Annotated in this window: 57 protein-coding genes (2 of these 57 running past the window's edge); 22 read left to right on the forward strand and 35 right to left on the reverse strand. The window is 46.6% G+C overall.

The genetic code is table 11. The features are described from left to right. From rplE to fusA, 16 genes are all read right to left on the reverse strand, one after another. Nucleotides 1-169, reverse strand: partial view of a 50S ribosomal protein L5 gene (gene rplE, locus BLR32_RS23235; RefSeq protein WP_089835252.1) — the beginning only. Its footprint begins 407 nt before the window's first position; 169 of the gene's 576 nt are visible here — the first part of the coding sequence; its start codon is at nt 167-169; the stop codon falls past the left edge of the window. Continuing rightward, nucleotides 169-507, reverse strand: coding sequence for a 50S ribosomal protein L24 (rplX, locus tag BLR32_RS23240; protein WP_089835253.1), 339 nt, complete (start codon nt 505-507; stop codon nt 169-171). Before rplX ends, rplE begins: the two co-directional genes overlap by 1 nt. 159 nt (nt 508-666) lie before the next feature. After that, the gene (rplN, locus tag BLR32_RS23245) at nt 667-1,035 is read right to left on the reverse strand and encodes a 50S ribosomal protein L14 (protein WP_012789297.1); all 369 of its coding nucleotides are present in this window, start codon (nt 1,033-1,035) and stop codon (nt 667-669) included. Between the two features lie 71 nt (nt 1,036-1,106). Continuing rightward, the gene (rpsQ, locus tag BLR32_RS23250) at nt 1,107-1,364 is read right to left on the reverse strand and encodes a 30S ribosomal protein S17 (protein WP_176842403.1); all 258 of its coding nucleotides are present in this window, start codon (nt 1,362-1,364) and stop codon (nt 1,107-1,109) included. Between the two features lie 62 nt (nt 1,365-1,426). Next, entirely contained in the window at nt 1,427-1,633 is a 207-nt protein-coding gene (rpmC, locus tag BLR32_RS23255; protein WP_089835254.1) for a 50S ribosomal protein L29, read from the reverse strand. Between the two features lie 72 nt (nt 1,634-1,705). Next, the gene (rplP, locus tag BLR32_RS23260; protein WP_089835255.1) at nt 1,706-2,125 is read right to left on the reverse strand and encodes a 50S ribosomal protein L16; all 420 of its coding nucleotides are present in this window, start codon (nt 2,123-2,125) and stop codon (nt 1,706-1,708) included. Between the two features lie 42 nt (nt 2,126-2,167). Next, nucleotides 2,168-2,965 carry a 30S ribosomal protein S3 gene (gene rpsC / locus BLR32_RS23265; protein WP_089835256.1) on the reverse strand — a complete coding sequence of 266 codons (798 nt, stop codon included), beginning with the start codon at nt 2,963-2,965 and terminating at the stop codon, nt 2,168-2,170. Between the two features lie 43 nt (nt 2,966-3,008). Next, complete coding sequence (rplV, locus tag BLR32_RS23270) at nt 3,009-3,368, reverse strand: 50S ribosomal protein L22 (RefSeq protein WP_089835257.1); 360 nt, start codon at nt 3,366-3,368, stop codon at nt 3,009-3,011. Between the two features lie 85 nt (nt 3,369-3,453). Beyond that, a complete protein-coding gene (gene rpsS, locus BLR32_RS23275; RefSeq protein ID WP_089835258.1) occupies nt 3,454-3,720 on the reverse strand; it encodes a 30S ribosomal protein S19 in 267 nt (88 codons plus the stop codon). An 82-nt stretch (nt 3,721-3,802) separates the two neighbouring features. After that, entirely contained in the window at nt 3,803-4,636 is an 834-nt protein-coding gene (gene rplB, locus BLR32_RS23280; protein ID WP_089835259.1) for a 50S ribosomal protein L2, read from the reverse strand. An 86-nt stretch (nt 4,637-4,722) separates the two neighbouring features. Further along, complete coding sequence (gene rplW, locus BLR32_RS23285) at nt 4,723-5,022, reverse strand: 50S ribosomal protein L23 (protein ID WP_089835260.1); 300 nt, start codon at nt 5,020-5,022, stop codon at nt 4,723-4,725. 54 nt (nt 5,023-5,076) lie between these two features. Beyond that, nucleotides 5,077-5,715 (reverse strand): 50S ribosomal protein L4, encoded by a 639-nt coding sequence (rplD, locus tag BLR32_RS23290; RefSeq protein WP_089835261.1) that lies wholly within the window; start codon nt 5,713-5,715, stop codon nt 5,077-5,079. A 1-nt stretch (nt 5,716) separates the two neighbouring features. Beyond that, nucleotides 5,717-6,334: a 50S ribosomal protein L3 gene (gene rplC / locus BLR32_RS23295; protein WP_089835262.1), complete on the reverse strand. Its 618-nt coding sequence runs from the start codon at nt 6,332-6,334 to the stop codon at nt 5,717-5,719. Nucleotides 6,335-6,547: 213 nt separating this feature from the next. Next, entirely contained in the window at nt 6,548-6,853 is a 306-nt protein-coding gene (rpsJ, locus tag BLR32_RS23300; protein ID WP_012789286.1) for a 30S ribosomal protein S10, read from the reverse strand. A gap of 1,369 nt (nt 6,854-8,222) precedes the next feature. Further along, entirely contained in the window at nt 8,223-8,828 is a 606-nt protein-coding gene (locus tag BLR32_RS23305; protein WP_176842404.1) for an outer membrane beta-barrel protein, read from the reverse strand. A 409-nt stretch (nt 8,829-9,237) separates the two neighbouring features. Beyond that, nucleotides 9,238-11,385: an elongation factor G gene (gene fusA, locus BLR32_RS23310; protein WP_218124239.1), complete on the reverse strand. Its 2,148-nt coding sequence runs from the start codon at nt 11,383-11,385 to the stop codon at nt 9,238-9,240. Nucleotides 11,386-11,774: 389 nt separating this feature from the next. On the opposite strand from fusA, the gene BLR32_RS23315 reads away from it, so the two are divergent. From BLR32_RS23315 to BLR32_RS23330, 4 genes are read left to right on the forward strand one after another with little or no spacing between them, the layout of a single operon-like run. Next, complete coding sequence (locus BLR32_RS23315) at nt 11,775-12,278, forward strand: T9SS type A sorting domain-containing protein (RefSeq protein WP_089835265.1); 504 nt, start codon at nt 11,775-11,777, stop codon at nt 12,276-12,278. Nucleotides 12,279-12,296: 18 nt separating this feature from the next. Beyond that, nucleotides 12,297-13,475 (forward strand): type IX secretion system outer membrane channel protein PorV, encoded by a 1,179-nt coding sequence (gene porV, locus BLR32_RS23320; RefSeq protein WP_089835266.1) that lies wholly within the window; start codon nt 12,297-12,299, stop codon nt 13,473-13,475. Nucleotides 13,476-13,509: 34 nt separating this feature from the next. Continuing rightward, a complete protein-coding gene (locus BLR32_RS23325; RefSeq protein WP_089835267.1) occupies nt 13,510-13,971 on the forward strand; it encodes a hypothetical protein in 462 nt (153 codons plus the stop codon). A gap of 29 nt (nt 13,972-14,000) precedes the next feature. Further along, nucleotides 14,001-17,393: a collagen-like protein gene (locus BLR32_RS23330; RefSeq protein WP_176842405.1), complete on the forward strand. Its 3,393-nt coding sequence runs from the start codon at nt 14,001-14,003 to the stop codon at nt 17,391-17,393. A gap of 449 nt (nt 17,394-17,842) precedes the next feature. Here the strand turns inward: BLR32_RS23330 and rpsG are convergent, their stop codons facing one another. The 4 genes from rpsG to BLR32_RS23350 all read right to left on the reverse strand — a co-directional run bounded on the left by rpsG (nt 17,843) and on the right by BLR32_RS23350 (nt 20,761). Beyond that, complete coding sequence (rpsG, locus tag BLR32_RS23335; protein WP_089835268.1) at nt 17,843-18,310, reverse strand: 30S ribosomal protein S7; 468 nt, start codon at nt 18,308-18,310, stop codon at nt 17,843-17,845. 33 nt (nt 18,311-18,343) lie between these two features. After that, on the reverse strand, nt 18,344-18,724 hold the full coding sequence (gene rpsL / locus BLR32_RS23340) for a 30S ribosomal protein S12 (RefSeq protein ID WP_012789278.1): 381 nt from the start codon (nt 18,722-18,724) through the stop codon (nt 18,344-18,346). 130 nt (nt 18,725-18,854) lie between these two features. Continuing rightward, the gene (locus tag BLR32_RS23345) at nt 18,855-19,145 is read right to left on the reverse strand and encodes a hypothetical protein (RefSeq protein ID WP_089835269.1); all 291 of its coding nucleotides are present in this window, start codon (nt 19,143-19,145) and stop codon (nt 18,855-18,857) included. Between the two features lie 503 nt (nt 19,146-19,648). Next, nucleotides 19,649-20,761, reverse strand: coding sequence for a branched-chain amino acid aminotransferase (locus BLR32_RS23350; protein ID WP_245705505.1), 1,113 nt, complete (start codon nt 20,759-20,761; stop codon nt 19,649-19,651). 191 nt (nt 20,762-20,952) lie between these two features. On the opposite strand from BLR32_RS23350, the gene BLR32_RS23355 reads away from it, so the two are divergent. The 10 genes from BLR32_RS23355 (at nt 20,953) to BLR32_RS23400 (ending at nt 29,045) form a co-directional block, all read left to right on the forward strand. Further along, nucleotides 20,953-21,450, forward strand: coding sequence for a hypothetical protein (locus BLR32_RS23355; protein WP_089835270.1), 498 nt, complete (start codon nt 20,953-20,955; stop codon nt 21,448-21,450). 33 nt (nt 21,451-21,483) lie between these two features. Continuing rightward, complete coding sequence (rdgB, locus tag BLR32_RS23360; protein ID WP_089835271.1) at nt 21,484-22,077, forward strand: RdgB/HAM1 family non-canonical purine NTP pyrophosphatase; 594 nt, start codon at nt 21,484-21,486, stop codon at nt 22,075-22,077. A 55-nt stretch (nt 22,078-22,132) separates the two neighbouring features. Further along, complete coding sequence (locus BLR32_RS23365; protein ID WP_089835272.1) at nt 22,133-22,591, forward strand: acyl-CoA thioesterase; 459 nt, start codon at nt 22,133-22,135, stop codon at nt 22,589-22,591. A 96-nt stretch (nt 22,592-22,687) separates the two neighbouring features. Next, a complete protein-coding gene (locus BLR32_RS23370) occupies nt 22,688-23,269 on the forward strand; it encodes a nitroreductase family protein (protein ID WP_089835445.1) in 582 nt (193 codons plus the stop codon). A gap of 81 nt (nt 23,270-23,350) precedes the next feature. After that, complete coding sequence (locus BLR32_RS23375; protein ID WP_089835273.1) at nt 23,351-25,978, forward strand: mechanosensitive ion channel family protein; 2,628 nt, start codon at nt 23,351-23,353, stop codon at nt 25,976-25,978. Nucleotides 25,979-26,032: 54 nt separating this feature from the next. Next, the gene (locus BLR32_RS23380) at nt 26,033-26,461 is read left to right on the forward strand and encodes a thioredoxin family protein (RefSeq protein WP_089835274.1); all 429 of its coding nucleotides are present in this window, start codon (nt 26,033-26,035) and stop codon (nt 26,459-26,461) included. A 6-nt stretch (nt 26,462-26,467) separates the two neighbouring features. Next, nucleotides 26,468-27,394 (forward strand): FAD:protein FMN transferase, encoded by a 927-nt coding sequence (locus BLR32_RS23385; RefSeq protein ID WP_089835275.1) that lies wholly within the window; start codon nt 26,468-26,470, stop codon nt 27,392-27,394. Beyond that, nucleotides 27,381-27,617 carry a DUF4266 domain-containing protein gene (locus BLR32_RS23390; RefSeq protein WP_089835276.1) on the forward strand — a complete coding sequence of 79 codons (237 nt, stop codon included), beginning with the start codon at nt 27,381-27,383 and terminating at the stop codon, nt 27,615-27,617. The genes BLR32_RS23385 and BLR32_RS23390 overlap by 14 nt, the downstream gene beginning before the upstream one ends. A gap of 6 nt (nt 27,618-27,623) precedes the next feature. Next, nucleotides 27,624-28,838 carry a DUF3570 domain-containing protein gene (locus BLR32_RS23395; protein WP_089835277.1) on the forward strand — a complete coding sequence of 405 codons (1,215 nt, stop codon included), beginning with the start codon at nt 27,624-27,626 and terminating at the stop codon, nt 28,836-28,838. A 45-nt stretch (nt 28,839-28,883) separates the two neighbouring features. Next, nucleotides 28,884-29,045: a phosphatidate cytidylyltransferase gene (locus BLR32_RS23400; protein ID WP_089835278.1), complete on the forward strand. Its 162-nt coding sequence runs from the start codon at nt 28,884-28,886 to the stop codon at nt 29,043-29,045. 282 nt (nt 29,046-29,327) lie between these two features. Here the strand turns inward: BLR32_RS23400 and BLR32_RS23405 are convergent, their stop codons facing one another. From BLR32_RS23405 to BLR32_RS23435, 7 genes are all read right to left on the reverse strand, one after another. After that, the gene (locus BLR32_RS23405; protein ID WP_089835279.1) at nt 29,328-29,615 is read right to left on the reverse strand and encodes a GIY-YIG nuclease family protein; all 288 of its coding nucleotides are present in this window, start codon (nt 29,613-29,615) and stop codon (nt 29,328-29,330) included. A gap of 192 nt (nt 29,616-29,807) precedes the next feature. Continuing rightward, entirely contained in the window at nt 29,808-30,950 is a 1,143-nt protein-coding gene (locus tag BLR32_RS23410; RefSeq protein ID WP_089835280.1) for a glycoside hydrolase family 76 protein, read from the reverse strand. Between the two features lie 42 nt (nt 30,951-30,992). Then, nucleotides 30,993-32,138, reverse strand: a complete 1,146-nt coding sequence (locus BLR32_RS23415; RefSeq protein ID WP_089835281.1) for a SusE domain-containing protein — start codon at nt 32,136-32,138, stop codon at nt 30,993-30,995. 33 nt (nt 32,139-32,171) lie between these two features. Next, nucleotides 32,172-33,794 (reverse strand): RagB/SusD family nutrient uptake outer membrane protein, encoded by a 1,623-nt coding sequence (locus BLR32_RS23420; RefSeq protein WP_218124240.1) that lies wholly within the window; start codon nt 33,792-33,794, stop codon nt 32,172-32,174. Nucleotides 33,795-33,818: 24 nt separating this feature from the next. Continuing rightward, nucleotides 33,819-37,307: a TonB-dependent receptor gene (locus BLR32_RS23425; protein WP_089835283.1), complete on the reverse strand. Its 3,489-nt coding sequence runs from the start codon at nt 37,305-37,307 to the stop codon at nt 33,819-33,821. 55 nt (nt 37,308-37,362) lie between these two features. Continuing rightward, on the reverse strand, nt 37,363-38,367 hold the full coding sequence (locus tag BLR32_RS23430; protein WP_089835284.1) for a FecR domain-containing protein: 1,005 nt from the start codon (nt 38,365-38,367) through the stop codon (nt 37,363-37,365). Between the two features lie 40 nt (nt 38,368-38,407). Further along, the gene (locus tag BLR32_RS23435; RefSeq protein WP_089835285.1) at nt 38,408-39,007 is read right to left on the reverse strand and encodes an RNA polymerase sigma-70 factor; all 600 of its coding nucleotides are present in this window, start codon (nt 39,005-39,007) and stop codon (nt 38,408-38,410) included. Between the two features lie 469 nt (nt 39,008-39,476). Here BLR32_RS23435 and BLR32_RS33835 point away from each other — a divergent pair, with 469 nt between their 5' ends. Both BLR32_RS33835 and BLR32_RS23440 read left to right on the forward strand, forming a co-directional pair. Beyond that, nucleotides 39,477-39,719: a hypothetical protein gene (locus BLR32_RS33835; protein ID WP_143011554.1), complete on the forward strand. Its 243-nt coding sequence runs from the start codon at nt 39,477-39,479 to the stop codon at nt 39,717-39,719. 104 nt (nt 39,720-39,823) lie between these two features. Continuing rightward, nucleotides 39,824-40,243 (forward strand): hypothetical protein, encoded by a 420-nt coding sequence (locus tag BLR32_RS23440; protein WP_089835286.1) that lies wholly within the window; start codon nt 39,824-39,826, stop codon nt 40,241-40,243. On the opposite strand, the gene BLR32_RS23445 is transcribed toward BLR32_RS23440, so the two are convergent. Both BLR32_RS23445 and BLR32_RS23450 read right to left on the reverse strand, forming a co-directional pair. Beyond that, on the reverse strand, nt 40,224-41,117 hold the full coding sequence (locus tag BLR32_RS23445) for a DMT family transporter (RefSeq protein ID WP_089835287.1): 894 nt from the start codon (nt 41,115-41,117) through the stop codon (nt 40,224-40,226). The two genes, BLR32_RS23440 and BLR32_RS23445, sit on opposite strands and share 20 nt — an antisense overlap. 243 nt (nt 41,118-41,360) lie before the next feature. Continuing rightward, on the reverse strand, nt 41,361-42,821 hold the full coding sequence (locus BLR32_RS23450) for a sialate O-acetylesterase (RefSeq protein ID WP_089835288.1): 1,461 nt from the start codon (nt 42,819-42,821) through the stop codon (nt 41,361-41,363). Nucleotides 42,822-42,986: 165 nt separating this feature from the next. On the opposite strand from BLR32_RS23450, the gene BLR32_RS23455 reads away from it, so the two are divergent. Further along, nucleotides 42,987-43,226 (forward strand): hypothetical protein, encoded by a 240-nt coding sequence (locus BLR32_RS23455; RefSeq protein ID WP_089835289.1) that lies wholly within the window; start codon nt 42,987-42,989, stop codon nt 43,224-43,226. A gap of 548 nt (nt 43,227-43,774) precedes the next feature. Here BLR32_RS23455 and BLR32_RS23460 read toward each other — a convergent pair. From BLR32_RS23460 to BLR32_RS23480, 4 genes are all read right to left on the reverse strand, one after another. Next, nucleotides 43,775-46,225 (reverse strand): glutaminase domain-containing protein, encoded by a 2,451-nt coding sequence (locus BLR32_RS23460; RefSeq protein WP_089835446.1) that lies wholly within the window; start codon nt 46,223-46,225, stop codon nt 43,775-43,777. Nucleotides 46,226-47,180: 955 nt separating this feature from the next. Next, entirely contained in the window at nt 47,181-48,338 is a 1,158-nt protein-coding gene (locus BLR32_RS23470; protein ID WP_089835291.1) for a PepSY-associated TM helix domain-containing protein, read from the reverse strand. A 1,176-nt stretch (nt 48,339-49,514) separates the two neighbouring features. Beyond that, on the reverse strand, nt 49,515-50,645 hold the full coding sequence (locus BLR32_RS23475) for a glycoside hydrolase family 88/105 protein (RefSeq protein ID WP_089835292.1): 1,131 nt from the start codon (nt 50,643-50,645) through the stop codon (nt 49,515-49,517). A gap of 49 nt (nt 50,646-50,694) precedes the next feature. Beyond that, on the reverse strand, nt 50,695-52,857 hold the full coding sequence (locus BLR32_RS23480) for a hypothetical protein (RefSeq protein ID WP_089835293.1): 2,163 nt from the start codon (nt 52,855-52,857) through the stop codon (nt 50,695-50,697). A gap of 133 nt (nt 52,858-52,990) precedes the next feature. On the opposite strand from BLR32_RS23480, the gene BLR32_RS23485 reads away from it, so the two are divergent. Next, complete coding sequence (locus tag BLR32_RS23485; RefSeq protein WP_089835294.1) at nt 52,991-54,052, forward strand: isoaspartyl peptidase/L-asparaginase family protein; 1,062 nt, start codon at nt 52,991-52,993, stop codon at nt 54,050-54,052. Between the two features lie 128 nt (nt 54,053-54,180). Here the strand turns inward: BLR32_RS23485 and BLR32_RS23490 are convergent, their stop codons facing one another. Together BLR32_RS23490 and yiaA are read right to left on the reverse strand one after the other, a co-directional pair. Beyond that, entirely contained in the window at nt 54,181-54,504 is a 324-nt protein-coding gene (locus BLR32_RS23490) for a magnetosome magnetite crystal formation protein family (RefSeq protein ID WP_089835295.1), read from the reverse strand. A gap of 85 nt (nt 54,505-54,589) precedes the next feature. Next, nucleotides 54,590-55,015, reverse strand: coding sequence for an inner membrane protein YiaA (gene yiaA / locus BLR32_RS23495; protein ID WP_089835296.1), 426 nt, complete (start codon nt 55,013-55,015; stop codon nt 54,590-54,592). A gap of 120 nt (nt 55,016-55,135) precedes the next feature. On the opposite strand from yiaA, the gene BLR32_RS23500 reads away from it, so the two are divergent. The 4 genes in view from BLR32_RS23500 to BLR32_RS23515 are tightly spaced (at most 17 nt apart) and all read left to right on the forward strand, a layout consistent with a single transcriptional unit that may run on beyond the window. Beyond that, on the forward strand, nt 55,136-55,489 hold the full coding sequence (locus tag BLR32_RS23500) for an S-adenosylmethionine decarboxylase family protein (RefSeq protein ID WP_089835297.1): 354 nt from the start codon (nt 55,136-55,138) through the stop codon (nt 55,487-55,489). A gap of 3 nt (nt 55,490-55,492) precedes the next feature. Beyond that, nucleotides 55,493-57,397, forward strand: coding sequence for a DUF4178 domain-containing protein (locus tag BLR32_RS23505; RefSeq protein WP_089835298.1), 1,905 nt, complete (start codon nt 55,493-55,495; stop codon nt 57,395-57,397). After that, nucleotides 57,390-57,569 carry a hypothetical protein gene (locus BLR32_RS23510; protein WP_089835299.1) on the forward strand — a complete coding sequence of 60 codons (180 nt, stop codon included), beginning with the start codon at nt 57,390-57,392 and terminating at the stop codon, nt 57,567-57,569. The genes BLR32_RS23505 and BLR32_RS23510 overlap by 8 nt, the downstream gene beginning before the upstream one ends. Before the next feature lie 17 nt (nt 57,570-57,586). Beyond that, nucleotides 57,587-57,671: the beginning of a DUF350 domain-containing protein gene (locus BLR32_RS23515; RefSeq protein WP_089835300.1), read on the forward strand. It continues 119 nt past the right edge of the window; the window shows 85 of its 204 coding nt (coding positions 1-85); its start codon is at nt 57,587-57,589; the stop codon falls past the right edge of the window.

Raw genomic sequence — 57,671 nt, forward strand, 5'->3', positions numbered from 1 at the left:
CTACCAGCTTTTTATCTCCAACAGCACCGTTGATACCCTGGTTCAGACAGATCTTTACCAGACGGGGTACCTGCATTACGCTCTTGTAATTAAATTTCTTTTGCAGCGCACCAACCACTTCATTGCGGTATTTAGACTGCAGCCTGGGTGTATATGTAGTGTTTGCCATTATTTAATTACCTCCCCTGATTTTTTAGCTATACGAACTAATTTACCATTATCACGCTGCCTGCTTACTTTGGTAGGTTTACCAGCCTTAGCATCCCATAACATTACGTTAGAAATAGCGATAGGAGCCTCCTGCTTAACGATGCCACCCTGGGTGTTCTGAGCAGTAGGTTTGGTATGTTTGGTGATGATGTTCACACCTTCCACCAGAACGCGTGCCTTGTCAGGAATCACTTCCAGCACCTTGCGGGGCTTGGTCCTGTCCTTGTCATCACCGGCAATCACCACTACCGTGTCGCCTTTCTTAATGTTGAACTTAGGCTTGAATCTCGTTTTCATTATTTGTTTATTTAAAACGCCAAGCGAAACACCCGTTCCGCTTGATTAATATTGTCGTTTTTGAAACGGGCTGCAAAGATATGCTTTTAAGCTGAAAGCACAAAGCCTAAAGGTCTGTAACTTTTGGCTTTATGCTTTCAACTCTTATAATGCTTTGATTTACAGCACCTCGGGAGCCAGAGAGATAATCTTCATGTATCCCTTATCGCGCAGCTCACGGGCAACCGGACCGAAAATACGGGTACCGCGTGGCTCGTCAGAGTTGTTCAGCAATACAACGGCATTATCGTCAAAACGGATATAAGATCCGTCTTTACGGCGCAGCTTGTTTTTAGTTCTTACGATAACAGCTTTGGTTACCATACCTTTCTTTACGCCACCACCTGGGATTGCATCCTTTACAGTCACTACGATCTTATCACCCACTTTAGCGTAATCCTGGCCTGAGTTGCCTAATACCCTAATACACAGTACCTCTTTGGCACCGCTGTTATCAGCCACATTCAGCCTTGATTCTTGTTGTATCATCTTATGAGATTTGTTAGTTGTTTTATCAGCGGCTCAACCCGGGAATGCCGGAAGGAGCTTGAAACAATAAATTATTTTACTTTTTCGATAACCTCTACCAGTCTCCAGCATTTATTCTTGCTCAGAGGACGAACTTCCATTATTCTAACGGTATCGCCGATGCTGCACTCGTTTTTCTCGTCGTGCGCCATGAACTTGGTAGTTTTCTTAACGAACTTACCATAGATAGGGTGCTTCACCTTACGCTCAACGCTTACAGTGATAGTTTTATCCATCTTGTTGCTGGATACCACACCAGTCCTGGTTTTTCTTAATTTTCTTTCGATCATTGTTGAAAGTATTTACTCTCTAACCCTCCCATTCGCACAGCAGGATTAATGAATTTTATTATTTAGGCTTGTGCGCCCAGTTCTCTTTTGCGCAGCTCGGTTTTCAGCTGTGCGATCTGACGCCTCAGAGCGCGGATGCTCATCGGGTTCTCGATCGGCGTAATTGCGTGACTGAATGTAATTTTCTTCAGGCGTAATTGTTCCTCAGAGATTTTCTCTCTCAGGTCCTGGTCGCTTAAACCTTTCAGATCCAGCTTTTCTTTTGCCATTGTTTTATAAAATTTCTGGTTTATCGTTTATAGTTATCTCTCGTTGCGTCTGCATTCCTGCGGGTTGCCGGATTATGCAACGTAATCGGGACGCACTACAAATTTCACTTTAATCGGCAGTTTCTGTGCAGCCAGCTCCATTGCTTCTTTAGCTACCTGTAAAGGAACACCATCCGCTTCAAATAAGATACGGCCTGGTTTCACTACTGCAGCCCAATGGTCAGGAGCACCCTTACCTTTACCCATCCTCACTTCCAGTGGTTTGGCGGTAATAGACTTATCCGGGAATATACGGATCCACACGTTACCTTCACGTTTCATATGCCTGGTCAGAGCCACCCTGGCAGCTTCAATCTGCCTGTCGGTGATCCACTTAGGTTCTAATGCTTTCAGACCGAAACTACCAAAGGAAATGGTCGCGCCACGCTTAGCGTCACCTTTGATGCGGCCTTTATGCATCTTCCTGTGTTTCGTTCTCTTTGGCTGTAACATCTTGGTATTAGTTAATTGTTAATGTTAAATTGTTAAGTAAGCTTATCTGCGGCCACCACCACGATTGTCACCACCTCTTCTGTCGCCACCGCCACGGTTATCTCCACCTCTTCTGTCACCACCACGGTTGTCGCCACCTCTTCTTTCGCCACCACCTGAACGGCCTTCGCCATCTTTAGCGGAAATAGCGTTCGGATTCAGATCGCGCTCGCCCAGTACTTCACCTTTACAGATCCATACCTTGATACCGATTTTACCATATACAGTCAGTGCGAACAAAGAAGCGTAATCAATGTCCATACGGAAAGTGTGCAAAGGTACACGCCCCTGCTTCATTTCTTCTGAACGGGCAATTTCAGCACCACCTAAACGGCCACCTACTTTAATCTTGATACCTTCAGCTCCCATTCTCAGCGCAGTTGCGATAGCCATTTTAATCGCACGTTTATAGTTGATACGGCTTTCGATCTGCTTAGCGATGGTTTCAGCAACGATGTTAGCATCTATTTCAGGACGACGGATCTCCAGAATGTTGATCTGTACGTCTTCTTTTCCTGTCAGTTTCTTCAGCTCTTCCTTGATGCGGTCTACCTCTCCACCACCTTTACCTATGATGATACCAGGTTTAGATGTATGAATGGTGATGATCAGTTTACCTAAAGTTCTTTCAATCACTACCCTGGAAATGCCACCTTTGTTGATACGGGCATTCAGGTAAGTCCTGATCTTGTTATCCTCGATCAGTTTGGCAGCAAAATCTTTTTTACCACCATACCAATTGGAGTCCCATCCTCTGATGATACCTAACCTGTTACCAATAGGATTTGTTTTCTGACCCATGTTCTGGTTTATTTGTCTATTAGATAAATAGTTTTAGTTTCTTTTATTTTGCTTCCACTGCAGGACGGCTGTCAACAACGATTGTTACGTGGTTGCTTCTCTTGCGAACACGATAACCTCTACCCTGTGGTGCCGGACGCATTCTTTTCAGGATACGGCCACCATCAACGAAGATGGTCTTAACCTGCAGATTAGCATCTTCTACTCTTGTGCCTTCGTTCTTCACCTTCCAGTTAGCAACGGCAGACAACAGCAGCTTTTCCAAAGGAACGCTGGGATGCTTAGGATGGAATTTCAAAATATTCAGAGCTTTTTCTACATCCAGACCACGGATCAGGTCAGCCAGCAAACGCATTTTGCGGGTAGATGTAGGATTATTGTTAAGCTTAGCTACTGCTTCCATTTTCTATTATAATTTGTGATTTGAGGTTCGAAGTTTGGGTTTAGAGGTGAATCAAAACCTCAAACTTTAAACTTCAAACGATTTACTACATTTTCTTGTTAGCGTGTCCTTTAAAGTTGCGGGTAGGTGCAAATTCTCCCAGTTTATGACCAACCATGAACTCGGTCACGTATACAGGGATGAATTTGTTGCCATTGTGTACCGCAAATGTGTGGCCTACAAAATCAGGCGTGATAGTAGAACGACGGCTCCAGGTCTTGATAACAGTACGCTTGGTGCCTTCATTCATTTTCTCAACTTTCTGCTCTAATTTCTGGTCAACGTAAGGACCTTTTTTTATGGAACGACCCATGTCTTGTTGTTTTTATTCCTGCCGCTTTACCAGTTCCGCTTTAGCGTTGGCTGCGTCAGCGGAACTGTTAAGGCGTTAAGTTTTATAATTTCTTACCGTTTTTCCTGCTGATGATCAGTTTGTCAGAGCTCTTATGCGGCTTTCTGGTTTTCAGACCCTTCGCATATTTACCTGTTCTGGATCTTGGGTGACCACCGGAAGATTTACCTTCACCACCACCCATCGGGTGATCCACTGGGTTCATCGCCACACCACGGTTGCGAGGCTTGATACCTCTCCAACGGTTAGCACCTGCTTTACCGATGGACTGCAGCGCGTGATCTGAGTTGGAAACAGTACCTACTGTTGCAGCACAAGTGATCAACACTTTACGCAGCTCACCAGAAGGCATTTTCAGAACGGCATACTTTTCTTCCTTGTTGGACAGCTGAGCATAAGTACCAGCGCTTCTTGCGATCGCACCACCTCTGCCAGGCTGTAATTCGATGTTGTGAACAACAGTACCCAGAGGCATGTTCTTCAGCACCAGTGCGTTACCAACTTCCGGAGCTGCATTAGGACCGCTTGTTACGGTTGCACCTACCTGCAGACCCTGAGGAGCCAGGATGTAACGTTTTTCACCATCTGCATAGTTCAGCAGAGCGATGAATGCGCTACGGTTTGGATCATATTCGATAGTCTTAACTGTAGCTGGAATATCGTGTTTATCGCGTTTGAAATCTATGATACGGTAGTGTTGTTTGTGACCACCACCAATGTAGCGCATAGACCTTCTACCCTGTACGTTTCTACCGCCGGATTTCTTAACAGGCTCCAGCAGGCTTTTTTCAGGAGTATCCGTGGTCAGCTCTGCGTACGCGTTGCCTATTTTCCAACGGGTACCGGCTGTCATCGGTTTGTATTTCTTCAGTGCCATGATCTAGTGTCGTGTTTAACTAGTTTCTATTATAAAAAGTGATCTGCATATACATCCATCATCCTGCTGCGTAGCAGGAATGAGCACTATATGTTAGCATACAGATCTATAGTTTCTCCCTGAGCCAGTGTAACAACCGCCTTTTTGTAAGATGGTTTTTTACCAGCGATGAAGCCAGCCTTAGTAAAACGCTGTTTAGCTTTACCCGGCATTACGGCAGTGTTCACTTCAGCTACGGTCACACCGTAAAATTCTTCCACTGCTTTTTTGATCTCCAGTTTGTTGGATTTCTTATCTACGATGAAGTAGTAGCGGTTGAATTTATCAGTGGCTTTGTTCACTTTTTCACTTACCACCGGCTTGATTAAAACGTCTGAAAGTTTCATCTTTTATAGCTTTGAGCTGCGGTTGCCCGCAAGCTGTGTTTTTTGTAATATTAATTAAGCTTCTACCGGCTCTTCAGTGAAGATCTTAGCAGCACTCTCCGTGAGAACGATATAGTTGCTGTTCATGATATCATAAGTATTGATATCGCTCAGCATTACGCTATCCACGGTAGGAATGTTCCTCAGAGACAGGTAAACATTATCATTGTACTCAGGCAGTACGAATAAAGTCTTACGGCCTGCTACATTTACATTCAGATTAGCCAGGATACCTGCAAACTGTTTGGTTTTAGGTGCATCCAGGTTCAGATCCTCCAGTACGATGATGCTGTTTTCTTTAGCCTTGGTAGACAGGGCAGAGATCTTAGCGAGATCTTTCACCTTTCTGTTCAGCTTAATTTCATATCTGTGTGGCTTTGGACCGAAAATGGTACCACCACCTTTATACAGTGGGTTACGGATGTTACCTTTACGGGAACCACCAGTACCTTTTTGTTTGTGCAGTTTGCGGGAAGCGCCCTTCACTTCAGCTCTGGTCTTAACCTTGTGAGTACCCTGACGCTGAGCGGCCAGATACTGTTTTACAGCCAGGTAAATAACGTGGTTGTTAGGCTCCACACCGAAAATTTCCTCAGGAAGCTCAATAGTCCTGCCGGTTTTCTTACCTTCTTTATTTAAAATATCAACTTGCATGTTACTTCTGGATTAAAACGATTGAACCATTGTGGCCGGGAACGGAACCACTTACCAGGATATAATTCTTTTCAGGGAATATCTTCAGGATCTTCAGACCTTTCACTTTCACCTGTTCGTTACCGGTCTGACCAGCCATACGCATACCCTTGAAAACGCGGGAAGGATAAGAGGAACCACCCACAGAACCAGGAGCCCTGCTTCTGTCGTGCTGACCGTGTGTAGCTTCGCCCACACCGGAGAATCCATGGCGTTTTACAACACCCTGGAAACCTTTACCTTTTGAAGTACCTACTACTTCAATAGTTTCTCCTTCTGCAAATATTTCGGTGGTAATGGTCTCACCAAGAGCTTTTTGTACATCCGGGTTGCGGAACTCTTTTACAAATCTTTTAGGGGAGGTGCTTGCTTTCGCGAAGTGATTAAGTTCAGCTTTGGGAGTGTTCTTTTCTTTCTTCTCACCAAATGAAACTTGAATAGCGTTGTACCCATCAGTTTCTACTGTCTTTACCTGAGTTACAACGCAAGGACCGGCTTCGATGATGGTAACCGCAGTCTGCTTACCATTCGGTTCGAAGATGCTGGTCATGCCGATCTTTTTACCAATAATACCTTTCATTATTATATATATTTTACCCAGCGCCTGGGGGTGGATCTTGCTATCCCCAGGATGGGCGGTTTAAATGCTTTATTGGGCGGCCACCCAGAAGGCATGGCCTATATTTACTTGTATGTTGCTATCTGTCCGGCAAAAGTGATACAGTCCCTCTGCCAGGCAACAACCTGCATATTAAATCAAATCAGGCAGACCTTTCGCCTACCTGCCGATGTCCTACGCTTTGATTTCTACTTCCACGCCGGAAGGTAAATCGAGTTTACTCAACGCGTCAACTGTCCTTGAAGAAGAAGTGTAGATATCCAGCAGACGCTTGTGCGTGCACAGCTGGAATTGCTCACGTGCCTTCTTGTTAACGTGCGGTGAACGCAACACTGTGAAAATTTTCTTTTCGGTTGGTAAAGGAATTGGACCTGTTACCACAGCGCCCGTGTTACGCACGGTTTTAACGATCTTCTCAGCAGATTTATCTACCAGATTATGATCGTAGGACTTCAGCTTGATTCTAATTCTCTGAGACATATGCAATGAACTTCTTCTTGTTTTTACCCTTACAATTTGGGAGGGCAAAGGTAATCCGTTTTTTTATACTTCACAAATAATTTGTGGAAAAATAAATCAGGAATTGTGCATACCCGGCCAGGACAGCCATTCATATTACACAAAGAAGATATGGCGAGGAACAGCAAAATACTGTTTTTCAACTAAATACCAAAAAAATGCTTGTTCAGGCCGTCACAGGCATAATCCGCCCCACTTATCTCCCGGTATACCTCCGCTTCTACCCCAATTTCCACATTCCCCCTAAAAAAAAACAGGCCTCCGGGGAACCGGTGGCCTGTCCTGTCTGGGAATGCAATAAGCAATATTTTTCAACCTGTCAAACCTCAGATGGGTAAATTCCCCAACAAAGAATTCAGCAAGCCGAAAACTAAAGCCAATAACTGGTTTAATAAATCCATAGTTGCGAAGGTTTTCCATAAGGTTATGCCTACTCTCTTCTTGGTTTTCGGCAATCCCAAATGCAGACCACTTACTGGAGCATGAGCCGAAGTTAAGCGCATACCCGGAAATAACGGTCATTCATTTCATTCATTATCAGTCGGTTCGGACAAAAAAAGGAGTGAACAGAAAATGAACAGACTAACCAATAATGAACAGGAAACAGTAGAATATCCCCTGTTCAAAAAAAGAGCCCCCCAACGCCGGGGAGCTCCAAATAAAATCCGGAATCCATTCACCCTCGTGGTCGGCAAAGAATTCCTTAGGGAACAAAGGAAACCTGTCTTACAGGCCGCCTAATAAAGAATTCAGCAACGCAATAAGGGTTGCCAGTAACTGATTTAACAGATCCATGCTTCAGGTTTTTCTGTTGGTTAATACCTACTCTGTTTTTGGTTTTCGGCAATCCCAAAGGAGATGATCATCTAATCCCGCCGCGAATTTAAAGGCTGGTCATAAATTAAAAACATTCATTATCATTCACCTTCAGGTAGTTATACCATTCTGTTCAGTTTCTAATACTTACTAAATAGAAAGCCTGCTTACTGTCACTTTCACCAGCTCATTTATACAAAAAAAATAGCCCCGGCAATTGCCAGGGCTTAAAGCATTTAGAACAAGGGCTGCTGAGTTTACACAGCACGCAGGATCGTTTTCACAAATCCGAGAATGGCAGCGAGAATAGCAGATGTCATAACGGGTGAATTTAAGAGGGTGTCGTGCCTACTCTGTATGGTTTTCGGCGAATCCCAGTCCGCAGTAGTACAGGCCCCGCGAACACAATAAAGGTAAATCCAATTAGCGTTCAAATACTATTCATTTCCGTTCATTATCAACGAGTTCGTTCAAACCGTTCAGATAGCATGCAAGCCCGCCACTCTCATCTCATTCACGGATTTTTCCCCTGCTCCTCACGAATGATCGCCCGCGCACGTGCTGTCGGCAGGAAAATCTGGAAACCTAATCCCAGGTTCAGCTGATGAGAGGTGGTCGAATTCCCACCGCCTATGATCACATCATACTTCACCAATGCATCCAACGCAACATTAGGTGTAATAAAATAAGATAATCCAGGCCCAATACCCAATTGTACCCCATTCGTAGACGCTCCATTGGCTGGATTACTACCCCCAAACCCTACATTCGCCTCTCCGAAGAAACGCACCCGCTTAGAAAACTCCAGCTTACGCACATTCGGATCGCGAAAATAATAACGGGCCAATGCCCCAATAGCATAATCCACATTCGTTCCATTGCCACCAGTAGTCTGAAGACCAAAATTCACGTAGGCACCCAATGCAAGATCATCCTTGATAAAATAGGCCAGTTTAGGATTCAGATTGAAATGGAAAATTGTACTTTCTTTCTGAAAATTGAATCCCAGGTCAGTGATATCAGACCCTACCATGAGGTTACCTTGTTGCGTCTGCGCAACTGCAGTGCTGCCGAAGAATACCGCAGTGAGCGCCAGGGTTAATAGACAAAATTTTTTCATGTTCTGAATTTTAATTTGAGAAATAGCTGCCATCAAAAATTAAAGATGCCCACTATAGGGAGAAAACATTATGCCTTGACTCTTAATAACTTATTAAGATAAGTGGGATATGAAGGGGCTACCAAATTTGATGCCACGTAACACTTACCGGCAATAAAAGTTATTGAAAATGAACAGAATAGAGAGAGAACAAACAAAATATTCAGCAAACAGCTGTTGCTATATAATAATAGCACCACGTACAGGCAAGAAATAATGCCCGTTAACGGGCATCAATAGCTACAATATTTGCAGGTTGCATGGCAGCTAACAGCCAGGCGCCGGAACCAGGAGAAAGCCGCTATAAGCGAAGAAGGGATGCCTTACAGGCACCCCTTCTTTCTATAAGTCTGATATGAATCTGCTAAAATTAGTCAGCGTTCACTTTACCTTTCACTTTTGCAATTTCCTCTTCAGCAATGCTGTTCGGAGCAGGTGAATAGTGAGAGAACTCCATGATGGAAGTTGCACGACCAGATGACATTGAACGCAGCTGAGTTACGTAACCGAACATTTCTTTCAGTGGCACTTTAGCTTTGATCACCTGTACACCATTTCTCATTTCCATACCTTCCAGCATACCACGACGACGGTTCAGGTCACCTGTTACGTCACCCATGTACTGGTCAGGAGTCTGTACTTCTACTTTCATGATCGGCTCCAGCAGAACTGGTTTAGCTTTACGGCCAGCCTCACGGAAAGCAGCTCTTGCGCACAACTCGAAAGATACTGCATCGGAGTCAACCTGGTGGAAGGAACCGTCAAACAGACGAACTTTCAGGTTGTCCAGCGGATAGCCAGCCAGTACACCCTGGTTCATTGCTGATTCGAAACCTTTCTGTACAGGAGGTACGAACTCTTTTGGAATGGAACCACCGAAGATGTCGTTGATGAACTGGAAAGTCTTACCGTCGTTCTCTTTCATCCATTCTGGATCAGCAGGTCCGATCTCAACCTGGATGTCAGCGAATTTACCACGACCACCAGTCTGTTTCTTGTACACTTCACGGTGCTCAACTTTAGCAGTGAAGGCTTCTTTGAACGCAACCTGAGGTGCACCCTGGTTAACTTCTACCTTGAATTCGCGACGCATACGGTCAACGATGATTTCCAGGTGAAGCTCACCCATACCGCTCAATACGGTCTGGCCGGTTTCTTCGTCAGTTTTTGCTTTCAGGGTAGGATCTTCTTCTACCAGTTTAGCGATAGCCATACCCATTTTATCCATGTCCGCCTGAGTTTTGGGCTCGATAGCGATGTGGATCACCGGCTCTGGGAAAGTCATAGACTCCAGAACGATTGGGTTATCTTCATGACACAGGGTGTCACCAGTCTTGATATCTTTAAAACCTACAGCAGCTCCGATATCACCAGCTTCGATGAAATCGATAGGATTCTGCTTGTTGGCGTGCATCTGCATGATACGGCTGATACGCTCGTTCTTACCAGTACGGGTGTTCAGTACATAAGAACCTGCATCCAGGTGACCGGAATAAGCCCGGAAGAACGCCAGACGACCTACGAAAGGATCGGTCATGATCTTGAACGCCAGTGCAGAGAATGGTTCTTTTGCATCTGGTTTACGCTCGATCTCAGCACCAGTGTCAGGATTAGTACCTTTTACTGCTTCGATATCCAGAGGAGAAGGCAAGTAACGGCAAACCGCATCCAGCATCTTCTGAACACCTTTGTTTTTGAAGGAAGAACCACACAGCATTGGAATGATAGCGATATCGATAGTAGCCTTACGGATAGCTTCGTGGATCTCTGCTTCAGAGATTGAATTTGGATCTTCGAAGAATTTCTCCATCAGGGTATCGTCGTATTCAGCAACTGCTTCTACCAGTTTAGCTCTCCACTCTTCTGCCTCATCTTTCATGTCAGCAGGGATCTCAACTTCCTGGTAAGTAGCACCTTTACCTTCTTCGTCCCAGATAATACCTTTCATGGTGATCAGGTCAACTACACCTTTGAAAGTATCTTCAGCACCGATAGGCAGCATCAGGGGAACAGGGTTAGCACCCAGCATTTCCTTTACCTGTTTTACCACGTTCAGGAAGTCAGCACCGGCACGGTCCATTTTGTTAACGAAACCGATACGGGGTACACGGTAACGGTTAGCCTGGCGCCAAACAGTCTCAGACTGTGGTTCTACACCGGATACAGCGCAGAATAATGCTACCAGACCATCCAGTACACGCAGTGAACGCTCTACCTCTACAGTAAAGTCCACGTGACCCGGAGTGTCAATGATGTTGAATTTGTATTCTTTTGTATCTGGCTGAAGCTTTCCCTGGGTTGTTGGGAATTTCCAGAAACAGGTAGTAGCAGCAGATGTAATGGTAATACCTCTCTCCTGCTCCTGTGCCATCCAGTCCATGGTGGCAGCACCTTCGTGCACCTCCCCTATCTTGTGGGATTTACCTGTATAGTACAGGATACGCTCTGTGGTAGTGGTTTTACCCGCATCAATGTGCGCCGCAATACCAAAGTTTCTTTGAAATTTTAAGTCTGCCATAATATTAAAATGACTGTATTACTAATGCAATTTGGGGGGCAAAGGTAAATGATTTCTACCAATAAATAAAACCTGGTAACTTACCAGATAAATATTTAAGAATTCCTTTACAGAAGGGGATTTGCCCCATGATTAACCGCGCAAAGTTACACTAATTCCGCGAGCTAACCTTCTCTCACTATCTCCCTGAAAACCAATTGTCCAAATTCCCCTACCGGTTTTAGCAATAATTCCGCCGCCCAGTAATTACCCATTGCCTTTTTTTCCCCTTTAAAACATATTTGTATATGATCTTGTTAATGTCCTACCCCTTATACCCCCAGTTTGTGTCATTGTAATGCAGGGATGCTTTTGCCGTTGTTATTAATTCACCCCCAAATATATCTCACATGCGGACTATCTACAAACGACTCCTGCTGTTGTGTCTTGCTGCCGGTGGCTTTCCGGCCGCCCGGGCTCAGCTAATACTCAACAGGCAGGTAAACGCGAGTGCAGGAGGAGGCGGCTCTTCCGGTGATTATTTCTTCCAGTATACCATCGGCGAAATAACCGTCAGCTCTCTTCAGAAAGGACCACTGCTCCTGACCCAGGGCTTTCATCAGCCGGAAGAACTTCCCCCGGCTCCTGCAGGTGCTGAAGTTGTTGTCAACCTGCTCCTCTACCCTAACCCTGTATCCACCAACCTGAAGATCCAGTTTGACATGCTGTCCAATAACACAGTGGCATTGCTCATTGTCAACAGCGGCGGCCAGCTTGTACATCAGGAGACCCGTACATACGGTGCCGGCCGGGTACTCATCACCCTGCCAGTCAACAGATTCGCCGCAGGTATCTACACTCTCATCGTGAAAGCAGGCGGATTTATGTACCAGGAAAAACTGGTGATACAATAACCTTTCAAAACAACGATCATGATCAAAAAATTTACCATATGGCTATGTGCCGCCGGATTGCTTGTCCACAGCAGCCCGTTGATGGCACAGACAAAAGGGATCAAGGCAATCAATACCGGAGCCGCCTTCCTGATGGTGAACCCTGATGCCCGCAGCAGCGGTACCGGCGATGCCATGACCGGACTGGAGGCGGATGCCAACTCTCTGTTTGGCAATGCCGCCAAGATCGTCTTCGCCGGCGACTGGGGCGTTAGCGCCTCCTATTCTCCCTGGATGTGGGATCTCAACAACAGCGATCAGCGCACCAATATGGGCTATCTCGCTGCCTTCAAAAACTTCAATAACAATACAGAAGGCATAGGTATTTCCATGCGCTATTTTACCAATGGAACTATCATCTTCAGAGATGACAACGGCACCGAACTGCAGCGGTACAAGCCTAAAGAATACGCCATCGATGCGACCTATGCCCGCAAACTGGGCGAACGTTATTCGCTGGCTATCTCCCTACGTTACATCCGCAGCGATCTTGGCCAGGGTAGCTTCAATGGCCTTCAGCAGAAACCAGCCAGCGCTGTAGCAGGTGATATAGGCTTCTACTCACAGAACTACGCTAAGAATGACCCTGCCGGCAACCGTTATTGCTGGGGTATCGCCTTTACCAACATCGGTTCCAAGCTGAATTATACCGATGATAGCGACCGCAAGGCTTTCCTTCCTGCTAACCTTCGCATTGGCGGCGGTTATTCATTTGTCAATACCGTCGAACATCAGTTCACCGTCCTGGCAGATGTTAATAAACTGCTGATCCCCACGCCTCCTACATATAAACTGGATGCTACCGGACAGCCAACAGGAGAAATAGAAGATGGGAAAGACCCCAATCGCAGTATGACGGAAGCACTGTTCACCTCCTTCTGGGATGCCCCCGGCGGTTTCCAGGAAGAGCTCCGCGAGTTTACAATAGCTGCAGGCCTGGAATATACTTACCAGCACCAGCTGTTCATCCGGACCGGTTACTTCTATGAGCATCCGCAAAAAGGTTACCGCCAGCATTTCTCCGCCGGCGTTGGCACCCGTATCAAAGGCTTCTCTGTAGATATGGCTTATATCATGCCTACGGCGAATAGTCTTTATCAGAGAAGAACGCTCAAATTCTCAGTAGCCTATCATATAGGTTCAGCGAACCGTCCATAACACCGTATTCATCATTTATATTAACCTCCAACATATGAAACCATATATTCTGTTGATGATGCTGCTTCTCTCCGGCTTAAGCGCAACCAAAGCACAGCAGCGTACCCGGGATAAACTATTCCCATCATTCCAGCAGGACTTTTCAGCACTGCAACAAAAAGAAAGTAAAGAAGCACCAAAAGATCCCCGCACTACAAGAGAGCAGATCTTTACCAACTATCGTCCCCAGCAGAACACCCGTCAGGGTAGTACCGCAACATTGAGGACAAATAGCACGTCTAAAAATCCCTCAGATATCAACGTTGAGGAGGCTGCTAAAACGCTAAAGGCGAAACAGGTCAATCTGCCGGCACCAACAGCAGTCCCTACACAGGGAAATGAATCAGAAAGCAGTGGACCCTTAAAAACAGCGGCTCCCGTTGTAACGCCCCCTGCGAAAACGGCCGCTCCTGCCGCCGCTCCGGTTAAGAAATCATTTGAACGCAAAAAACAGTAATCCCCTGTAAGCATACAAAACACATGGTCATGAAGAAATTATATCTCCTGCTTATATTCCTGGCTGCCGCCTATGGTACCTATGCCCAGAATGGGCTTTCCGGTACGAACTACCAGGCGGTAGTCCGTAACCCTAACGGTACGCTGGTGGCCAATCGGAATATCTCCGTACGTATTTCAATCCTGGGCGGCTCCGCAGCCGGCCCTGTTCAATATGAAGAAACCCATGAGGTGGCAACCAGCGCTCTGGGATTGTTCAACCTCCAGATTGGTAAGGGAAGTGCCTCTACCGGTACATTCGCCGGAGTGCCCTGGGCCAATGCGAATCAGTATCTGAAAGTAGAAGTGAATACCGGTAACGGTTTTGTAGCATTAGGCACCTCCGAGTTAATGAGTGTTCCTTATGCACTTTATGCTGCTAATGGTAATCCCGGCCCTACGGGTCCACAGGGGCCTGCTGGTCCGGCTGGTCCTCAGGGAGCAGCAGGTCCTGCCGGTCCGGTTGGGCCTGTAGGTCCTGCAGGACCTACAGGCGCAGCTGGCCCCGCAGGTGCTCCTGGTCCCGTTGGTCCTATTGGACCTGTTGGCCCTGTAGGTCCCGCCGGTGCACAAGGTGATGCTGGCCCTGCCGGTCCCGCTGGTCCTGCAGGTGCTGCAGGTGCTCAAGGTCCGGTTGGTCCCGCTGGGGTACCTGGCCCTATAGGTCCTATTGGTCCCATCGGACCTGTCGGCCCTGCCGGAGCACAAGGTGATCCCGGCCCTGTGGGTCCGGCTGGTCCGGTAGGTCCTGCCGGCGCGATCGGCCCCGTTGGCCCTGCCGGAGCACAAGGTGATCCCGGTCCTGCCGGACCTGTAGGTCCCGTTGGACCGATTGGCCCCGTAGGTCCTGCAGGCGCAGCTGGTCCTGCTGGCCCCGCCGGACCAGTGGGACCCATTGGTCCGATTGGTCCTATTGGTCCAGCGGGTCCTGTTGGACCTGCAGGACCCGTTGGACCAGCTGGCCCTGCCGGCGACATCAACGGTGTTGCTGCCGGAGGTGACCTGAGTGGCACTTACCCTAACCCGGTAGTTGCCGACGGAGCAATCACGCTGGCGAAGCTGGCTTCCGGTGTGATCCCTACCTCCCTGCCTCCTGACGGAGCTGCAGGAGGAGACCTTGGCGGAACCTATCCTAATCCTAATGTCGTCCGCTTACAAAATATCCCTGTCTCCAATACGGCTCCTGCCGCCGGACAGGTACTAAAATATGACGGTGCAAGCTGGGCACCTTCCCCACTGGGAGGCGGCGGATTTACATTACCCTACATTACCACTGAAAACAACGCCTCCACCCTGTTTTCCATCACCAACGATGGAGATGGTACTTCCATCGAAGGCGCCAACAATACAAGTACCAGCAATGTCAGCGCTGTACTCGGGCTGATCAGCAGCACCTCCCCGGGTGGATTTTCCTCCGCTGTAAGAGGGATTAACAATGGTACCGGTGGTCTGGGTATTGGTGTATATGGCTCTCAGAACGGTTCTGGATGGGGCGTATATGGCGTAACGCCAAACGGCCTTGGTGTATATGGTAATGCCTCTGCCAATGGCACCGGCGTATATGCCAACAGCAATACCGGAACAGGCTTAACCGCCACCTCCAATAATGGTATTCCCGCCAGCATATCAATTTTCAACAATGCAAATAATAACACGGCGCTGAGTGCCTCAACGGTAGGTAATGGTACTGTAGTTAATGTGACCACCACAGGCAATGGCGCGGGTGTACGTAGCAGCACAGCTGCCGGTTTTGGTATACATGGCATTACCAGCGCTCAGACCTCTGCCGGTGTGGTGGGCGATAATAACGGCGGCGGTGAAGCAGTGGTAGGCCGTACCACCTCTGATATCGCAGGTGCAGTAGTTGGTCGTAATGATGGTGGAGGTTATGGCGTAAGAGGTTTTGTTGCTACCAACACCAGCAACACCGGCATTGGCGTATACGGACAGGTCGGCATAGGCGGTAGTACTGGCAGGGCCGGAAGATTCGAGAACTTCAACCAGACGAATATCGATGCAAACATCCTGGAGGTAGTGAGTAACAGTAATGGTAATATTCCTGATAATACCCTCGGTAACGCCAGCTCCTTTTTCCTGAATAATACCAACAGCGTAGGGGCTGCCGTAAGAGCGGAAGTAAATACCATCTTCGGCAACTTTGGCGCAGCAGGTGTTTTCGGTGTTTCATCCGGTACCGGCGGCCGCGCAGGACTCTTTTATGCTTCCAACCCTTCAGGTAATGGCGCGTCTCTGATTGCGCTGACAGATGGAAATGGTAATGCTATCACTGCCAATGCCGGAAAAGATGGTAACGGTGTGGAGACTAACATCGATGGTGCCGGTAACGCTCTCTACGCCTGGGTACCTACATTTTCGACAGGTAAGGCAGGCCGATTCGAAATCTTTAATGAAAACAACACTAATGAAGTTATTACGGTAAAAACCGTAGGTAACGGCATTGCAGGCAGCTTCAAGGTAGACAGGACCACGGGTACTTCTCCTGCAGTAAAAGGCGAGGTCAATTCAATGTTCGCCAATTTTGGTACTGCAGGCATCTATGGTCAGTCTTCCGGTACCGGTGGTTATGCAGGCTTGTTCTATTCTTCCAACCCGGCCGGTAATGGTCCCGCCCTACTCGCACTGACAGAGGGTACAGGTAATGCTATCACTGCCAATGCCGGTGGTACCGGAGATGGTGTGGAAGCTAGCTGCGACGGATCCGGTAATGCTATTTCCGGTTTCGTGCCCAATTTTGGAACAGGTAAGGCCGGCCGTTTCGCCAATTTCAATAATGCCAACTCCCAGCCAGTGGTGCACATCACGACTACAGGTACCGGCACCACCCAACTGATCAACCACCAGGGGCCTTCAGGTAGTATCGCAGTATTCCAGAGCTCCAGTGTCAATGTGGCCCGTATCAATAAGGCGGGAAGAGGTTTCTTCAATGGCGGTACACAAAACAGTGGTGCAGACGTGGCGGAAGCATTTGATGTAACAGGCAATGTCCAGGCTTATAGTCCGGGCGACGTACTGGTAATCGCAGAAGACGCCGACAGAACCGTAGAGCTGTCATCTAAACCCTATTCTACCCTGGTTGCCGGCGTATATGCGACCAAACCGGGTGTATTATTAACAGAAGAAAATATTGATGCTGACCTGGATAGCAAAGTACCGATGGGTGTGATAGGCGTGATTCCTACCAAGGTATGCGGTGAAAATGGTGCTATCCGCAGGGGTGATCTGCTGGTTACTTCGAGCAAGGCGGGGCATGCCATGAAGGCTGATCTGGACAAGGTTAAACCCGGTCAGGTAATTGGCAAGGCACTGGAGAATTTTAATGGGGAAGGCACCGGAAAGATCCGGGTATTGGTAAACGTTAGATAGTCCGTTTAATACTAACAAACCCGCAAAGGCGGCTGGATGACGAACGTTGTCCGGCCGTTTTTATTTATAGGATGATCAGTCCCTATACAACAAACGCAATTAACAAAACATAATAGGACTCCGGCCGGAGTCCCAGTGTTTATAGCGCGGGGCGTAACCCGGGGGATGAATGTTTGTAACACGGGGTATTCCCAGGTAAACGGAATGTAGGCAACACCGAAGCGTCACAGATTACAACAAACGCAATTAACAAAATATAATAGGACTCCGGCAGGAGTCCCAGTGTTTATAGCGCTGGGTGCAACCCCGGGGACGAAATGGGATCAACCAATGGGAAATCGACATCTCCCGACACACCGGGCACAAAAAAAGAGAACATCCCCCGGTATAGCCCGGAGGATGTTTCCCTTATATCTTTATAAACCATCTACCTTAAGCGGCAGTAGATTTTAGATCCTGAAGTGGGAGAATGCCTTGTTAGCTTCAGCCATACGGTGAGTATCTTCTTTCTTTTTGAAAGCAGCACCTTCACCTTTGCTTGCAGCTACGATTTCGTTAGCCAGTTTCTCAGCCATGCTCTTACCATTTCTTTCACCAGCGTAACGGATTAACCATTTCATGCACAGGGAGATCTTTCTGTCAGGACGAACCTCAGAAGGGATCTGGAAGGTAGCACCACCAATACGACGGCTTCTAACTTCTACAGCAGGAGTTACGTTTGTCAGCGCTTTCTTCCAAACCTCGTAACCGTTTTCGTTAGTGATCTGGCTTACTCTGTCAATCGCATCGTAAAATATTCTGTAGGCAATGCTCTTTTTGCCCTGTTCCATCACGTTGTTAACAAATCTGGTAACCAGTTTGTCGTTAAAGCGCGGATCCGGAGCCAAAGGCATCTTTTTTGCAGCTTGCTTTCTCATTTATCTGAAAAATTTCAACTATTTGTAAATGTATTATTTCTTAGCCTTTTCCTTTTTGGTACCATACTTGGAACGGCTCTGCTTTCTATCTTTCACACCAGCAGTATCCAGGGAACCACGTACGATGTGGTAACGAACACCTGGCAGATCTTTTACCCTACCACCACGGATCAGCACGATGGAGTGTTCCTGCAGGTTATGTCCTTCACCAGGGATGTAAGCGATCACCTCTACTTTATTGGTCAAACGCACCTTTGCAACCTTGCGCAGCGCAGAGTTAGGCTTTTTAGGAGTGGTTGTGTACACACGGGTACAAACACCACGACGCTGAGGACAGCTATCTAAAGCCCTGGACTTGGATTTAGCCCGGATAATTTCTCTTCCTTTTCTTACTAATTGTTGTATAGTAGGCATTCTACCTAAGTTTTTTTTCTGTCGGTTTACAATGACATCCAAATCACCCAGAATGGGAATTTGGGAGGGCAAAGGTACATTTCTCCATGTTAATAACAAAATGTTTTAAACATTTTTTTGGAGGAACCCTCTAGCGACCTGACAGATCGGTCACGATGTCTTTCCATTCCTGGTCTAATGATACCTCCGGCATTTTCCGTCCTGCCCTGGCATACCAATAACGGGCATTGCCACGGTCCCCTTCTTTCCTGTGTAGATAAGCGTGCACCCAGGCGGCTGTATCGTCTTCCAGGTGTTCTATTATATCATGCGCTTTTTGCCAGTTTCCTTTACCTTCCCACCAAAGGGAGGTCAGATAAGATGAGATGCCTGCGGGAGGCGTATCCTGGCTGAGGGAGTCCAGAAAAGCTGAAAGTGTCATCCTGCAAAGATGCATTTTTTCCCCGGGAATCCCTAATGTTTGCCGAGAGCACCCCGTACAAGCTGCATGAGAATATTGTCTTTAACAATGGCCATAAAGGTTCTTTGAGGTTATAAATAGCTTGCTTGTCGTATCCGACTAAGGTACCAGTAATAATACCTATAGACATCAAAATAGTATTTAAAGGTCACTTCAATATCCCATCGATATATAGATACCCTTTAAATAGCCTCTTAATACCATTTTAGCATTCTAATGGTAAGCCGATTCCAGGCCGATAGTAAGCCGACAGTAAGCTATCCGAACACTGCGGAAAGATTATCTAACTCGTGTAGGTCTATTACTCTGATGCGCCTGGTAGTTCCTGATTATCAAACCATTCGGTTCAGGCATGCGATGCGGGGGCAGGGAATATAAAATTCCTGGTTAGATGTTCTTAATATAAACGAAGAGGGCCATCCGCATTCGCAAATGGCCCCTTACTAACACAACTAAGACTATTTTTAGTGTTTTGATACCTTGTAGTTCCAGTTACGGGTGTCTTCCGCTCTGCCGGTACGGATGGCATCCAGCCTCTCCAGCAGTTCATCCCCTACTGCATATCTGGTAGTATCCAGGTGAATCTCATGCTCCTTATAATGCAGATCTTCCACATAAGCCACGCTTGACGCAGTACCTGTACCGAATACTTCCCTCAGCGTACCCGCCTTCCAGGCAGCAACGATCTCTTCTATAGAAATAGGCCTTTCCTCTACGGTCAGTCCCATATCCGAGAGAATGTCCATTACACTGGCACGGGTCACCCCTGCCAGGATAGTTCCCTGGGTCAGGTCAGGCGTGATAGCCTTATTACCGATGATCGCAAAAACGTTCATGGTACCACACTCCTGTAAATATTTATATTCCAGCCCATCTACCCAAAGGATCTGGTCAAATCCCTGTTTACGGGCCTGCATAGTCGGATACATGGCGCCGCCATAGTTACCCGCCGCTTTTGCATAACCTACGCCGCCAGGAAAAGCACGTATATATTTATCCTGTACCAGCAATCTGATAGGCTTATTGAAATACGGACCAGAAGGAGAATTAATGATGACAAACTTGTAAGTGTCTGAAGGTCTTACTCCTATAAATTCATCCGCAGCGATCATGAAAGGTCGCAGGTACAGTGAGCTGCCCTCATTGGTAGGTACCCAGTCACGATCGAGGTTGATCAGCATGTCCATGCCACCAATAAATAACCATTCCGGCATGTACGGCATCCCCATGCGTTCTGCAGAGGCATTAAAACGGGCATAGTTGTCATACGGACGGAAGATCATAGGTTCTCCCTGAGGGTCTTTGTAGGCCTTAATACCTTCAAAAATGGCTTGTCCGTAATGCCAGGCGGCATTGGAAGGACTTACAGAAAGATTTTGGAAAGGCAGGATCTCTGCATTTTTCCATTCCTTTCCATCAAAATCTGCCACCAGCATGTGGTCGGCATACTTCTTCCCGAACACAAGATTGTTAAAATCAATTTCATTGATCCGGCTCTCGCTGGTCCGGGTCACTTTAATTTTTTTAACTGCCTCTTCAAGTACGGCGTTTGTTGTTGGATTGTCTACTGCCATCATAAGGACCATTAATTTTTTATATTGTGTTTTGGTGTCTGAATTTCAATTCCCGGTCCTGTTCCCGTATAAAATCTAAAGTCGGAAATCCTGAATCTAAAATTGAATACTCTTACATTTGCTCACTGTCAGATGCAAATAAACTGATTTTTTCCCCAAAGGGGAGCTATACATTAAGTTAAATATACATATACATGTCTTTTGATAAATTGCAACTGGATCCGTACTTGTTGGCCAGGATATACACCCAGCCTATTATTCCGGGGAAAAAGGCGCCTGTTGCAGTGGTGACAGAAGCACCTCCTAAAGTGAAATTTTTAGGCGAAAATCAAAAAAACATTGCACTGTTCATACAAAACGACAGCGAAGCATATTTAAATGAAGAATTATTTAACCTGCTTACCAATATATTAAACGCATGTAAACTGGGAATGCAGGACATTGCGCTTATAAATGTAACCCAATACAGTGCGATGACATTTACAACCTGGCAAGCCGCCGTTCCAATGAAGCAGGCAGTGCTTTTCGGTATCGATCCTGCAACTATGGGGCTTGAGGCCATATCCAACTACCAGCTCTTGCAGGTAAATGCTTGCCAGCTGATATGTTCCGATCCGCTGCAGCTCATTGCCCAGGATAAAACACTGAAAGGAAAACTGTGGATGGGGCTGAAACAATTACTGGGTATATAACATCATTGCCATAGACACTAAACCGCTTTTCGAATGACACTTGTATTTGCTACCAACAACGAAAACAAGGTAAAGGAGATCCGCTCCATGCTGGGCGACCACTTTTCTATCATTACATTGAAAGAAGCTGGTATCGACATCGATATTCCTGAACCTCACGATACACTGGAAGACAACGCCAGGGAGAAATCATCTGTCATATATGAAATGACCGGCAAAAACTGTTTTTCTGAAGATACCGGCCTGGAAATAGACGCACTGAATGGCGCTCCTGGAGTTTTGTCAGCCCGCTATGCAGGCGAACAGAAACTGGCAGACGATAATATTACCCGGGTGCTACACGAAATGGATGGTCAGGAGAACCGGCAGGCGCATTTCAGAACAGTGATCTCCCTGATACTGAATGGCAAGGAATACCAGTTCACCGGCGTATGCCCCGGCACCATCCTCACCGAAAGGCGCGGCGGAAAAGGCTTTGGTTACGATCCTATTTTCGTACCGATTGGCGCTAAAAAAGCATTTGCTGAAATGGATATAGCAGAAAAGAATCAATACAGCCACAGAGCTAAAGCCCTTCAACAGCTGATCACTTTTCTGAAGGAAGCTGCTACCAAACCACTTTCCTGATTAACCGGAAACCATACACTATTCAGCTTCACATTTTTAATTGTACTACCTGATTATGGCAAGAGTAAAAATAAATATGCCGGAAAAGCTGGGTTACACCACTCAGATACCGGTAAGAATCACAGATATCAACTACGGCGGACATGTAGGGAATGATTCCATTCTGTCCATCCTTCACCAGGCCCGGGTTGAGTTTCTCAAATCGATGGGCTTTGAAGAAAGAGGCCCCAATGATGGACTGATCATGGCCGATGCCGCCCTGATCTATAAAGGAGAAGGTTTTGCAGGTGATATCTTTGATATCGCTATCGGTGTCGCGGATATTACACCCTTCGGCTTTGACATGTACTATAGAATAACCACCATACGCGATGGCAACAAAATCCTGATCACTGAAGCAAAATCAGGCATGATCTTCTTCGACTACAATGCCCGTAAAGTGGCCAGACTACCGGAAGAATGGAAGGAAAAGCTGGCAGTGTACGACCAGGATATCGTATCCACCGGTAAATAAACTATAAAAGGAAAATCTAGTCTTAAAAAATATTAAACGGGAATCACCATAATGGGAATCCCCTCCCAAAAAACATATAAACAATCAGGAAAAAGAATGGGAACAGCTAATCTGACGAGTATTATCAAACAGCGCCGTAATATCAAACCGGCCAGCATGAATGGGAAAAAGATACCGGACCAACAGGTACAGGAGTTACTGGAACTGGCTGACTGGGCGCCTACACACGGGTATACAGAGCCATGGTATTTTGTAGTGTTCAGCGGAGATGCGGTAAAACGCTTCTGCCAGGATCATGCGGATCTTTATAAAGCGAACACACCCGCCGATAAATTTGCCCAGGCCAGCTACGAAAAGCTGCAACAGCAGGGCGACCTTGCCTCTCACGTCATCGCTATCTGCATGAAAAGAGGCAGCAAACCGGCCATCCCTGAAGTAGAGGAGATCGCTTCCGTTGCCTGCGCTACCCAGAACTTATGGCTGGGTGCTACAGAAAAAGGATTTGCCGGCTACTGGGGCTCTGGTGGAATGACCTTCCACCCCGCCATGAAAGAATATCTTTCCTTACGCGAAGAAGATAAAGTGCTTGGTTTCTTCTACCTGGGATATACCGACGAACAGGTACCTGAGGGCAGAAGACTGAAGCCGAAAGAAGAGAAAGTGAAATGGGAAAAGTAAACTGATCGGGAATTGAGAACAGTAAGCATAAAATCGCTTCCTGTTCTCAATTCCTGATTTCTTCATCCTAATCTTAACAGCATGCGGAACCATATTCTTCTGAAAATATTACCGTCCATTTTATTGCTGCTGCTCTATACCCACCTTCATGCGCAGAATAAACCCACCCCTCCAAAAACATTAGACAGTGCTACTCTCAGTAAGATCATTTCCCAGCAGGTAAAAGATACTGCTTCCGGAAAATCAGTGATCAAACTGTCCGATACTTCCGTTGCCATTATTATCAGCCGGCTGGAAAGCTATACCCTCATGCTGAACCAGGTCATGAGTACCCTGCGCCGCGGACTGGACACCGTAGAAATCAGCGAAAGTATTCCCCTGATTGACTCTTCCATGCGGGTCGTGAAACGGGATATGGCTGCCATCGGCAGTACCAACAATATGCATGACCTTTATACCAATCATGTATTGCTGGTGCAGCTCGAAAGGAAGCTGGACAGCTGGCAGGATCAGCTATTCAGATTCCACGACAAACTGGTGAATATCGCCGACACCCTTTCGCTTCTGAGAAAGGATACGACCATGCGTAATTTTCCTGCGGAAGATGAGCTGAGGGATATTTACGTCGGACAAATGGCCACGCTCATACAAAAATGGCGACAGGTGGATAGCGCCAACAAGACCAACCTGCTGCACCTCGGATTACTCCAGAATAAAGTAGCTAAAAGATATATCGACGTTACGAACCTGCTGGAAGATATGGATTTCCAGTTGTCCAGGTTTTCACAACGCCTGTTCAACAAGGATTTCAGCTATCTATGGGAACCGCCCCTTCCCGGGAAAAAAGGGCCAAAGTTTCCCCAGGTGCTGAACCGTTCAATACATAAGAACCTTAACATTCTCAGGATCTTCTTTGCCGTACACGGCCCTGTTTACCTGCTGTGGCTCCTGTTAGCGGTTCTGTTTCTGTGGTGGGTCACCTTTAATGCACGGAAAGTAAAACGGAAACATGAGGAACGGGAGGCAGAAAGCATCCTGCAGCAATCCCGTCACCTCTACCGGTATCCGGTGGCCAGCACCATCCTGTTGATATCGACCTTTTCCTTCCTGATTTCCATTCAGTATCCCATCATGTATACGGGCATCTGCTGGATCATCACCGCACTTGCAACTACCTTTATTATCCGCCATAATATTCCGCCCAATCTTTTCAAAAGATGGTTGCTGCTGGTATTACTGCTGATTGTCTACTGCGTTAATAACCTGCTGATCCAGGTAACGTTTACCGAACAATGGGGTGTTTTTACCGGAGGGATTGTATCTGTTGTACTGGGTACTTACTTCTTACGTACGCTCAGGAATACGACGCTGCCGCTGCCTAAATACTCAAGGACTGTAATTTTGCTGTTTATTGCACTCAGCGGACTGTCAGTATTACTGGTAGTATTGGCCCGCGTCTCTGCTGCAAAGATCATGGGTGCCGCCAGTGTGGTGAGCATTACGATGATGCCGGGTATTATTCTCATGGTAGAAATACTGATGGAGGCCATCTATCTTCAGGTAGAAGCCAAGAAGGATTCCAGCACCTTCATTTCCATGATCGACTACCAGAATATTAAGTCCCGCCTGAAGACCATTTTCTATATAGCAGCTTTCATAGGCTGGCTGGCCCTGATAGCGCGTAACCTCTACCTGTATGATGGTCTCTATGAAAGCATTTCCGATATGCTGGTAGCGGAGCGGAAGATCGGCAACTTTACATTCTCATTCAGCAGCGTGATTATTTTCCTGCTGATTATCTGGCTGTCGACAGTCGTTACACAGATCATTTCCTACCTGCTGGGATATACCGGCCAGAGCCCGCAAGGCCACAAAAAACTGGGATCTGCCATGCTGCTGATACGCCTGGCCGTATTGGGCGCTGGTACACTGCTGGCCTTTGCTGCTTCAGGCATCCCTATGGATAAGCTGGCTATAGTAGTGGGAGCATTGGGTGTAGGTATCGGTTTCGGCTTGCAGAACATTGTGAACAACCTCGTATCAGGGGTGATCCTTGCATTTGAAAAACCCATTGAAGTAGGCGACGTCATTGAACTGGGCGCCCGCACGGGTGTGGTGAAAGAGATAGGCATACGATCCAGTAAGATCTCCGCCGGAGATGGTTCTGAAGTGATTGTACCTAACGGCGACCTTATAGCACAGCAACTGGTGAACTGGACACTGACCAACAGGACCCGCCGTGTAGACGTAGTCGTGGGTATCGCCTACGGCGCTGATCTGAAAAAGGCGCTCACTGTGGTCAAAGAGTATCTCCAAAGTCTCGATGATATACTCAAAAATCCGGAACCGGTCGTGCTGCTACAGAACTTCAGGGACATAGCTGTAGATATCCAGGCCATGTTCTGGATCAGTGATCTTGGGCAGGCGGGAACTATAAAAAGCCAGGTATTGACGGATGTCTACGTCAAACTCCAGGAAGCGGGCATTAGTATCGCCTATCCGAGGCCGCAACAGGTGCAGATCAATATGGAACCAGGTAACTGGCAACAGGCGCCGGCAGCATCAACACCGGCCACACAGGCAGCACCCATAACGGCTGTAAAGCCTTCGCCGGTGAAGCCTTCGTTGGAACCGCCTGCTAAGATGCCACCATCTGATACGCCGCAAAAGCCGGACGATCGACAGAGCGATGCCGGCGATGTGAAGTAAAATTCCCCTACATTTGTAGAAGGTAACCGTGCCACAACATAAACTTATCGCGATATGCGAAGTATTCTGTTACTGCTTCTAATTGTAGCCTTGAGAGGATCTGCTCATGCACAGGTCCTCCAGTACCCTGATAAAGCATTTGAACTGGCCCAGGCATCCGGCAAAAAAGTGATGCTGGTATTTTCCGGGTCAGACTGGTGCATACCCTGTATCAGATTTAATAAACAAATATTGTCGGACAGCAGCTTTCTGAGCTTTGCAGGAGAAAACCTGGTGCTACTGGAAGCTGATTTTCCGCAGAGAAAAAAGATAGCAGCTCCGCTCCGCTCTCAATATGATTCGCTGGCAGCAGCTTTTAATCCACAGGGCGCCTTTCCACAGGTGGTACTATTAAGTCCCGCGAAAAAACTGGTGGCTTACGTACCTTACCGACAAGAAACACCCGCCGGTTTTATCTCAACACTTAAACACCTGCTTCAATAGCCCTTCATGCATAGCAGTAAGCTTCATACCAGGTTGATGGGCTCCGATTTTGAGCTGATAGCTACCGGAGCAACTGAGGCGATCGCTGACAGACGGTTACAGGAAGGAGTAGCGGAAATACAAAGGATAGAAGCCCTGCTTACAGTGTTCAATGAAAGTTCCATCACAGCACAGATCAACGCGCAGGCAGGCGGAGCGCCAATATCTATCCCCTCTGAAGTATACCAGCTCATACACCGTTGTAATAAGATCAGCACCATTACACAGGGTGCTTTTGATATTTCGGCCGGTGTGTTGAAAAAGCTGTTCAACTTCAAATATGAGCACTTCACCTGGCCGGAAAAGACGGCCATAGAACAGGCCATGCAATGCATCGGCTTCCAGCATATTGCCCTGCTGAACAATCACTGCGTACAACTGAAACGTAACGGTATGCGCATTGATTTTGGAGGCATCGGCAAAGGTTATGCGGCCGACAGGGTGAAAGCACTCTGGATAGCTGACGGCGCCACCAGTGGCGTGATCAACGCCAGCGGCGACCTGACTGCCTGGGGCACACAACCCGACGGCGGTCCCTGGAAGGTGGGTATTGCACATCCTGACGATCCCCGGAAGGCGCTATTATGGCTACCAGTGAACAATGCCTCCGTAGCTACCTCCGGAAACTATGAACAATACGTGGAACGTGGCGGCATCCGTTATTCCCACAATATCGATCCCCGCAAAGGATGGCCGGTGCCTTATATCAAGAGTGTTACCGTGGTCAGCCCCAGCGCAGAACTATCCGATGCACTGGCTACCGCCATTACCGTCATGGGCCCTGTAGTAGGCCTGGACCTGGTGAACCAGCTGCCGGATGTACACTGCGTCATCATAGACGGGAGGAATAAAGTATTTCAATCGGATAATATTCAAATACATGCAAAAGGCTAACAGCAGTAGCATCCTGCTTATCGCCACAGGTACTTTCCTGGTATTACTGTTCATGCAGTCCTGCGTGACAGTAAAGCCATATCAGCGGATGTATCTCAACGATGAGAGCATGCAACTGGGTAAAAGAGGAATAGAAAAATTTGACGAAAACGTACATACTTACCGTGAAGGAAGCAGTGGGGGTGGTAGTGGGAAGAGCAGCGGAGGATGTGGTTGTAACTGATCTTAAATGAAAAGACTATTTATTGCGGCAGGTTTGCTGGCAGCTTATTTTACGGCATCTGCGCAAAGAGGAATCGACAGTACGGCTTATAAGAAACAAAAGATCTCTCAGACAGATATACAGGTGTTGTTCTCCTTCTACACGCAGGATGGCAATCATTCAGCCGTCACCGGTGGAACCGGCACTGAAAACCTGCAGGTCTACACTACTGACGTCTCCATTTCCCATCAAAAGGACTCCGTACATATCATTGACCTGGGATTTGGAGTAGATGTCATCACTTCTGCATCCACTGATAAAATTGATATGGTCATGTCTTCTGCCTCCCGGCACGACAACCGTTTCCATATTAATGCCGGCTACAGTCGCCTGTTCAAAAAGTCTCACCTGCGTGTAGGCATCAACAGTGGGTTGGCACTGGAATCAGATTACCTTTCTGTTCCTGTTGGCGTATCGGTATCGCACGACAATACAGATCACAGCCGGCAATGGTCGGCCTCCCTTCAGTACTTTTATGATGATCTCCGCTGGGGAAGATTTGATCCCGACTACTATGCTCCGGAAACACTGGTCTATCCTTCAGAACTGAGAGATACGGCCTGGTTCAACATCTATACACGGCAATCCTATAATCTCAACCTGGCCCTGTACCAGGTAGTCAATCAGCGCATGCAGTTTGCCGTTTTCCCGGAACTGGTCTACCAGAAAGGGCTGCTCTCCACGCCCTTCCACCGGGTATACTTTAACGACGGAAGTACCCTGAGAGTGGAAAACCTGCCACGGGAACGGTGGAAGTTCCCCATTGGCCTACAGTTTAATGTCTTTGTGGGCAGGAATACCATCATCCGTTCCTATTATCGCTTTTACCACGATAACTTCGGCATTACCGGCCATACCATACAACTGGAAGTGCCTGTAAAGACCAGCCCACAGCTGACCTTATCCCCTCTCCTGCGGTTTTATACACAAACAGGCGCGAAGTATTTCAGGCCTTATAAGGAACATAATATCAACGACGCCTTTTACACTTCTGACTACGACCTGAGCCGGTTCAACAGTTATAAAGCCGGCATCAGTGCCCGTTATGCATTGATGAAACCGATGTTCCGTCATTATTCCTTCCAGGAAATCGGGCTGCGATATGCCTTCTACAAGCGTTCAGACCAGCTGTCGGCTCATATGATATCGCTGCTGCTTGATTTTAAGCATAATAAGGGATAGCGTTACTGGCACAGCATATGATATACTTTCTGAAAAAAGGAGTATATGAGAAACTTACAATTGGGCCTGCTGGCCTTTGCCGTTATGTTATTGAGCAGCTGTGAAGTAGTAGGAGGAATTTTTAAAGCGGGAGTATGGGTAGGTGTGCTGGCGGTTGCATTTGTGGTGATTATTATTTTGTGGCTGGTGGGGAGAGCGAGGAAATGATGTTTTTAGTTTTCTACTGATATAATAACCGGGATCACCACCCGGTTATTTTTTATTGTATAAACTTTACAAACCTGACAAATGGCGAGATAGAAAAAAAGCAAAAAAAACTAAAGGTGGTTGCGATGAACAGAGGGTGGCTTCATAAACAAAATAATGAAGAATAGTGGTAGCCCGTAAAATTCCTTTTCCATATAATAATAAGCTTGATTCTGCTATGTCAAACTATTCCGTGAATGTGATGAATGGCAGCATCAAGCATTATTTAACTTATTCGCCTCCTCACTCCGGAAACACCGTCCCAATATACCCATCCCGATAATATTCCTCCTGTATCTTCCCCCATAACCATGCCCTCCCCTTCCCTGATTTCAACAGCCATTCCCGCCTCATCGCCGCCTGTTTATCCTCGAAATATTCCAGGTAAATGACCTCCCAGGGACGATAAGGCGACGTGCCTTTCTGCCTGCCATGTTCATTATGGAAATGGAACCTCTTCAGGAGGTTAGTAGTATGACCAGTATAAACCTTCTCGAACTGGCGGGAAAAAAGGACGTAGACGGTATACATAGAAAATATTATTCACTGAAATAAGAAAAGGTTACCCCAACGGGTAACCTTTCTTTGCCTTCGTTTCATAGGAGAAACGAAGATACTCATTTTATCCAGGCAAGCGATGCTTAAATTTCCATCCTACCTGTATGAATGACAATGCTTTACATCAGCGAATGTTTGTTGTCACGTCCTTTCTCTCTGTTTTATCTAATCAATCAGCTCCAGCGCCTTCAATCTTGCTACCGCTTCTATCAGCATGGCGCCGCTCAGTTGAGTGGTGAGATCAGTGGTGGTAGCGGTCTTTGTCCAGCTGGTGTTATATATTACCTGCGGACGGCTAGTACCCTGCAACCACATCGTCTGCCCATTCAACTGCAGGAAGCTGACAAATTTGGCAACATCCGTACTGCTAAGACTACCATCAGTGATCAGCAACATCATGTAACGCACCAGGATGCCTTTGAATAAACCACCATCTCCACCGCCTTCATCTTTCATGATGTTACCACTGCTGAAGTCACCTGCCAGTGAGTTATTAGCAGTTTTCAACGCATCTGCAATGTAGGTCTGCTCTCCGGTGATCTTATATAATTCTACACCAGCGCCGATGAATACACCCTGGTTATAGGTGAACTTCCAGGCTTTATTGGTGCCAGTGGCATCCAGACCGTCCCATACAAGCCCTGTAACAGGATCAACGAGATTGTCTTTCTGCCATTGATAGATCTTTTTAGCCCAGGCCAGGTCATCGCCATTACGGTTCAGCTGGTACATGCGGGAGGCAATGATAGAGGCCGGTGCATTTGCCGGTGTATTCTTGTTCTGGCGATCTTTATTCCAGTAGATGCCACCGCCCCAGGTATCGTCCCAGCCACCTTTAATGTCATTCCACAACAGTTCTGCAGTGGTTTTATAACGATCGTCGCTGGTAGCTTCGTAGGCGCGCAAACAGGCCAGTGTCATCCACTCCATATCATCGTAGAAATGGTTGATATAGGTATTGCCATTCTTAGCTTTCATACCGTCCAGCAACTCATCCATACGTGATTTGACAGCAGCGTCGCCGGTACGCAGATAGATATCTGTCAGTACATCCAGCGCGTGTGCGTTAGGCCAGTAGTTGAAAGTGAGATCGCCTGCATTGTTCTTGTTGAAATACTTGCTGCTCTGATTATAGAAATTACTGATCAGAGAGGAAGCCGAAGAATCTGCAATAGCCGTCCAGTTGTATTTGTAGGTCGTTTTACCGGCGCCTGGTCCGGGACCATCGTCCACCGGCTCCTTCAGACAAGAGGAGAAGGTCGTGGCCATGGCCGCAGTTATTGTGAATAAAAGGAATATCCGACGCATAAGTTTTTTGATTGTTTTTGTGATATGAATACCGGTTCCGGATTAACGCACTATTACCTGGTGCGTGTAAGTTTTATCCGGAGAGAAATACAGTTTCACATCACAGTTTTTACCATCCACTTCAGAAGCAAATTTGTAGCAGTAGTTGTACTGATCGCTGTTGGTAATCAGTTTTAATTCCCAGAAAGAAAGCGGTGTAGCAGCTGTAGGGCGACTATTATCTGCATTGGAACTACCATACCATTCTGTTCCTGCAGTACCGTCTGCTGCTTTTACGCTTACGCGGAATTTGTAACGCTCATCACGGCCCCATGATTCCTGGTGGAAGTTGATCAGTTTATTTTCAAATGTCCAGGTACCATTGGTGGTGTAGCTCAGGTCATACATAATGCCATTTTCAGGCGCAAACCACAAACCGATAGCAGTGATCTCTGTAATAGTAGCAGCCGTGTTGTTGAAGTCCAGGCGCAGGCGGTATACCTTTGTGCCGCCAGACTGGGTGCTTTCCCCTCCTTCTTTCAGTGTAGATCCATCAATAGAGTATGTAGTAGGTGTACCGGTATTTCTGTCTACGAATTTATATTTACCATCCTTCAGGGAAGTATAGATCTCAAATACACCAGGAGCAGTTGATTTCAGCTTAACGGCCTGAGCCAGATCAGCGCCCGCTTCGGTAGCATCTCCCGTCAGGAAAACATCTACCGGAATTTCAGCAAAACCATTTGGCCTTTCTACTTCTATTGTGCGGAATTCTTTTGCTGGCTGTATGTTATATCCTTTGGAAGCATTCACTGTCCATTTCAGTTTACCAGTAGCCAGCGCAGCAATACCTGCTTTACCGGCAATGCTGTTCAGGTCTTTGTGAGAAAGCGTCAGCTTGTTCTGTACGCCACCACCATCAGAAGTGATCTTGGCAATCGGGTCAGAGAAGTCACCGCCATCTTTATCTATCACCACTTCATATAACACAAGTGAGCCGTCTTCTGCGCGGGCCTGGTCCCATTCAAAGCTCACAGTAGCGCTGGTCGCGGGTTGCAGTTTGATATATTTATCATCTACCGGTGCATTCAGCCGGCTTACAGGTTGCAGGTTGGTATTCAGTTCGTGATCGTCTTTTCCACAACCGGTCAGTATCAGTCCTAGTGAAACCGGCAGTGCAAGGAGTATATTGGCGAAAAATGTTTTCATATCGTATCAGTTTGAAAAATATTAATGTGGGAATTACCAATCCTGGTTCTGACCAAGATTTGTGTTCTGATCGCGTTCAAACGTGGGCACCGGCCACAGGTAATGCTTAGGATTGATGAATGTCCTGTCTTCCACGATGATATAGCCGTTGGCATCTGTTCTGAATGCGCCTCCGGATACTTTGATACCTCTTACAGGCTTACTCATTACCTGGTCGGCTATCTTCCAGCGACGGATGTCCTGTGCACGCACACCTTCGAAAGCCAGTTCGGCCCTTCTTTCGCGACGTGCAATGGCACGCAGTGCATCCTGTGCCACACCCGGGAATTCCAGTGCTCCCGCATCATTAAACCCAGCCCTTGCACGTAATGCGCGGATAGTCTGGTTCCATACACCTGCATCCAGCTGGCTCAGCTCATTCTTCGCTTCTGCGTACATCAGCAGCACGTCAGCATAACGGATCACGATGAGATTTAATCCTGAATTGTAGCTGGTAGCAGTACGGTCATAATATTTATAGAAGTAATAACCCGTAGGAGAAGCCCCCTGATCATCTACGCTGTTGGTAGACGGATTGGAACCAGGCTTGGTGAGGATAGTCTGCACCTTGCCGTCGAAGTCTGTGATGGTAGAACCATCATGCAGGATGGTAGCATTAAAACGAGGATCCCTGTTGGTGTAAGGGTCATTCTCATTATAACCAGAACCTGCTTCCCTGATGCCCTTTCCGTTCAGCATGATGTAATCATCCACGAGGTCTTGTGTAGGTACCAGCGTGCTTCTCAGCAGCGCTACCGTCTGCGGCAGGAAATTACGCTGAGAGCTGTGTGTACGACCGCCGCCATATTGTATATCGAAGATCACTTCGCTGTTATACTCGTTGGCGGTGGTGAAGATATTACTGTAGTTATTTTGCAATGCATAGGTACCATTGCTGGTACTATTGATAAGCAACTCGCAGTCATTGATAGCTCCCTGCCATTCGCTTTTGAACATATGTACGCGTGCACTCAGCGCAATTGCAGCACCACGGGTAATGCGACCCTTATCTTTATCCTGGTATCCTCCATTGGCGCCGGTATAGTTATTCACCGGCAGGTCAGGGCGGATAGCCGTCAGTTCAGACTGGACAAAATCAAGCACCTGATTTTTATCTGTACGGGAGATGCTTTTGGATTCATCAATCGTGATCAGATTGGTGTAGAAAGGAACATCCCCAAACCAGCTTACCAGCTGGAAATACGAATATGCACGGATGAACCTTGCCTCTGCCAGGATACGGCGTTTCAGCGTTGAGTCAAGCGCCGGCACCCTGTCGATGTTGGTGGTTACGATATTACACTTGCGGATGCAGGTGAATCGGTATTTCCATTCTTCTGTCAACCGTTGGTTGGATGGATCATATGCACCGGCGGCAATAGTAGAGACAGCTTTGTAACCGATACCGTTTACAAAACCGTTGTCGCTAAGCGCTTCGTCGCCGAAATAATAACTATCGTCAGACAGGTTCTCATAACAGCTGGCAAGCGCTGCCAGGGCATCATCGGCCGTCCGCCAGTAGGCGGCGTCTGTATAGTCGCGCGTGATAGGCTGGTCCAGCTTACGGCAGGAGAACAGCACGACGGCGCAAAGTATTGGCAATAATAATTTCTTCATACTAATGAACATTGAACACTATTATCAGAATTTCAGATCCAGGCCAAATGAGAAAGTAGCTGCATTTGGATAACTACGTCCTGCGATAGCGTTATAGTTGGTAAAGGACAGTTTATCATCAAACTGCGTGAATTCCGGGTCCACACCCAGGTCGCGGAAGCGGCGGGGAGTGAATGTCAGCAGATTCTGGCTGGTGAAGTAAACCCTAGCACTTTGGATATGCAGCGTCTGGCTTACACTACGTGGCAGTGTATAACCCAGCTGCAGGTTCTTTAAGCGCAGGTATTTGGTATCAAACAACCAGTAGTCAGAATACGCAAAGTTGTTGGCGTCAGCAGTACCGATAGTCAGCCTTGGATAGCTGGCGTTAGGATTGGTAGGCGTCCAGCGGTCCAGGTGCTGTTCGAAAGCATGGTCCTCATTATTGTGGAATGCTTCTACGATATCACCACGCAGGAACTGGCTTCTCTTACCCACTCCCTGCCAGAACATGGAGAAATCCCAGTTCTTCCAGTTAGCAGAATAAGAAAATCCGAAAGTATAACGTGGGAACGGATTACCGAATACATAGCGGTCGTCTGCATCGATAGTGCCATCGCCATTACGGTCAATGTAGCGGATATCGCCCGGCATTACCTGCTGGTTGTAAGCAAACGGCACTTTAGGCGCGTTCTTGATATCGTCCAGGTTCTGGTACAGACCGTTTGATTTATATCCATAATAAGAAGCGATCGGGAAACCTTCTTTGATAATGAAGGAGAAGTCAGAGCCCTGTACCGACTGCTCTCCATATTTCACTACCTTATTCAGGTTGTCGGATAGATTTCCTGAGAAAGTGTGATTCACACTTCCTGTTTTTGCATGATAAGACACTGTAAGTTCCCAGCCTTTGTTCTGCACTTTACCAACGTTCTGCAGAGAAGAGCCGATACCGGCCGTACCTGGTACCACCTGGAACAGGTAGATACCGTCGGTGTTTTTATTGAAATAGTCGAAAGATGCGGAGACCTTGTTGTTGAAGAGATCTACATCCACACCGTAGTTGCTCATAGTAGATATTTCCCATTGCAATGTTTCATTGTACGCTGAGAAATCGGCTCCGGTGTTAGGCGTATTGTTGAACGGATATTTACCGGTGTTCAGGGTTACCCTTGCCAGGTAGTTGAAACCGCCGATGTTGGAGTTACCCACCTGTCCCCAGGAATAACGGAATTTCACGTTACCGTACTTCTCCTTGAAATCTTCGAAGAATGCCTCATCAGTGATCCTCCAGCCCAGTGAGAAAGCCGGGAAGAACTGCCAGCGGTGACCGGGAGCCAGTTTGGAAGAACCATCATAACGCCAGGTAAACTCCGCCAGGTATTTGTCATTGTAGGCATAGTTCACTCTTCCAAAAAGAGAGTTCAATGCGTACAGGTTAGGATTGACGAACTCATTGTAAGTACCGATGTTGGCATAGTCGAATGTACCATCCGGCTTGGGAATATATCCACCACCAATAGACCAGTCGTTATCCAGGTTAGTACCACCATAGCGGGTAGCCTTCAGGCCATACTCTTCATTGATCGCATCGCTACGGCCGCCCACCTGTGCTTTCACATAATGTTTACCGAAAGTGTTTTCATACTCTGCTGTAGCATATACGTTGGAGGCAAGATCTTTGAATTCATACTCATACATCTTGTTGTACAATGGAGGACTGGCCGTAGTATAATAAGGGGCGTAGGAATACTTGTTCTGACGATCCGTCTGGTTAGTGATCGTATAGGTACCGGACGCGTTGAAATTAAGTTTGAAATGCTTTACCGGCGTAATGGTAATATCCAGGCCACCCAGCAGATTGTCTTTCTCTTCCTTGTTGAAACCCTGGTATTTCAGCTGTGCGATTACGTTGTTGCTGTTCAGCGCTGGTACTACAAAATTGCCAAGTGTATCAAGTACGGGGTAGATACGTGGCGTACGGATAGCATCCCTGATGAGGATACCTATATCTGCCTGTTGCCTGCGTTTGATACCTTTAGTATAGGCAAGGTTCACATTTACTTTCACGTATTTGCTTACATCTACTGCGAGGTTAGCCCTGGCGTTGTAGCGCTTGTAGTAGAACTTTTCGTCTACGTAGGAATTCTGCAACATATTACCCTGGTTCACGTATCCCAGTGAAACGAGGTAGCTGCTGGATTTACCGCCACCAGTCATGCTGAGACTATGATTCTGCATAGGTGTATAGTCGCGCAGCATTTCTTTCAGATAAGCGGGTTCAGAACCACGTTTATGCCAGTAGCTGATATCGTCTGGTGAGAACTGTGGTGTTTTACCTGAGTTTACCAGCGCTTCATTCTTCAGTGTCATATACTCCCATGCTTCCACGTTTTCGGGTAGTGTGGTAGGCGTTTGAAAACCGTACATACCGTTGTAGGTAACGCTTGGTTTCTCGTCTTTGCTACCCCTTTTTGTGGTGATGTATACAACACCGTTGGCAGCCTGTGAACCATAAATGGCGGAAGAAGCTGCATCTTTCAATACGGAGATGCTTTCTACATCGTAGGGGTTCAGGTTCTGTAAACCGTCACGGCCTGCCTGCACACCATCAATAATGATGAGCGGGGCATTTCCGGTCAGGCTGCCAACGCCGCGTATGTTGAGTACCATTTGTGCGCCTGGCTCTGCGTTGTTCTGCTGGAGTATCAGGTTAGGCGCCGTTCCCTGCAAAGCCTGGAACATATTGGCAACAGGACGGCCCTCAATATCTTTAGTGGAGATAGTATTGATAGCCGCCGTTACCTGCGTTTTCTTTTGTGAACCATAAGCGGTGATCACTACCTCTCCCAGGTCCTTAGAGTCGGCGGTGAGCATTATGGTAATATTAGTTCTTCCGCTGATCCCTACTTCCGATGGGATGTAACCAACGGAAGAGCAGACCAAGGTACCATTGGCTTGCCCAGCTGGGATCTTTAGCGTAAAAAAACCCTGATCATTTGAAGTGGCGCCAACACTGGTGCCCTGCAAACGAACATTCACGTTAGGGATACCTTCTCCCTTATTGTCAACGATCCGGCCATTGATCGTGATGTCAGCCTGCTGCGTAGGAGTAGCTGTTGCCTGACGTAAAATGATCTTATTACTGATCATTTCAAACTTAATGTCAAGCGGCGACAGTACCATTTCCAGTACTTCTCCCAGTTTCTTGTCTTTTACAGACAGGGAGATCTTCTGTGCTGCTCTTATTTCATCATTTGAGTAGACAAACACATAGGGTGTTTGCTTTTCTATTTTCTCCAATACCTGCCCGAGCAGTTCATTGCTTACCTGGAGACTGATACGGTTTTCAAGTGGGCTCTCTGTGTCCCTTACCTGTTGCCCCTGGCCATATGCAGCGTGATTTGCTTCAGCAGCAAATGCACTTTGTGCCTTCAGGTCCAGCATGTTCAATAAGGCCATGCAGACAAAAAGCGGCAGGAACAACGAGCGGAAAATTCCCGAAAAACGCATGGGTAGCGGTCTTTCTTTCATAACGCAGCTGTTTGTGAATGATTGATTTGATTGATTAAATACGTAACGTGAACTATTATTCTGTGATCAGCAAAGTACTGTCGGTAATAGAATAGTGGAATGCTTTAGACCTGGCAAGGTAATACATGATGTCCTGCAGACTGTTATCCTGGAAAGACCCTGTAAGCCTGTAATAACGCGGCGCATCACTACCAAAGCTTACCTTCTTGCCGAAGGTCCTTTCCAGTTCAGCAGCTATCTCTTCCAGTGTTTTGTCGCGGAATACCAGCCGTCCTTCCGTCCAGGCTTTATCATCTTCTGCAGATGTTGTTTCTCTAACAATAGCGTCTTCTTTGTTCTCAGCGAAAGCTTTGCGATAAGTCACTTTTTCATCTGGTGTAATATAGATGGTATCAGGTTGCTGTCCAGCGGCAACAACAGGAATGAATGCGACCTTACCTGTCTTGACAGATGTCTGCACCGCTTCATTTTCATAGGCGCGGATGTTGAAAGAAGTTCCAAGCACGTGTACAGTGCCGGAAGAAAGGTGTACGATGAACGGTTTCTTAGGATTTGCGGCAATATCAAAGAAGGCCTCACCATTGAGATAAACCTCACGGCTATTACCATTGAATACTTCCGGATAGGAAAGTTTACTATCTGCATTCAACCAGATCTTACTACCATCAGCCAGTTCTATTGTTGCTTTGGTAGCCTTCCCATTCTGCCTTTCCATCAGTCTGGCCACTTCCGCCTGCTGTTGTCGGGGCCTGAGTACCACAACGGCAACAGCAGTGATTAATACGGCGGCAGCGGCCACACCAATCCATTTCCAGGGGAACATCCTTTTTACAGGAGTTGCACTGATATTGATCCTGGACATGGTACGTTGTAATGCCTGTTCTGTTTCGGCAGAAGAGTGATATGCCGATACTGTGAAGTACTGTTGCAGCAGCTGGTAGCGTTCGCGAAGTTCAGGATATTCCTGCAACATCATCTCAAGCTCCTGCTGTTCTGCTGTGGTAGCTTCTCCTGCCAGTTTCCTGGCGGCTAACGTGGTAAATAATTCTTCGTCTATCATACGTGTTGTAATAGAAGGACCGGGAGAATGAAAAAACTACTTACAAGGAATCCGGTTTTTTATTTTTTGTTTTCAGCCTGTTGGCAACGTATGGTCCTATTACTTCATTGAGGCGCTTCATGGCGCGAAACAATTGTGTTTCTACTGTGCGGGGAGAAATATTGAGGATCTCTGCTACATCTTTATATTTAAATCCTTCTTCCTTGATCAGTTTAAATACACGGCGACACTGGTCCGGTAACTTACCCACCTCCTGATCCATCTTAAAGAGGATCTCTTTCCATTCCATGGTACGCTCCGGATCCACAGAATTGGTCAATTGAGAAAGTCCGGATTCGTCATTCAGTGGGGTGATCCGCAGGGAGGAATATTGTTCCAGGTAATTCAGCGATTGATTTTTGACCGCCACAAAAAGATACACTTCCAGGTTGGAGACCTTTTCCAGTTCGTCCCGCCGGTTCCAGATCTTCACAAAGACATCCGAAACGATCTCTTCGGCAGCTTCACGGGTGTAAACATATTGGATAGCAAAATATAACAGCCGGTCATAGAAATGGCGAAACAGCTCTGAAAAAGCCTTTTCATCGCCGTCACATGCAATCTTCCGTTGCCAGTCTCTGATATTTTCATTGCTACTCATACTGCGCTGAGCTTCATTTTCTAGTCCCCCCGGAGGTAAATATAAAGATGATTATCGTGGAATTTGTACCCCTATGATGTTGGTATAGTCCTAAATTAACCCATCAAGATAACTTCATGGCATACCCGATTAAGATCTTATCAGTTTCACAACGTTAGTGTCAAAGGCATAGTACTCAATGGGCTTTAAAATTTTTGTTATCAGTTCCTACGCGTGTGATTCACAATTCCTTTTCTATGCTCCCGTCCAGCCTGTATCACCGGCTGGTCCGGAATTGACCTGTATCTATTCTAAGACAGGTATTCCGGGAAAACTACTTACAGGAGTAAAAAAAATATTTGGAGTTTCTCGGATTAGGAATAATTTTAAATCGGTTCATAACTATATATAAAAGAACTTTTAAGTGTTTTTGTGACAGAAATTTCGTAATTTTAATGGCTATGACTAAAACCAGAAAATCATATCAGATATGATGTCATCTACATTTACTACGATATTGGTGATTATCGCGGTGTTCGCTTCGCTTTCATCTTTGGCCATGACGCTGCTGCGCGCCTCCAGAGAAACGGCCAGACTCAAGAGAATCCGCCGGTATCCACCGAAAGCGTTGGTGGTAGAAGACAAATCAGGACATGTTGTAGTGCTTGATCTCGAAAAACAGAATGATACACAACAGATACTCCGTACCCTCGATGTATTATTAGGGAAATAGTTCTCATCATTTTAATTTCACCTTATACTATCGCCTGGTCAAAATACCATCATCCACTATATATTATCTCATAACTTAGTATCCTATAAAACCATTTTCATTCGTTGGAACAAGAAAATTCACTGGTTGCTAACCCATCCACGCAATCTTCCAATACCCAGCAACCAACTTCGACATCTGCCAGCATAGCCGGCGCGGGAGGTGGTACCTTACTGGTGCTGCTGGCCAACAATTTACCTGACGCTTATCCCCTTAAATCATGGCTGGTCATCATTGCGCCCAGCGTATCCATTGTATTGTCCCTGTTCTGGAAATATATTTCCCGGAAGTCCAATGCATATTTCAAAGTCAAGAAAGTAGAAAGGTCTAAAAAGCTGCTTTTGCAGAAAATTGAAAATGCGCTTCAGAATGGGATCATATCTGAAAAGGAAGCAATAATGCTGAAAAAGAAAATGCGGGAGATCGAGCTGCAAAGCATCGACAACCTGGCTAACAAGATCAAGTCTATTGATTTTGAGGAATAGTGGTCTGTTTTCTGAACTTCTCCTGCTGGGCCAGATAAAGCCCGCCAATCACCAGTATCGTACCGGCAAAGGTATACCACGTGATGGGCTCATTCAGGAGCACGGAAGAGTACAGGAAGCCAAATACCGGGCATAGGAACAACCAGAGAGATGCCCGGACAGCATCCTTACGCACAAGATAGAACCATAACTGTAAGGCTACTACGGATACCGGTACGATCAGCCAGCCGACGGAGAGCCAGAACTGTGCGTTGAAATGTGTGGTCTCAAAATTGGCAAAGAAGGCCGTAATAGGAATAAATAACAGCCCTCCCAGGAATACCTGCCAGCCGTTTATAACCACACTGGAAAGCCGCCAGTTGATCCGGGCATAATATACAGTGGCCACAGATACAGACAACATTCCCAGCATCAGGATCAGTACACCGCCTACAGTAGCATGGCTGTCCAGCAGTAAAGGATAGGTAGCTATTGCAACGCCGGCCATCCCCAGGAGCATACCGGCAATCTCATACCACTTCAATGGCCGCTTCAACCATAAGGCCGAGATGACCATAATGAACAATGGATTAGTAGCGGTGGCCAGCGTCCCGATACCTGCGGATACTGCTTTCATGGCAATCACAAAACACCCCAGGTAGACAGTAGTATTCAGGCAACCAAAGATCGTCAGGTGCAACCATTCCTTTCCTTCGGGTAATGCATGCTGCCCTTTTCTGATAAGATAAGCGTAGATCAGCATCCCTCCTCCTGCCAGGAAAAACCTCACATTAGCGAGGATAAGCGGATCGGCTACCTTGATACCAAATTTTGTGGCAACTGCAGCTGATGCCCACAGTAAAGCGAAGAGAAGACCTATTACGAGCTGGCGCATTATTATTCCTGTCGGTTTGTAAACGGGTATAAAAGTAGGTAATTCCTGATGTTATTTTAACAAAAACTATTGGAGAGAAGAAGCATAGAACCAGCAGAGAAGATGGAGAGAAGACGCAGAGAACAAGCAATGATGTTAACCAGGTATCAGCAAATAAGAAGAGCTACCGGCAGTGCAGAAAATTGTTATCACAATCAACACTACCGGTAGCTGTTATCACTATATTCGTTAGTTCAGGAGATTTTACTGCTTACCGTAAGTAACGCCATGGAAATCGTCTGTACGGAAAGGACTGGCAGGTAAACCTGCCCCATTGTATAAGTTACCGCTGGGATTATTTGACCAGTTGTAACGCACCGCTACCGGCATCTCTACTTCAGGACTCGTTACCATTACCCGGTCGCCAACGATGCTCGCCTCGGCCCAATGGAATTTCTTATCTGCACCGGCTATCTCAAATCCTTTCAGTTTGCTGCCACCCTTTACTACCAGGCCATCGTCTTTATGATTAAAGGCGATATACACCTTATTTCCTGAAATCGTTTTCAATTGATAGATGGGACCAGAATACGGAATCTTCTCCCCATATACCCTCGCTCTTGCAATAAGCGACAGGCGGCGGGCTACTTCCTGTTTATTCTTCGGATGGATATCTTTGTCATCCCCGATATCAATAGCGGAAGCCATCCCCGTATTTGGCACAGACAGTGTTTTTAATTGTGCTTCACGCAGCTCCGCCCAATCAGATTCCACAGGTTGTTCCTTTTTTTCCGTAAAGTTGGCCAATTGCACAAAGAAGAAAGGGAAGTCGCCAATTTTCCACTGTTTGCGCCAGTCTTTGATCATCAGTGGAAATAATTCCCTGTACTGGTATGCCCTTCCAACGTTAGCCTCGCCCTGGTACCAGATAACACCACGGATAGCATAAGGCAACAAAGGATGGATCATCGCATTATAGAGAAGAGTGGGTTTATTGGGATTGGACGGCGATTGTGGAGGAGTCAGCTGCTCATAGGCTTTTACCGTGTCTGCAAAAGCGGGCATTGTTTTCAGAGATTCCCCACTGGTCCACGCTTCTGCTACCGTTCCTCCCCAGGAGCTGTGAATAACGCCCACGGGTATATGCTCATGTCCGTAGATCTCCCTTGCAAAGAAATAACCGACAGAAGAGAACTCTGGTACACTCTGGGGAGAGCAGACCTGCCAGTTTCCATCCCAGGCTGTGATATCGTCTTTAGGGGTCGTACTGGTGACGTGTTTTGCCTGGAAAAAGCGGATCTGCGGATAATTCGCAGCTGCAATTTCCTGCTCATAGTTCAACACTTTTCCCCATCCTTTAACGGGCATTTCCATATTGGACTGACCAGATGCTACCCAGACATCTCCTACCAGGATGTTGTCCAGTTTTATCGTGTTATGTCCGGATATGGTCATTGTATAGGGCCCTCCTGCTATTTGGGCAGGTATCTTTACCTTCCACTGACCATTAGCTGCTGTAATGGCAGTAAAAGTAACATTGCGAAAGGTAACGGTCACCTTTTCCCCCTTATCGCCCCATCCCCATATATTCAATGGTTTGTTACGCTGTAATACCATGTTGCTACCGACCAAAGTGGGTAAACGAACATCGGCAAAGCTATTCAGGATAAGTGTGCATGACAGTAAACTTGTCAGCAATGGCTTTAATAACGTGGTCAGTTGCATGAAACGATAGTTTTTATTCCGTTGATCAAGGTACAAAATGGGGAATAGATGCGCAATAACTTCCCTGATAAACTATCCTATGTGGCGGCTTTTAATGGCTTTTTCACAGGTGCCTATTTTTTTGGCACGAAATTTTTATATCTCTCTGTATAAAACAATACTATTATGATAAACGGTATCATCACACTCGATTTCGATATAAAAGCATTGCATTACCTGAATAGCAACAGCCGTTATATCAAAGCTACTGCTGATGCCAGTGGCAATATGGACATAGCTTCTGCTGCTTTAAAATATTATCAATCGACAACGAATCATACAGATATACAACTGGAAGACGAAGAAGATGTGAACAGGTTCAAACATGTGGCGCGCCGCTTCTTCAGTGAATTCAGTGAAAACTAATCTTTCATCCATGTAGCCCCAGGATGTATTCATTCATTCGTACCCCATTCATCCATTAACCCTCGCATCCATTCAACCCCATCGTTCATTGTTTCCCCCGGGTTTTCATTCATTGTGCTTTCCCCATGCATTCATTGTCCCCAAGGGAAACATCCATTATAGACTAACCTCATTATCCATTACCCAAAAAAGTAAGCAGCCCGCAAAGTCATATTTGCGGGCTCTTTTTATATAAAAAAGTAAAGGTCGTCAAGAATGACAACCCTTTCTAACCATATCCTAATAAAAACCAAGTTCTTTACTTTCTATGCGATAACATATCAAGTATAATATTGTAAATAAGATTTTTCTCTTACGTTATTTATTTAATAGGGAAAGGGTGGGGCCTTTTTTATTGTATAGGACAGAAGCAAATTTCATTGTTGCTGATACAAATATATGATCCCGTTTTCTATTGTTTTGTAGTAGGATTACTACACTAAAAAAAGTATGGGATAGCTCTCTGTAGAATAGCTACCCCATTACATTTCAGCCGATCAGCTGTAAAATTATTTCTTTAGCGACCCTGCCAGTATCTGCATAAAATATCCACCTACTACACTTCTTGCCTGGAAACCTACCATCTTTCCATCACCTGTTTCATGCCAGTCGCTCAATGGTACACGTGAAGGTGTTTCCTGCGCGTATTTATACACAGGATCCACCAGGGCAGAGAAATCCGCCTGATTGTCTGTGAGGGCCGCAGTCCACAATATCCAGTCAGATTTAGTGTATTTTTTACGGCTATCCAGTGGCAGTCCATACGTTAGCTGTTGGGTCAGATAATACTTTATTTCTTTCTGATAAACTGTTTTAGGGAATAGTCCCAGGTTTAACACCTTATCCCAAACCAGGTTATACTTCTGACTCCAGGTACCTTTATTCTCAAATGCCAGCGTGTAGTGATCGCCATCTTCTGCCAGCTGCATCCATTTCGGCACCATCTCTGTCGCTGCAGTCCGGTACTTCTGAGCAGTTGCTTTCTCGCCCACCATATCCGCCAGCATTGCATAACAACCAAGTCCTACGATTGCTTTTACAGACAGGTTTGCATTCCTCGCCAGGTGACCTGCAAAATCATCTGTACACAATTGGTTAGCCGGATCGAAACCTTCTTTCAACAAATATTCCGCCCATGTGCTCAGCGTTTTCCAATGTTGTCTTGCATAATTCGCATTGCCTTCTGCTTTTGCAATTGCCGCTGTCAGAATGATCATATTACCAGATTCTTCTACCGGCATTCCTTCTCCATATGCCTGGCCGTTTGCCAGTGGATATGTTCCCAGGTCATGCGCTGCATAAGGCTGTGTATATTTACCACTCTCGCTGAAGTAAAAAATACCATTCAGCATTCCCTTCATCAGTTCAGGATTGTACACCAGGTACAGTGGTGCAGAAGGATATGTCACATCCACTGTATTGATACAACCATTACTGAAGTTCTCTTTTGAAAGGAACAGGATCTCACCCTGCGGACTCTTCACCAGCTTATGTGCAGCAATGCTCTGACGGTATCCCAGCACACAGAGTTTTGCATATTTATCACCACCGGATGTTTTTGCCAGCTCATACAATTCCTTGTCAAATGCAGTACAGCGCGCAATAACAGATGCGTATTCATCCTGCGCTTTCTTCAGTTCTTTTTCTATCGTATAGCTGTCATCTTTTTTCCACCAGGGCTTCAGATTTGCTTCAAAATATTGAATAGAATATATATCATCATATCCTACCAGGAATACCTGTTCTTTCTCAGTACCATCTACCTTTCCAAGAGATACAGATGTATTCAGCACCAACTGTTTTCCTCTGTCAGGTGTTTCCCGTTTACCTTTACCTGCGAATGAAGACGCAGCTACTCCTTCCCTCGTCACGTATTGCGCAGCACCGGCAGACTGTGGTACCGCCACATAAAGATATCCCCAGTCGATACGCAGGTCATCTCCTTTCTTGGCGAGTACAGGTTGTGCTACACTGCCTGTTTTCAGGATAGACAATCCCTCGCTGGTATACTGTTGTGCGGTTACTTCTTCTGCAGATGTATTTACTGCCAGATCGGAAGATGCACCAAAATACACTTCTACTTTATGCTTACGTCCGTCATTCGCTTTTACCTTATATGATACATAAGACACGGGACGCGACATCAGATCAAGATCTTTCAGCAACAGCGGAGATGTAAAAGTCAGCTTAACATCTACTTTTCCACAGGTCAGATCATAGATGGTCTGCGTAGCTTCGAGTGTTACGTTTTTCTGTTCTGCCAGCTGGATCTTATCTGCCCATTTATCTTTTTCTTCTGTTACGATACCTCCATCGAGATAAGCGCCTCCCCTGGTATTGGTACAATGCATGGCCAGTACATTTGTTCCTTTACGCAGTTTCTTTCTCGCTTCTTCGCTGATGGGGAAGTATTCCATATGGTTTAACCATCCTACATAACTATAAATGCGTTCACCATTCAGGTATACTTCCGCATTATCGTCGTGATTGATCTTCAGCAGCAGGTTATCCACATTAGGATTATCTACTGTGAAAGTGCGGCGTACCCATACATCATCGGTGAACCAGGGCGTACCGGTAGTCTTCTCCTCTTTTACAAATGGCGCCTGGCCGGTTTTCCAGCTGGCGTCATCGAATGCGGGATCTTCCCATCCTTTCGCAGGCGCTGTTTCTGTATAACGCACCTGATAGGGTTCCATATCAGCCGTAGCGGCTAATGCCCTGTATGCATGTCCGGGCGCACCCAGTATACGATAAGTGACACCATCTACCTTTACAAATCCTGTCAGGGACTGTTCTGTACCTGTCCAGTGACGTGTAGTGGAAGCGGTCAGTTTGTCTGTTGCCGACCAGACACTGAAATAAGGATCGTGTGTGATCAACGGATAGGCAGGCGCCTGTTGTTGCGCATATAGCTGTTGCGACAGCAATACGGCAGCAATACCAAAAATTCTCTTCATGATTTTGTGGAGCTTTATATGATGATTATTGAAAACGTGGAAACGCGCCGCTACCTCCGCGGCAATGGCAGTGTTGTTGAGACTCATAGACCTATATTATGATACCCGTGGATTAAATTAACTGCACACTCTTTCTCTCTGGCGAAAAATAGAGATTTTTTTTGGGAAACGTACTGTTTACGCTTAATTTTTCCGGATGCGAGGTTTGATAGCGTTTGCTGTGGAGTTTCAGCTATTATAGTGTCCGTTCCATCCCAAGTAAGTGTGGGCTTGCTGGCTCTTTGAAGTTTACTTGCTATTACATTGGGAGGTCGTGCTGTTGATAGCGTGTGCTGTGGAGTTTCAGCTATTATAGCGTCCGTTCCATCGGAAAAGTAAGTGTGGGCTTGCTGGCTGAGTTCTTTGAAGTTTACTTGCTATTAAACATTGGAAAGTCGTATTGGGCTTTAGATTATTTATTAAACTCCTGGTGCAACGTATCGGCATTAACTTCAAACAACTTAGGCCAGCAAGCTCCACCTTACTTTTCCTGATTCCACTCTCCGTTAATGAATAGAGATCCGGCATTAATAGAGAATCTTTGGTCCGAGCAAACTGGCACAAACGAGACTGGCGAGGAAAATGATAATCTTTCCCCGCAAACAGAGAATATTAGGCTCGCATTTTTGAGGAAGAACGTGTTACAGGACTCTTTCTTATTTTCTTATGCCGTCTTCCCCACCATATATAGACGCAGTAATAGGTAGGCTGGCACAACCGAGACTGGCGAGGAAAACGATAATCTTCCCCGCAAGCAGAGAATATTAGGCTCGCATTTTTGAGGAAGAACGTGTTACAGGACTCTTTCTTATTTTCTTATGCCGTCTTCCCCACCATATATAGACGCAGTAATAGGTAGGCTGGCACAACCGAGACTGGCGAGGAAAACGATAATCTTCCCCGCAAGCAGAGAATATTAGGCTCGCATTTTTGAGGAAGAACGTGTTACAGGACTCTTTCTTATTTTCTTATGCCGTCTTCCCCACCATATATAGACGCCAGTAATAGGTAGGCTGGCACAAACGAGACTGGCGAGGAAAACGATGATCTTTCCCGGCAAGCCGATAATGGCGCCGATGTGGATATCGTAGTTCATATTCCGCAGTTTGTCTGCAAAGCTGGCTTTAGCGTATTCGCCCATATAGGGTCCTTTGGCGGGCAATACAGTCAATGTATTCTGATCGAAGTAAAGGATATCCAGTTTATAGTAGGTGCCTGGCCGGTAATTGATCGATCCGGCAATGGCAGATGTTTTATCGGATATATAAGACACCATAATGCCAGCATCTGCAGGCGCTTTCTTGCGCAGCTGTTGCCATACCAGGTCTTCCGGTGTTTTATACATCGCTGTTTTGGTCGTATCCGAAAGTGGCGGCAGATCCGATGGCAACTTTTCTCCTCCGGAGGTAGCGAAGTATACGGCCTTGCTGAACCACTGGAATCCCCAAACCAGACCGGTAGTAGCGAGCAACAATCCTATTGCCAGGGCATAAAAACCTAGCACATTATGCAGATCATAATTGACCCTTTTCCATTTCGCATCCCACTTTACCGAGAACCGCTGCTTAGCGGCAGCCTTGTTTTTCGGCCACCATAACACGAGCCCCGTAATTAACATGATAAAGAAAATCAGTGTCACAGAAGCCACTACCGGCTGACCTATTGCTGGCGGTAACCACAGGTAGTAGTGCCCATGTAATATAAAGTGGAAGAAATCCTCTTCCTCACTCCATACCTTGATCACTTTACCGGTATATGGGTCCATAAAGACCTGGTAGTAATAATCCGGGTTAGCGCCGTAGAACATCACAGAAGCGCTTTTATCCTTTCCTGGGTAGTTGATACCATTCGGTTGTTTATGGCTAACCTGTTTAACTGCGATCTCCTTTAAGACTGACGGCGACAATGGCGTTGCACCTGGCTTACTGGCGCTGTACATATATGGCTTCGTCACACTTTCTATTTCCTGCTGGAATGCGAGGATACAGCCGGTGATGGCGATGATGAAAACGCCGAGGCCGGAGATGAAGCCGAGCCATAGGTGTAATTTTCCAATGAGTTTTTTAATAGTCATAAGCAGTCGCAGTACGGGCTGAGTTGGCCAGATGGGCGTAAAAATGGTGTAAATAATGGTGAATGTTTGCTCGAAAACGGAATTTTTTCTGAAGTTTCGGTTATTGCGGGACGGGTTATTATTAAGGGGTGGGCAGCTGGATGGACTTCAGGTGTGGTTTTATTTGGGGCTGGGACGACTGGACGGACTTCAGGTGGGACTGCTGGCTGAGTTCTTTGAAGTTCCTTGCAATGGGACATAGGGGGTTGTATTGGGCTGTTGGTTATATATTAAATCCCTGGTGCAACACGTCGGCATACTTCAACGAACTTAGGCCAGCAGTCTCCACCTGAAACCGTCCTATGTTTAGGTCGTCCCGGTAATGGAAGACGTCCTGATTTTAGTCTATGCCAGTAGCCCTCCCCGTTCTCGAGTGTGAGGGGAAGGAGAAGGAAGGGGCGTCAAAATAATAAGAGCGTTCCGCAGTCCTATTAAATCCCTTATAATAAGCGCATCAAAAATATGCGCCTTGCAACGAATTATTCTTCCAATAGGTCAAACAATCGGAAACTCTAGCTATTAACGGGGAGTGGAATCAGGAAAAGTAAGGTGGAGCTTGCTGGCCTAAGTTGTTTGAAGTTAATGCTGATACGTTGCACCAGGGGTTTAATAAATAATCTAAAGCCCAATACGACCTTCCAATGTTCAATAGTAAGAAAACTTCAAAGAACTCAGCCAGTAAGCCCACACTTACTTTTCCGATGGAACGGACGCTAGAACAGCGGTAACGCCATAGCAAATGTTATCAAATAGCAAGAAACTTCAAAGAACCCTGCAAGCCCACACTTACTTTTCCGATGGAACGGACGCTAGAACAGCGGTAACGCCATAGCAAATGTTATCAAATAGCAAGAAACTTCAAAGAACCCTGCAAGCCCACACTTGCATTTCCGATAGAACGGACGCTAGAACAGCGGTAACGCCATAGCAAATGCTATCAAATAGCAAGAAACTTCAAAGAACCCTGCAAGCCCACACTTACTTTTCCGATGGAACGGACGCTAGAACAGCGGTAACGCCATAGCAAATGTTATTAAATAGCAAGAAACTTCAAAGAACCCTGCAAGCCCACACTTGCATTTCCGATAGAACGGACGCTAGAACAGCGGTAACGCCATAGCAATAAAAAGGCGCAAACTATTTACTCTTATAAATCTCCGTCCCCGCAAGCAGAAAACACCCCAACCCATAATCCTCAAAATCAGGAATCTTATCAAACGTCACCGGCTGCCCATCAGACGGCTGCTTCCCCGTACTCTGCACATACCCCAGCATACCATTATCATGCACACATTCCTTCATCAGCGCATTCCACGCCTTCACCACTACCGGCTGATATACCTTCTTATCAAGATACCCATGCCTGATCCCCCACGCCATACCATACACAAACAACGAAGTCCCCGTCAGTTCCTTCCCACCAAAATTGGTCGGATCATGCAAGCTCGCATTCCAGAAACCATCCTCACGCTGCAATTTGATCAACGCTGCAGACATATCCTTAAAATCCTGCAGATAAATATTGTAATAAGGCGAAGACTTCGGCAGCCATTCCATCGTGCGGACAAGCGAAGCTAACACCCAGCCATTCCCACGACTCCAGTAGCAGTTACCACCATTAGGCTCTTTGTAGGGAGGCACGAAATCCTTATCCCGCCACCACAGATGTTCCTGCTGATTATAAAGACCATTAGTACCATGTTTGAACTTGGTAAACGCATACATGTCGTACATGCGATGGAAATAAGCAGTGTCATTATACAGCTTTCCCAGGCGCGCCATTACCGGCATCGCCATTTGGATGGCGTCAATCCAGTCCCAGTCATCGATAACGTCTGTCGCCAGCATGGTGTCGATGGAGGCCTTGATATCATGAATGCGTTCAGGTTGTTTGTCTATGAGATAGAGGTCGATATAAGTCTGACCACAACACTGGTTGTCGGCGTTGCGGGTAGTGATGCCACCACGGAGGCCCCAGTGGTGTTTGTCGCCCCACTGTACCGCATAATCGTAATAGCTTTTCTGCGGATCGATCCGGTACAATGCCATGAGTCCTTCGTAATAGACGGCTCTCGTCCAGATATTGGAGGGCCAGGTTTTGTGCAGCACGATCTCCTTACTGGCGTCCGGCCATTTCTCCATGAAGTAACGGTTAACGAGGGTCAGGGTTTTCAGCACTTCCTTTTTCGACGGCAGCGATTGTGCCCGGGCAGGCAGATAACTGCTGAGACTCAGCAGGATAGTAGCGGCTAAAAGATGCATCTTCATGTATATATAGTTTTACGTGGATGGATCATAAATCGTGGATATGCCCATATCAGGGCATGGTGTGCAGCCCTTCCCACATCACATGCCATTTGCCATTGTCGGGAATACCAGGCAATGCCTGCGTACAGCCGTCATAGCCTGCACACATCATGGCGACAGCAGTAAGGAGGCCCCCATTTCCGGGGAGATAGAGGCGCAGACGTTCATCCTGGTAGTTATGCCCGTTAGGTAGCCAGGTGTTGGTCTTTACAGGCATGAATAAGGCATCAATTGCTTTATCTGGTAAACCCAGACGAGTAGCAGTCATGGCCGTGAGCGGGAAATCCCAGCCCCAGGTTTCCTGCCAGTTCCAGGACGTCCATATCTTGTTGAAAGTGCGGTGCATGACGGCAGTGTCTACGTAAGGTCGAGCAGGCAACATTCCCAGAGCGCCTAATACAGCAGGATGGTCTGTCATGTATGGAGGATTAGTGTATGAATCAGGTGCGCTTTCAGCAGCCAGGTAAAGGCCATCCTTTTGCGGGAGCGGCGACAAACTATCCAGTACAGCATCCCAGCGGGCATTACGGGGCAGTCCGAGGCGGGTACGCCATTCCTGGGCAGTGGTTAATCCCCAGCGCCAGTAGGCCAGCTCGAAGGTGGCATTGAAGGTGCTTTCCGGTTTAAAGCGCTCCTGTGCAGGGATCATTCCCTTGCCCAGTATGTAACGATGTGTGATACTGTCGTAGGCTGCAAATGAAGCCATAAAATCCGCAGTAGCGAATACCAGGTCTTTATATTTGTTCAATGTGCCATGGTCGTGGTAATGGCGGTACAGCAGCTCCGTCATATAGATAAAGTGCGGCTGTTGCCATAAGAGGAAAGCGCCTACAGAAGAGGGACTCTCATTACCCTGGGGGTCGGTCATTTTCTGCCAGCGAATGCCTTCATATCCTTGTCGTTCTGCGATAGCTTTCGCTTTGGCGGCTACGGTAGCATACCATTGCAGACTTTTCTCCAGGATGTCAGGGCGGTTCCATAAGGCAAAATGAACAGCATGCCACCAATGCATTTCCAGGTGGGGTTTGCCGAACCAGCTGTTGTAGGTCAACCCTGTTTCCTGCGGAGGCATGTTGCCAGCACATTGTACCGCCATCAGGTATTGTGAAAGGACGATCCTGCGTTCCAGTTCAAATGCACGCGGATCCGTACTTCCTTCAAAATCTACAGCGGCGCCTGTTTGCCAGAAATGCAGCCAGTGATCTTCGCTGAGGGTGCGTACGGTCTCAAAGGGAGGCAAGGTACGCATAGCGGAAGGCCGTTCTTCGCTGAAACGGAAATCAAAGTCAAAACGGGCACCAGTGGTAACCGGCGTAATGATATGATCATGCCGCTGTTGCTGGGCAAGTGTCATGGCGTCTGAACCGCCTACCTGCAGGAAGTAACGCGTTCTGTCAAGACTGTGTTCCATTGTGAAAGAACGCTGCCCTACTTCTACAACACGGGATACATGTTTTTCGGGATACGCCCTGTTTACGCCAGCATCAGAAAAGGTACCGGTGGGATAAGGAAAACGTATCTGCAATTTTATCCTGCCTTCTTTCAGCAAAGGTGATTCGATCCTGACTGCTACAAGGTCTGTCTCAGGATGTACGGTGGTTAGGACCTGTACAGGATTGCCTTCTACGGTGAACTTGCTTTTGATCACGCCATTCCAGAGATCCAGTTCCTGGGATATTTCTTTGATGTCGGATAAGCGGCAGGCAGTTCCATTCTTTAGCAGGATCTGCAGACCAATATTGCCTAGCTGCAAACGGTGCATGTTCTGCCGGAACCAGTCTGAAGCCTGTTTATTACGTTCGGGTGTATTCCATTGTACCGCATAGGTGATATCGCGGTTATGCAAGTGATATGTTTTGAGACTTTCTTCAAAGCGGTAACCTGCTGTATCGGTAAAACTATGCCATCCCCATTCAGATTGGGTGCCAAGCGGCACACCCTGGCTATAAGCTTCAGGAAAGGATTGCAGTCCGGTGATATCTACAGTAAAAGCAAAACCACCATTACCGAGGGTCAGTGAGGAAAGTGAATCGAATTTATTATTAACAACGTTATGCCGCTGCACCAAGGCCATACGGTTGATGAGCTCCTGGCTCCGGGAGGTGGAGCTGATGAGCAACAACATCATCAAAAATGAAAGCGCGTATAACCGGTTTTGTATCCTGTAATTCATAATGGTGGAACACATTTCAATAAATGTATGGAAACGTTTGCGCAAAACGGATTATTAATTTGCAACATCTGCATTAACAAAGTGTCCCATAGTGTCCCAGTGAAAGTGAGGCATATTTTATAATTTAGTCAGTATGAAAACATTTTCCCTTCTCCGATCTGCCGCCTGGCTGCTGGTCATTTGCAGCAGTTTGCAGGCGCGCGCCAACACCGCTTATGCTGACGACAGCACCCACCAGGAAAAATACGTGCTCGTCATACATGGCGGTGCAGGCACTATCCTGAAAAAGAATATGACAGCCCAGAAAGAAGCCGCTTATAAAGCTGGCCTGGAAGAAGCACTGAAGACTGGCTATAATGCGTTACAGGCCGGCAAAAGCAGCCTGGACGCAGTAGAAGCTACTATCCGTGTGCTGGAAGATAATCCACTGTTCAATGCAGGGAAGGGCGCTGTATTCACGCACGACGGACGCAATGAAATGGATGCAGCCATTATGAATGGAAAAACGCTGGAAGCAGGATCGGTCGCAGGTGTATCAACAATCCGTAACCCTATCTCTGCAGCCAGGGCGGTAATGGAAAAATCAGAACATGTGATGATGGCAGGACGCGGTGCAGAACAGTTTGCGAAGGAAGCAGGACTGGAGATCGTGGATCCCTCCTATTTCCGTACAGAGGAACGCTGGGAAGGATTACAGAAAGCGCTGAAAGCAGACTCAATGAAAAGCAGGCTGGATCATAGTTATCAGCCCGCCGGCAAACTGGGTGTCGAGAACATCGATAACAAGTTTGGTACGGTAGGCTGCGTGGCACTTGACAAAGCAGGCAATCTGGCTGCAGGCACCTCTACCGGAGGTATGACCAACAAAAAATATGGTCGTATCGGTGATGCGCCTATCATTGGCGCTGGTACTTATGCGAACAATAATACAGTAGCTGTTTCCTGTACCGGCTGGGGAGAGTTTTTTATCCGTAGTGTGGTGGCTTATGATCTGTCTGCGCTGATGGCATATAAAGGGTTAACAGTGCAGGAGGCCGGTAAGGCCGTCATAGAGAAAGTAGGTACGCTTGGAGGGAATGGTGGGTTGATAGCTTTGGACAAAAATGGTCGTGCCGCACTCCCTTTCAATACCGAAGGAATGTACAGGGGTATGGTGACCGCTGAAGGAAAAATAACGATTGAGATCTACAAATAATGGAAGTTTTGGGAAGTTCCGTGAAACTCCAGGACGGAGTTTCACGGTTTACTTTTCATGTCAGTATAGGGTATTAGGATATAGTTATTTTTTTGGCGGTCATGCAAATACCGCAACAGTTCTGTTCATTAAACGAAACTGTTCTCAAACAATTTTCCAACTCCGGGGATAGGACTTAAGATGTCTTTGGACGCTGCTGCAGCGCCAAAGGTCATTAAGACCAATGGAAGAAGGCCGGCTACCGCTAATATTGAGCCTATTGATGGAACAATTACTGAAATGACCTTAATGGCTGTCCATAAAATCACAGTAAAGATAAAAATACCCAGTGCCTGATTCAGGTGATAGCGCACCAACCTGCTTTTCTCCGGGTTACTTTTATACTGGACATAGCTGTATATCCATCCAATCAATGTGATGTAGGCAATAATAGCCAACGTTTGGTTTTTCATAAAAGATATGGTTTAATTTTTTGGGATAGAGCAAGGCATTGCTACCAGGCTCCTTATCCTTTATGCCATCAATAATTTGGGTGGGTTATCTTTCGATTGTCGTGTCTCCGGTTACGATACCCGCTTTTGCAGCCTGGGTATCACGAGTGTTCTTTTGTACGCTGATAGCGCCGAAAATACTGAGCAGGAAGGCGAAGGCATAGAAACCTTTTTCACTTGGTAACAGTGTCGCATTCCATAATCCCACTGCCAGCAATACAATACATAAAATGGTAGATACCCAGCTGATACCATAATAGATATCTGTTACCGGTATCCCTTCCAGACGATCTCTCACACATTTCTGCACAGATACACCTGCAAAAAGACCATACATTAATATGGTGAAGTAATACCCCTTTTCATTAAGCTGCATTTCAGCATTCCACAGTCCAATGATATAACCTAACACTCCTATTGATAATGCAAGCCAGGAAGTAGCAATAAAGGCAAGTGATGGTTTTTGCTTCATTTAATGTTGTGTGATAATTACGATGTAAAAGTAGATTAAATTGTAAGGGTGGAGAATAGCGGTTTTCAGGTATAAATCACCGGGATTCCTTATTTTGGTCCCCGAATATCCGGGATACTTATGGAATATAACAAGGGAACCCACCTTATTGCGACACTATATACAACTGAGCATCAACTACTTAATACTTTCACGGCATTCAAAACCCTGACGGACGAACTCATTCTTACTCATCAGTTACAAAAACTGGGCGAAGTATATCATGATTTCTCCCCTGCCGGCTATACGGGAGTGGTATGTCTCAGTGAGAGCCACTTGTCCATACATACCTGGCCGGAGCATGGAAAGATCAATGTTGATATTTACCTCAGCAATTACCTGCGGAATAACGACGGTACAGTAGATAATATATACAGCGCGATCAAAGCTCATTTTAATGCGGCTGTTGAACATGAACAATTCCTCAAACGCTAATCAATGACAGAGATCCCTTATACATACAAATGTCCTTCCTGCAGTAACCTGGTCACCTTTAGCTCCCGGCACGCCACCGTACGGGTATGCACCTGCGGAACGGTGCTGAACAGAATGACTGATGGTACGATCATACCCAGGCCATTCTCTGTGATTGCCGAAAAGGCGTCCGTTATTGCGCCCGGCACTACGGGTCAATGGAAAGGCAAAACATTCAGGGTAAGCGGCCGCTTCAGGATCTGGACATCAGAAACAGTGTTCAGTTACTGGACTATTATATTCGAGGACGAAACAGCTGCATACCTCATGGAAGGATATGGCATGTATGCTGTTCTCCTGCCTGTAGCCACACCTCCCGAGCTGGCCCGGGATGCGATCAAACAACTGGCGCCCGGCGGAAAAAAGCTGTTGAATAAGGACGAATACATGCTGCTGCGTAAGGACCAATGTAAGAAGTGGGACGTGGAAGGAGAACTCTTCATCCCTGAATGCAATAGTACCTTTATTACCTATGATTTTTCAAGCGCTAAGGGACAGCTTTTACATATTATAGAATACTGGTCACAAGTGCAGCCAGCCTTTGAAGTACACTATACCGACTTCACATCACTGGCCCTGGAACAGACACGTACCTACGACAACCCGGGCTGGGAATTTAAGTGTACCTGTGGCTGTAATATACATGTTGCCACTTTCCCCTATGCACAAAGCTGTGTATGCCGCAACTGTGGCCACCGGTATGTGTATGAGAACAATCTTGAATTTAACAGGCGCGGGAAGAATGGCATACAAGTTCAACCAGCCATCACACTGGGCGCAACCGGTATCATAAAAGGAATTTCCTACAAGGTGATCGGTTTCATCGTCAAAGAGGAACGAAACCAATACCAATCACAATGGCGTGAATATACCTTATTCAATGAGCAGGAAGGATATGCCTTTCTGAGCGAGTATGATGGTCACTGGATCTACCTGCGGGAACAGGGCAAGACACCAGTTCCGGAAAATATGAGTACCGGCGGGTTTAACTATGATGGGAAGGGTTTTGATCTGTTCAATTCTTACAGTTATAATATCGTCACTGCCAGAGGAGAGTTTCCCGGCAATGCCTTCAACGACACCCAGGTAAAGTGCTGGGAGTTTATTTCACCCCCCATCATGTGGAACCGGGAACAAAGCCCCACAGAAGGTATTGTCTGGTTCAAAGGATGGCATGTAGACGCTGATGAACTAAAAAAAGCTCTGGGAGATGCCATTATCCGCCCTACACAAGTCGGCGTAGGGGCTGTACAACCGAATGGTTATATCGACCTGATGATCCTGGTCAGAAATACCCTGATAGCAATAGGAGTACTGATCCTGCTACATCTGGCCATCACATCCGGCAACAGCGAACGGGAACTGTTCGTTCGTGAAATTTACTTCTCCGATTCTTCCACTATGCAAGCTGCCGTGATCAATGATATCCACCTGGAGAAAGGGAAAAGCAACATCATGCTGGATCTCAATTCTCCCGTGGAGAATACCTGGATGGATCTGGAAGCAACACTCGTCGATATAAAGACCGGTACTGAATACAGCGTTAATAAAGGCGTGGAATATTACAGCGGTGTAGAAGATGGAGAGAGGTGGTCTGAAGGAAGTCAGAATGCTACCTTCTTTATCAACGAAGTACCTCATGGCGATTATACGCTGAAACTGGAGGCTACCAGAGAAACAGCCTATTATCCTTTAAAAAGCTATACGATCACAGCCCATTACGATGTGCCCAATACCAGGAACCTGTTTATTTGTATAGGGCTCCTGCTGCTGTGGCCTATCTTCAAATATTTTTCAACTTATTTCAGCGAAAGACAACGCTGGTCAAACAGTCCATATTCAGCATTTATAACAAGCGAAGATGAATAAATTCAACCCATTTCAGCGGGAATCACCTTTGTTTTCTTTCCGTTGGTTCATTCTATTTGCAAGCCTCATTGCCGGATTGCTGTTTCGTTCAGATACCACCGGATGGCGGCTGTTCTCCGGATCAGGGCAACAGCAATGGAGCGCTTCCGGCGCACATGGATATCATAAATAACCTTCAAACAACCTAATATGTCAAACGCACTTATCAATTCTATTCTCTATTCCTTTCTCGGTATTGCTATACTTGTAATCGTATTTGTACTGGTAGAAGTAT

It is taken from the genome of Chitinophaga filiformis (assembly GCF_900102545.1).
In the GTDB taxonomy this organism is placed as follows: domain Bacteria; phylum Bacteroidota; class Bacteroidia; order Chitinophagales; family Chitinophagaceae; genus Chitinophaga; species Chitinophaga filiformis.

Bases quoted from the DNA above. Each gene is read 5' to 3' on its own strand.
- rplX (WP_089835253.1), bottom strand. From the start codon at position 507: ATGAAAACGAGATTCAAGCCTAAGTTCAACATTAAGAAAGGCGACACG.
- rplN (WP_012789297.1), bottom strand. From the start codon at position 1,035: ATGATACAACAAGAATCAAGGCTGAATGTGGCTGATAACAGCGGTGCC.
- rpsQ (WP_176842403.1), bottom strand. From the start codon at position 1,364: ATGATCGAAAGAAAATTAAGAAAAACCAGGACTGGTGTGGTATCCAGC.
- rpmC (WP_089835254.1), bottom strand. From the start codon at position 1,633: ATGGCAAAAGAAAAGCTGGATCTGAAAGGTTTAAGCGACCAGGACCTG.
- rplP (WP_089835255.1), bottom strand. From the start codon at position 2,125: ATGTTACAGCCAAAGAGAACGAAACACAGGAAGATGCATAAAGGCCGC.
- rpsC (WP_089835256.1), bottom strand. From the start codon at position 2,965: ATGGGTCAGAAAACAAATCCTATTGGTAACAGGTTAGGTATCATCAGA.
- rplV (WP_089835257.1), bottom strand. From the start codon at position 3,368: ATGGAAGCAGTAGCTAAGCTTAACAATAATCCTACATCTACCCGCAAA.
- rpsS (WP_089835258.1), bottom strand. From the start codon at position 3,720: ATGGGTCGTTCCATAAAAAAAGGTCCTTACGTTGACCAGAAATTAGAG.
- rplB (WP_089835259.1), bottom strand. From the start codon at position 4,636: ATGGCACTGAAGAAATACAAACCGATGACAGCCGGTACCCGTTGGAAA.
- rplW (WP_089835260.1), bottom strand. From the start codon at position 5,022: ATGAAACTTTCAGACGTTTTAATCAAGCCGGTGGTAAGTGAAAAAGTG.
- rplD (WP_089835261.1), bottom strand. From the start codon at position 5,715: ATGCAAGTTGATATTTTAAATAAAGAAGGTAAGAAAACCGGCAGGACT.
- rplC (WP_089835262.1), bottom strand. From the start codon at position 6,334: ATGAAAGGTATTATTGGTAAAAAGATCGGCATGACCAGCATCTTCGAA.
- rpsJ (WP_012789286.1), bottom strand. From the start codon at position 6,853: ATGTCTCAGAGAATTAGAATCAAGCTGAAGTCCTACGATCATAATCTG.
- BLR32_RS23305 (WP_176842404.1), bottom strand. From the start codon at position 8,828: ATGAAAAAATTTTGTCTATTAACCCTGGCGCTCACTGCGGTATTCTTC.
- fusA (WP_218124239.1), bottom strand. From the start codon at position 11,385: ATGGCAGACTTAAAATTTCAAAGAAACTTTGGTATTGCGGCGCACATT.
- BLR32_RS23315 (WP_089835265.1), top strand. From the start codon at position 11,775: ATGCGGACTATCTACAAACGACTCCTGCTGTTGTGTCTTGCTGCCGGT.
- porV (WP_089835266.1), top strand. From the start codon at position 12,297: ATGATCAAAAAATTTACCATATGGCTATGTGCCGCCGGATTGCTTGTC.
- BLR32_RS23325 (WP_089835267.1), top strand. From the start codon at position 13,510: ATGAAACCATATATTCTGTTGATGATGCTGCTTCTCTCCGGCTTAAGC.
- BLR32_RS23330 (WP_176842405.1), top strand. From the start codon at position 14,001: ATGAAGAAATTATATCTCCTGCTTATATTCCTGGCTGCCGCCTATGGT.
- rpsG (WP_089835268.1), bottom strand. From the start codon at position 18,310: ATGAGAAAGCAAGCTGCAAAAAAGATGCCTTTGGCTCCGGATCCGCGC.
- rpsL (WP_012789278.1), bottom strand. From the start codon at position 18,724: ATGCCTACTATACAACAATTAGTAAGAAAAGGAAGAGAAATTATCCGG.
- BLR32_RS23345 (WP_089835269.1), bottom strand. From the start codon at position 19,145: ATGACACTTTCAGCTTTTCTGGACTCCCTCAGCCAGGATACGCCTCCC.
- BLR32_RS23350 (WP_245705505.1), bottom strand. From the start codon at position 20,761: ATGATGGCAGTAGACAATCCAACAACAAACGCCGTACTTGAAGAGGCA.
- BLR32_RS23355 (WP_089835270.1), top strand. From the start codon at position 20,953: ATGTCTTTTGATAAATTGCAACTGGATCCGTACTTGTTGGCCAGGATA.
- rdgB (WP_089835271.1), top strand. From the start codon at position 21,484: ATGACACTTGTATTTGCTACCAACAACGAAAACAAGGTAAAGGAGATC.
- BLR32_RS23365 (WP_089835272.1), top strand. From the start codon at position 22,133: ATGGCAAGAGTAAAAATAAATATGCCGGAAAAGCTGGGTTACACCACT.
- BLR32_RS23370 (WP_089835445.1), top strand. From the start codon at position 22,688: ATGGGAACAGCTAATCTGACGAGTATTATCAAACAGCGCCGTAATATC.
- BLR32_RS23375 (WP_089835273.1), top strand. From the start codon at position 23,351: ATGCGGAACCATATTCTTCTGAAAATATTACCGTCCATTTTATTGCTG.
- BLR32_RS23380 (WP_089835274.1), top strand. From the start codon at position 26,033: ATGCGAAGTATTCTGTTACTGCTTCTAATTGTAGCCTTGAGAGGATCT.
- BLR32_RS23385 (WP_089835275.1), top strand. From the start codon at position 26,468: ATGCATAGCAGTAAGCTTCATACCAGGTTGATGGGCTCCGATTTTGAG.
- BLR32_RS23390 (WP_089835276.1), top strand. From the start codon at position 27,381: ATGCAAAAGGCTAACAGCAGTAGCATCCTGCTTATCGCCACAGGTACT.
- BLR32_RS23395 (WP_089835277.1), top strand. From the start codon at position 27,624: ATGAAAAGACTATTTATTGCGGCAGGTTTGCTGGCAGCTTATTTTACG.
- BLR32_RS23400 (WP_089835278.1), top strand. From the start codon at position 28,884: ATGAGAAACTTACAATTGGGCCTGCTGGCCTTTGCCGTTATGTTATTG.
- BLR32_RS23405 (WP_089835279.1), bottom strand. From the start codon at position 29,615: ATGTATACCGTCTACGTCCTTTTTTCCCGCCAGTTCGAGAAGGTTTAT.
- BLR32_RS23410 (WP_089835280.1), bottom strand. From the start codon at position 30,950: ATGCGTCGGATATTCCTTTTATTCACAATAACTGCGGCCATGGCCACG.
- BLR32_RS23415 (WP_089835281.1), bottom strand. From the start codon at position 32,138: ATGAAAACATTTTTCGCCAATATACTCCTTGCACTGCCGGTTTCACTA.
- BLR32_RS23420 (WP_218124240.1), bottom strand. From the start codon at position 33,794: ATGAAGAAATTATTATTGCCAATACTTTGCGCCGTCGTGCTGTTCTCC.
- BLR32_RS23425 (WP_089835283.1), bottom strand. From the start codon at position 37,307: ATGAAAGAAAGACCGCTACCCATGCGTTTTTCGGGAATTTTCCGCTCG.
- BLR32_RS23430 (WP_089835284.1), bottom strand. From the start codon at position 38,367: ATGATAGACGAAGAATTATTTACCACGTTAGCCGCCAGGAAACTGGCA.
- BLR32_RS23435 (WP_089835285.1), bottom strand. From the start codon at position 39,007: ATGAGTAGCAATGAAAATATCAGAGACTGGCAACGGAAGATTGCATGT.
- BLR32_RS33835 (WP_143011554.1), top strand. From the start codon at position 39,477: ATGATGTCATCTACATTTACTACGATATTGGTGATTATCGCGGTGTTC.
- BLR32_RS23445 (WP_089835287.1), bottom strand. From the start codon at position 41,117: ATGCGCCAGCTCGTAATAGGTCTTCTCTTCGCTTTACTGTGGGCATCA.
- BLR32_RS23450 (WP_089835288.1), bottom strand. From the start codon at position 42,821: ATGCAACTGACCACGTTATTAAAGCCATTGCTGACAAGTTTACTGTCA.
- BLR32_RS23455 (WP_089835289.1), top strand. From the start codon at position 42,987: ATGATAAACGGTATCATCACACTCGATTTCGATATAAAAGCATTGCAT.
- BLR32_RS23460 (WP_089835446.1), bottom strand. From the start codon at position 46,225: ATGAAGAGAATTTTTGGTATTGCTGCCGTATTGCTGTCGCAACAGCTA.
- BLR32_RS23470 (WP_089835291.1), bottom strand. From the start codon at position 48,338: ATGACTATTAAAAAACTCATTGGAAAATTACACCTATGGCTCGGCTTC.
- BLR32_RS23475 (WP_089835292.1), bottom strand. From the start codon at position 50,645: ATGAAGATGCATCTTTTAGCCGCTACTATCCTGCTGAGTCTCAGCAGT.
- BLR32_RS23480 (WP_089835293.1), bottom strand. From the start codon at position 52,857: ATGAATTACAGGATACAAAACCGGTTATACGCGCTTTCATTTTTGATG.
- BLR32_RS23485 (WP_089835294.1), top strand. From the start codon at position 52,991: ATGAAAACATTTTCCCTTCTCCGATCTGCCGCCTGGCTGCTGGTCATT.
- BLR32_RS23490 (WP_089835295.1), bottom strand. From the start codon at position 54,504: ATGAAAAACCAAACGTTGGCTATTATTGCCTACATCACATTGATTGGA.
- yiaA (WP_089835296.1), bottom strand. From the start codon at position 55,015: ATGAAGCAAAAACCATCACTTGCCTTTATTGCTACTTCCTGGCTTGCA.
- BLR32_RS23500 (WP_089835297.1), top strand. From the start codon at position 55,136: ATGGAATATAACAAGGGAACCCACCTTATTGCGACACTATATACAACT.
- BLR32_RS23505 (WP_089835298.1), top strand. From the start codon at position 55,493: ATGACAGAGATCCCTTATACATACAAATGTCCTTCCTGCAGTAACCTG.
- BLR32_RS23510 (WP_089835299.1), top strand. From the start codon at position 57,390: ATGAATAAATTCAACCCATTTCAGCGGGAATCACCTTTGTTTTCTTTC.